Origin of the sequence: Roseburia sp. AM59-24XD, assembly GCF_003478445.1 — a bacterium.
Lineage (GTDB): Bacteria > Bacillota > Clostridia > Lachnospirales > Lachnospiraceae > Jutongia.
In genome coordinates this window covers 1-57671 of sequence record NZ_QUET01000018.1, presented here as the reverse complement: position 1 = coordinate 57671, position 57671 = coordinate 1, and the positions used below count along the sequence as shown (strand labels likewise).

Below are 57671 nucleotides of genomic sequence, written 5' to 3'. Positions count from 1 at the left end.
TGGAAATATCCTCTCTTGGGAATGACCAGTTTAAGATCGTAACCGGTCCTGTCAGCATTCCTTTCATGATCTTATCGGTCTGGGACTGTGCATAGACAGACCACTCCACAGTGATCGGCTTATCACGGTATACATCCCCCCAGATGATCGGCGGCTTCACGCATCTTGTACCGTAGGACTGTACCCACGCTTTTTCCGTAAACAAAAAGCCTCCCAGCGCCTCACCGAAATATTCCACCATGTCATTTCGCTCATATTCTCCGTGTACCAGTACGTCCAGTCCGATCTCTTCCTGCCATTTGACACAATCTGCAATCTTCTTTTTATTAAATGCAACATACTCCTCTTTGGAAATCTCTCCGCGGCGGAATGCAGAACGGTTCGCCTTGACATCCTTTGTCTGAGGGAAAGAACCGATCGTTGTCGTCGGAAATTCCGGAAGCTTAAGCTCCTTTTTCTGCAGTGCCTGACGCTCGCTTCTCTTCGGCAGACGAATGTAATCCTTCTCGATCACACCGGAAAGACGTTTTGTAACCTCCTCGTTATGGCAGTCACGTTCTCCGGCAAACAAAGCCTTATTCTTTTGATATACTTCGCTCTCCTGATAATTATCCTGATCGGCAAGCTGTCCTAATTCCTTAAGCTCTGCAAGCTTTTCCTCCGCAAAAGCAAAGTAAGAGGTAAATTCCTGCGAAAGCTTGGTTTCATGCTTGAGCGTATACGGAACATGAAGCAGGGAGCAGGAAGTGGACAATACAACGGAAATACCTTTTTTCTTCAAGTCAGCAACCGTTCCCAGCGTTTTTTCGTAATGATTTCTCCAGATATTTTTGCCGTTTACAAGTCCCGCAAACAATATCTTATCCTGTGGAAATCCAAACTTTTCGATCAGCTCGCAGGTCTGTCTGCCCTCAATAAAATCCAGTCCGATCGCTGCAAACGGCATCCGGATCAGATCTGCATAAATATCTCTCACATCGCCAAAATAAGTCTGTAAAAGCACCCGGCACTTACCTGCATCAGACAGAATATTATCATAGATCCGATGGAACAGCTCGATGTCCTCTGCACCCAAGTCCTTAACAAGTGACGGCTCATCAAACTGCAGCCACTCCACCTGCTCCTCATTGCACTTTGCAAGAAGTTCCTGATAAGCCCGGATAATTGCTTCTGCAAAATCACCTGCCGTTTTCTTACCGGTATAGCGAATGAGCTTTAACATCGTAAATGCGCCAATGACAACCGGCTTTGTCTCGATTCCAAGTCTCTTTGCCTCAAAATATTCATGAAACAGTTTATCTGCGTTCAATGTGATCTTCGTGTCATCCTCGATCTCAGGCACAATATAATGATAATTCGTATTAAACCATTTCTTCATGGCAAGCGCTTTCACATCACCGGATTCTCCCTGATAACCACGCGCCATTGCAAAATATGTATCAATCGCAGAAAGACCAAGCTCCTGATATCTTTTCGGAACAATTCCAAGCAACACTGCGTATCTAAAACCATATCGTAAAAGGAGAAATCATTGCCGGAAATAAAATTAATTCCTGATTTCTTCTGCAACTTCCAGTGCGTTTTTCTCAGCTCCTCCGCTGTCTGGGTCAGCTCATTTCCATCAATCTCTTTCCGGAAATATTTCTCCGATGCAAATTTAAGCTCACGCAAAGTTCCGATTCTTGGAAATCCAATTACTGATGTCTTCATGTTCATCCTCCATTTCTACCACAGCTCTGTCTTTTCATCCTTCTCCAAAGACATTCTGTCGTCAGGCGCGTTGTTTTATGTTGACATCATTATACGTTCCCCTCTGTCATTTGTATAATACAAAAAAATTGAGTTGTCCATAGTTTAAAACTATAAACAACTCATCTAAGCTTCTCTGTTTCCATCATGCAGACGCCTGCCTCCTGTGAGCTCTCCGGCTAACCGAGGTACTTTTCCAGTGCCTCCAGATATGTCATGCCAATCCTGCTAAGCACCGCTTTGTTATGCGTTATGTATCCGATGCGCATGTCGCTTTCATCTGCCAGTGGCACCGCAATGATATCCTTTCCATTGAGCTTCTTGTCGATGACACCGCTGCAGACCGTATACCCGTTCAGACCGATCAGCAGGTTAAATAATGTCGCTCTGTCACGGACACGAATGTTTTTCTTTCGCTCTGAGGCAGAAAATATCTCCTCCGAAAAATAAAAGGAATTATGTTCTCCCTGCTCAAACGAAAGATACGGATATGCCTCCAGCTCCTCATTGGTGATCACCTTGTGATCCGCCAGCGGATGTCTTCTACTGATAAATACATGCGGCTTTGCAACAAACAGTTTGTGGAATTTCAGGTCATTTGATTTCAGGATCTTGTGCAGGACAACCTCATTGAAATCATTCAGAAACAAAATTCCAATCTCGCTTCTCATATGCGCCACATCCTCAATGATCTCATAGGTCTGCGTCTCTCTGATGCTGAAATCATATTCGTCCTGTCCGTATTCCTTGATCAGATCCACAAATGCATTGACTGCAAAGGAATAGTGCTGTGTGGACACGCAAAACTGCTTCTTGCCGCCGCCCTTTCCCTTGTATTTATCCTCCAGGATCGATGCCTGCTCCAGTACCTGCCTTGCATAACCGAGAAACTCCTCGCCCTCCTTGGACAGAGAAATCCCGCGGTTCGTCCGATTAAATATCACAAGATTCATTTCCTTTTCCAGTTCATGAATCGCGTTGGTCAGACTCGGCTGGGAAATATAAAGCTTCCCCGCTGCCTCTGTGATCGTTCCGGTCTCCGCCACCATGATCACATATCGAAGTTGTTGAAGTGTCATATTAATCTCCATTCCGCAAACGCTCTGCATCGAAGAACTGCAAGCAATATTTCAAATTCTACTCTGTTCCTTATACCTCAAAATCCATGCAGACTCTTGTCTTCGTGTACGGGCGAACCTTGCTGTCGGCAACCTTCACATGCTCCGGATGCACTGCATAGCCCTTTAACGCAGTCTCATCTACAAGTGTAGTATCAAGCATTACATCTGCATTTGATGATGCAAGTCCCTGTGTCTGCACATGTACCTCCGTCAGTCCCGGAACCTTTCCGGCAAGACCTTCCAGTCCCTCCTTGATGCCGGCCTTGACGGTCTGTTTCTCTTCCTCTGATAATTCATCCTTTAACTGCCACAAAATAATATGCTTTACCATAATACTGCCTTCCTCTCTGTAAAAAGGGCAAAACCAGCGTTTTGCCCTCCAAGAATTGCTTCGCAATTCTCGTTGACATAACACTACGTTACGAGCATTTTCCTATATATTATAAAGGGCAAAACCAGCGTTTTGCCCTCCAAGAATTGCTTCGCAATTCTCGTTGACATAATACTCTCATGAATCGTTATTTCTCACGGCTGCTTTCGTATCCCCAGAATCTTTTCTGCCTTTTCGACCTCCTCCTGCGTCGGTGTTCGTACCCCCTCCAGAGGATAATCAATGCCAAGGTTCTGCCACTTGAACAGTCCCAGCGTATGATATGGCAGGATCTCCACCCGCTCCACATTACTCCACCGGTCAAGCTTCTCCCTCAGTGCCTGTAAGCCTGCCTCATCATCGGTAAGCTCCGGCACCAGAACATGGCGGATCCACATCGGCTTTCCATGCTCATTAAGCCAGTCTGCCAGCGCCAGAATATTCTCATTCGTCTGCCCCGTCAGCGCCTTATGCTTCTCCGGATCCATCTCCTTAATATCAAGCATAACGAGATCTGTCACTTCCATGAGTTTCTCAAACTTCTCCATAAACTCTGCCGAATCCGGATCAAACGGATTGGCACTGGTATCCAGTGTTGTGTGAATGCCCTTTTCCTTTGCTAAGGTAAACAGCTCTGTCAGAAAATCAATCTGTAACAGCGGCTCGCCTCCGCTGACCGTCAGACCGCCGTTGTTCTTCCAGTAACTGCGGTAACGGTACGCCTTGTCAAAGACCTCTTTCGCTGTCTTTAATTCACCCTCATCCGGCTTCCATGTCTCCGGATTATGGCAGTATTTACACCGCATGCGGCAGCCCTGCAGAAACACTACATAGCGCACACCCGGTCCGTCCACCAGACCAAATGTCTCCACGGAGTGGATCCGTCCCTTTACCTGTCCCATGTTTTCTCTCCTTTTCCTGCAGACGAAGTCAGCTTTACCGGTTGCTGCATTTCCCCTACCGGTGCCTCCCTGTCTGCTGTTCTTCTCTTTTATACAGCACAAACCTTGCATTCTGATCCTATTATACACCAAAATGCAAGGTTTGTATTCATATCTATACATCTGATTTACACAAAGGCAAAGACGCCAACAACACCTCCCAGCCCTCGCGTATTGCGTTCTGACTACATCTGTGCGTGGCAGGTTCTGGAAATTACATCCATCTGCTGCTCCTTGGTCAGATCGATAAACTTAACGGCGTAACCGGATACACGGATCGTGAAGTTTGCATACTCTTCCTTCTCCGGATGCTCCATAGCGTCAATAAGCTTCTCCTTGCCAAATACATTGACATTAAGGTGATGTGCTCCCTGATCGAAGTAACCATCCATAACCTGTACAAGGTTTGTCTTGCGCTCTTCTTCCTCATGGCCAAGTGCGTCCGGATTGATGGTCTGTGTATTGGAGATACCATCCAGAGCCCACTCATAAGGAATCTTTGCAACAGAGTTGAGGGAAGCCAGCAGACCATTCTGCTCTGCACCGTAGCTTGGGTTTGCTCCCGGTGAAAGTGGCTGTCCTGCTTTTCTGCCGTTTGGCATAGAACCGGTTGCCTTACCATAAACCACGTTTGATGTGATCGTAAGGATAGATGTAGTCGGCTCAGAACGACGATAGGTATGATGCTTCTTGATCTTCCCAAGGAAGGTACGGAGAAGCCATACACCAATCTCATCGGCACGGTCATCGTCATTACCATACTTAGGGAAATCTCCCTCTGTCTCATAGTCTACAGCAAGTCCGTTCTCATCACGGATTACTTTTACCTTTGCATACTTGATCGCACTCAGGGAATCAATTACATGTGAGAAACCTGCAATACCGGTAGCGAATGTACGGCGTACATCCGTATCGATCAGTGCCATCTGAGCTGCCTCATAATAATATTTATCATGCATGTACTGGATCAGGTTCAGTGTATTTACATAGATATCTGCAAGCCAGTCCATCATTGCATCATACTTCTCCATAACCTCATCATAATCAAGGTACTCAGAAGTAATTGGCTGATACTTTGGTCCAACCTGTACTTTATTCTTCTCATCAACACCACCGTTGATCGCATAAAGCAGACATTTTGCAAGGTTTGCTCTTGCTCCGAAGAACTGCATCTCCTTACCGGTCTGTGTTGCAGATACACAACAGCAGATTGCGTAATCATCACCCCATACAGGCTTCATAACATCATCGTTCTCGTACTGTACAGAGCTTGTCTTGATGGAGATGTTTGCTGCATATCTCTTGAAGTTCTCTGGAAGATCTGATGAATAAAGTACCGTGATGTTTGGCTCCGGAGCAGGTCCCATATTCTCCAGTGTATGAAGCACACGATAATCTGTCTTTGTCACCATATGACGGCCATCTACGCCGATACCGGCAAGATCGATGGTAGCCCATACCGGATCTCCGGAGAACAGCTCGTTGTAAGACTTAATACGTGCAAACTTGACCATACGGAACTTCATGGTCATGTGATCGATCAGCTCCTGTGCCTCTGTCTCAGTCAGTGTGCCGTTCTTTAAATCTCTCTCAATATAAATGTCAAGGAATGTGCAGACACGACCGATACTCATTGCAGCACCGTTCTGTGTCTTAATAGCAGCAAGATAACCGAAATAAGTCCACTGAACAGCTTCTCTTGCATTCTTAGCAGGCTCAGAGATATCGTAACCGTAAATGGCTGCCATCTCCTTCATTCCCTTCAGGGAATTGATCTGCTCCTGCAGCTCCTCACGAAGGCGGATCACTTCACCCTTCATGCTTCCGCTTCCGCAGACTGCCTTATCCGCTTCCTTCTCTGCGATCAGATGATCGATACCGTAAAGAGCAACTCGACGATAATCACCTACGATACGTCCACGTCCGTATGTATCCGGAAGACCTGTGATGATCTTGTTCTTGCGGACTGCTCTCATCTCCGGTGTGTATGCATCAAATACACCCTGATTATGTGTCTTATGATATTCGGTAAAAATCTTGTGAAGCTCCGGATTTGGCTCATAACCATACATCTTCAGAGACTCCTCTGCCATCTTGATACCACCGTAAGGCATGAATGCACGCTTTAACGGCTTATCTGTCTGGAGACCAACAATCTTCTCCAGATCCTTTAAATCCTCACTGATATATCCCGGTCCATGGGAGGTCAAAGACGATACAATATCCGTGTCCATATCAAGGACACCGCCCTTTGCACGTTCCTCCTTCTGCAGTTCCTGCAGCTTGCCCCAAAGCTTATCGGTTGCTTCGGTTGGTCCCTCCAGGAATGACTCATCTCCATCATATGGAGTGTAGTTATTCTGGATAAAATCACGGACATTGATTTCTTCTTTCCAGAGACGTCCTTCAAATCCGTCCCATTCTTTAAAATTTACCATTTCGTCTTTTCCTCCTTAACGTTGTCTCATTTCACCTGTTATGTTACACTGCCTATTTTCTCCAAAAAGCCCCCTTTTGTCAACAGGCAGTTTTTAACATAACCTACACTATCATTTTTCAATCTTCATGACAAGTCTTCTATTGACGGTTTTTAGTCAATAACATGTTCTTTTACGATGAATCTTTCTCTCTTATCAAAAGAAGCCCTGCGGACAAATGCCGCAGGGCTTTCTTAAATTATATCATAAATTCTTAAATCCACTCTTACAGAGTAATCTGTACGCTTGTGCTTCCTGCAGCTGCATCTACTGTCTTGCCCTCAGCTGTAATCTTGAAGCTTCTGTCAGTTGCATCATAGGTCACATCGATCACATTGCCGTTTCTGACTGCCTTGATCTGGGTCAGCTTGTTAGACTCACTGTCATAGATCACTGCAGACGCGCTCTTACCATCCTCAAGACCATAGATCACTGCCTCTGCATCCTGCAGATAATCATAAAGAACTGTCATCTTGTCCTCTGCATCGAAGTTACCGTAAGTAACAATGCTGTTTGGACGAGCCAGGATCGGAGTCTGGAAGTAATCACACTGTCTTGTGTAATATCTGCCACCCTCATACTTCTCACCGGACTGGATATCTGTCCAGGTACCGCAATCAGGTACATAGAACTCAGCCTTGCCTTCCTCATTCATAACAGGCACGATACACAGGTTATCACCCAGCATATACTGCTGATCCAGATACTTGCAGGCGGTATCGTCTGTAAACGCAATAACCATAGAACGCATCATTGGTACACCAACCTGATGTGTCTTATTGGCCTGAGCCCACAGATAAGGCATCAGACGTCCCTTTAATACGGTGTAATGACGAAGTACATCACATGCCTCTGTATCGCCGTCCTTGTCATAAACCCAAGGCACACGGTAAGAGGTAGAACCATGGAGACGGCTGTGTGTAGAAAGAAGACCGAATGCACACCATCTCTTGTATACGTCAGCCGGTGCAGTTGCCTCGAATCCACCCATGTCATGGGAGAAGAAGCCGAAACCGGATGAGCAGAGGGAAAGTCCGCCACGAAGTGTCTCTGCCATAGCAGAATACTCCGCATAGCAGTCACCGCCCCAATGTACAGGGAACTTCTGACCACCAACAGTAGCACTACGTGCAAACAGACAAGCCTTGTCCTTGCCAAAGTACTCCTCAAGAGCCTCGAATACAACCTTATTGTAAAGGTATGTGTAGTAGTTGTGCATCTTGATCGGATCCATGCCATTGTAATACTTACACTTGGTTGGGATTCTCTCACCGAAGTCTGTCTTGATGTTGTTTACGCCCATCTTGAAGAGCTCCTTGAGCATACCCTTGAACCAGTCGCAAGCCTCCGGATTGGTAAAGTCAACGATTGCCATACCCGGCTGCCACAGATCTGCCTGGAATACGCTGCCATCAAGATTCTTGATGAAGTATCCCTTCTCCTTACCGATATCGAACAGCTTAGACTGCTGTGAAATGTAGGAGTTGATCCATACACAAACCTCAAGTCCCTTATCCTCATGAAGTCTCTTCAGAAGACCTTCCGGATCCGGGAACATATCCTTATCCCACTCGAAGTTACACCACTCATACTCCTTCATCCAGAAGCAGTCGAAATGGAATACCTGAAGAGGAATCTTTCTGTCTCTCATTCCATCGATGAAGCTCATAACAGTATCCTCGTCATAGCTTGTTGTGAAGGAAGTAGACAGCCACAGACCAAATGTATATGCCGGTGGAAGTGATGGCTTACCGGTCAGTGTAGTGTAATTCTCCAGAACCTCCTCCAGATTGTTACCGCCGATCACGAAATACTCAAGCTCCTCACCCGGCTGTGTAAATGTTACCTTGGAAACAGTGTCTGAGTTTACCTCGAAGGACACCTTATCAGAGCTGTTTACAAATACACCGTATCCCTTAGAAGAAATGTAGAATGGGATATTCTTGTAGCTCTGGTCAGAACATGTACCACCATCGCAGTTCCATGTCTCAACAACCTGTCCGTTCTTTACGAATGGAGTGAACTTCTCACCGAAACCATAAATGCACTCACCAATATCAGTCTTGAGCTGCTCTCTGATGTATGTGCGGTGTGGATCCTGTGGATAATTGAAGAACTCATCGTCCTCCTGCATCTCCATGCGTGCATTTGCTGCGAACTGGTTCTCGTTAATGATAGAAGTTGAACGCCATGCTCCACCTGTCAGATGCTTGTCCTTATGATAGAACTGTACATCCCAGTCATCACCGATCTTGATCACTACCTTGGTATCTCCGGAGATCAGCTCAGCCTTATCCTCTGTGCGTGTGATCTGTGGAACATATCCGGTATCCTCGTTCAGCTCAAACTGAGGAATGTTGTCAAGTCCACCCTTGTAATGTACGATGTGAACCTTAATGATATTCTCTGATGTAGAAGAATATGTAATCTCAAGGTTTGGTCCGCCAAGTGTCATACCTCTGTTCATAACTGTGTATGGTGTTGCGATGACCTTGATAGAATTCTCTGTTGTTGTTACCTGATATGCCTGAGATGCATATCTTACATCGTATCCCTTTTTGTTCAACCAAAATCCGTCTGCTACTTTCATGTTCGTAAACTCCTTTCAAATTAAATAAAATTATTTGCACACAGCAGATCATGTCCCCATAACAAAACCGAACTCTGCTGTACCATCTGATAACATTATATCTGTATTATCCAATTCCGTCTATAATTATTAAGCCAAAAACTAATACTATTTTGATATTTAGAACGATTATTTCGTTTTTATACTTTTTTGTGCGCTGACCGCACTGTATATCTTCTTCCCTTTCCGGATCTGATACGTTCTCACCTTAAAATAAATCCTCTTGCCGGATACCGTATACCGGAATTTAATACACCCATGCAGTTTTTTGATCCGGTTTTCTTTTAATTTCATCCGCACATACTTCTGTCCTTTTAATTTCGCCCTGATCTCCACATAGGTTCCCTGATATTTTTCCAGAGTCACCTGGACATACTTCTGTTTTCTGCTGTTTTGACGATTTTTCAGAGTAAAGACAGGTGCCATCAACCCTTTCCTGCCGTTTGAAGGCGTGACCTTCCCGGTATTCTGATTCTTCGCCGTATTCTGATCAACCGTTTCCAACCCATTCTGTGACGGTGTTTCCCCCGCCGATGCAAAAGATACCGGTGTGTTTGTGATATCGGCCGTCGGACTGACTGATGGTACCGGCGTCAGCTCCGGAAGCATACTCTGCTTCGGTGTCACAGTCGGAGCTGCACTTTGAACGGGTTTCTTTGTTACTGACGGTATCGGACTTTTCGATGATGCCGGAGTTTTCGTCGGTGCCTGCGTTACCGGCGGGGTTCTTGTCGACTGCAGCGATGCCACCGGAGTCCTTGTCGGTGTCTGTGTCACCAATGGCGTCACTGTCGGCGGCAGCGTTTTCACCGGTGTTTTCGTCGGAGTCGGATTGATCACCGGCTTTCTCTGAAGCGTCAGCACACCATTCTCCACTACCCACGGCTGAAACTCATCCCCTCCCGGAGTGACAATTGTATGGTATTCTTTTGTAACATCAAAATCATGGATCCACTGATTCAAAAGAACGCACAGTTTCCCGGCTCCACCGCTTTCTTCCGTGAAACAGTTCCGGGCCACCCCTTTTCCTTCACAACCGATCACCTGATTACTTACCGCATTTCCTGAAGCAGTTCCGGCTGCATATATATTGCATACCTCCGAATCTTCTCCCGTCATCGTTCCCACGATTTCTCCTGCAGAGCCGTTATCATTGAATACATCCCCTCGATTCATGCAGTTTAAAACCGAATTCTCACTATTTTCCTTCATATAACCGGCAATGCCGCCGACTGTCGTATTCTCTCCGCTTACCGGCTGCTCTGCAGATTGTTTGTTGCAAAGCCTTCCCTCATTCACGCAGTTTACGATCTCTCCTCCTGCGATCCACCCTACGATTCCACCGAGTTTATTTCCCGTGCCCCAGCTTATCTCTGCTCCGCTCTGACTGCTCTCCATCGTAACAGAACCAAGATTGATGCAATCCTTTATCAGAATTTCATTTGTAAAAGGGATCTCCCCAATGATACCGCCATAGCATAATGCTTCCGTACCATCCGTATTAAAATACGAAGATTTGCTGCGATCTGTCCGGATACTTCCCTCAAACCGGCAGTCTGAGACCTCATATTCATGAAGTGTGACACTTCCGGCGATACCTCCGGCAACTTGAAAATTACCGCAAAGCTGTGCCCTGCTGACACAGTTTTTTACATCTCCGGCGGCAATATAACTGACGATTCCTCCCACATTAACAGCCATGCCGCCGATTTTCACATTGCTTTCGCAGTTACTGATCTCTGCGGCAGACCCAGCAATACCACCTACGCTCCCCCGCAAATCATTCCAGTTCTCAATGTGACCGGAGCTGCTGCAATTCAAGATCATACCTTTTTTAGACCATCCCCCTGCGATTATCCCCACCGACACATCTCCAAAACAACCGCTCTCTTCTTCAGTGTTGTTAACACAGATATCCGCCTGAACATCTGTGTCCGTAATATTCCCTGTTATATATGGCACAAAACCAACGGCTACGTCCTCTCCCCGATGCCGCAGCGTCAATTCTATATTTTCACCGCGGCAGCCCTCTATTGACAAAAGATTCCCCCCCAAAGCACCAAGATCTGTCACATTCTTTCCATATCCAAAGTAATTTTTCACGAAAACACCACTGATCTTTTTGGCATTGTAAAAGATGCCGGCGCTTTTCCATGCACTCCGCTTTAATCTGTTCTGATAAATTCCCTCAATCTTATATCCATTGCCCTCGTAACTCCAGGATGGGTCAGTGGAATCAGAATCCGTCCCGATCGGCGCAAACGACTCCGTTTTCCAGGTATAGGAAATCGCAGTCTTGGTCGTTGGATCAGCATAATACACATCCGCCTTCGCATCATAGTATGCCTCCGCTTTTCCTTCGTAATAAATAGCTGTGCGTCCACTTTCCTCCTGATACTGATAACTGTACGGAGATACCACAATATCCCGGGTCTGAACAAAAACATTTCCACGACCGGTCGGTTTCTTCTGCAGAAGCTTCGCAGGCTGTCAAGATCCTCTGCCGAAGACACCTCAACGGTCTTGCTCTGCTGCTGTGCTTCGATCAGACTGCTAAATTCCTCCATCGTGATCGCCTTTGTCTCCGTATGCAGCTGTCCCAGTGCCTCTGCCCCCGGCATACTTAACATACAGCTGAATATGAGCAATGCGATCAGACCAAAATGTTTTTGTTTTCTCTTCGGCATATCTTCTCCTCCCATATATTTTCTTATAGATTCTTTTCTATTTCTATCGAAGCGTGTCCGCCAAAGCCTTCCTGTTCTTTTCTATTGAAGTGCATCCTTCAAAACCTTCAGGTTCTTTTCCATCAGACTCGCATAAGTCTCTCCGGCATCAAACTGCTGTCTCGTAACGTTATGACAGGTGTAAAATGTCTCCACCTTTACTTTATGATCCCTTGTCGATGCCGCTTCTGCCACGGCATTTGCCACCTTATCACTGGTAAGCTCAATCTTTAATACAACCGGCAGCTTACGCTCCTTCACCTGTCTTGTCAGATATGTGATCGTATCTGCGCTCGGCTCTGTATCGCTGCTGCAGCCGGCGAAAGCCGCTGTATAATCAAGACCGTATTCCTCGACGAAATAACGGAGCGGAAAACGGTCCGCAAACGCGAGATATTTATCCTTTGCATGCTCCGTCACCGTTTTAAACTTCTGATCCAGTTTCTGAAGCTTTTTGATATATGCATCTGCATTTTTATCATATTCCTTCTGATGCTCCGGGTCAACCTTTCCCAGATCGTCTGCCACCTGTTTCACAAGCTTTTGCGCATTCACGGGAGAAGTCCAGATATGCTCATCGATCTCGCCGTCATTTTCATGTGTATCCTGCAAATCCGCCGCTTCATCATGCGTGTGCTCCTCATCCTCGTCATGATCATGAGCTTCTCCCTTTTCCTCCTGCATGCCCTCCACATGCTCCTCCGTCAGGAGCTTTACATGCTGCACCATCTCATCGGCTAACAGCTTCTGATCTGTTGCCGCCTCTATTACCTGTCCAACCCACTGCTCATTTTCTCCTCCATTATATAGAAGCAGATCGGCATTTCCCATCCGAATGAGATCCGATGCTGTCGGCTCGAAGGAATGTGTATCCATCCCTGCCGGCACGATCAGCGATACATCCACATAATCTCCTCCGACCTGTCTTGCAAAATCATAATACGGAAACAGCGTTGCCGCCACCTTTACTTTTCCATCCTTTCGATCCGGCGCAGCCTCCTGATTCGTCCCTGCCACCGAGCAGCCGGAAAGCACTGCCGTCACAAGCAGACACATACCCGCCAGGTGCGTCAGGTTCCGCCATTTTCTTTTATTCTTACTCATTCTTATTCCCCTTTTTTTGTTCTTTTGCCATACAATTATTACACATCCCATAGAACATGGTACGATGTGGATTGACCTGAAAGCTGTGCTCCTCCAGCACATGATCGTATAACTCCTCCATGTGGCTGCACGCCATCGGGATCATATTGCCACAGCCCTCACACTTCAGAAGGAAAGAACCCTCGTCCTCACACGCATACTGATAGTGTGCACCACTGTTGCCATCCAATACGATCTTGTGGACAAGTCCCTCCTGCTCGAACTTGTCCAGATGACGATAGATCGTCGTCAAACCAACAGACTGCCCCTGCTCCTTTAAATGAGCGGCGATCTGACTCACCGTCACATAACTTTGTCCGCCGCTCATCAGATATTCCAAAATAATCTTCTGTTGTTTTGTATGATAATGTTTCCCTGTATTCATCGTCTCAACTCCATCTCTGATAAAAGTCTCAAGCTCCCCCCGTGTGTATTCTTCCTGTGCCGGTAATCTTTTTTATAAGTATTGATCATTAAATGTGATTTTTGCCTGAAAATATAATTATCCGCAAGCTGTGTCTGAAAATTATCTTGTCACATTACGGTTTTCGAAAAGTCTAATTGCTTTGCCGCTTTGATCTTCGATAAACGTGTCCTGCCGTACTCACCCCAAGGTGGGATTCAAATGTTTCGAAAGGCGCTCTGCCCCCGCTGGTGCTTATGCCCTGTGCTTTAGGGCATTATGCACCATTGCGTGGGGCAACGCAGCGGAAGCGTGCCGACCGAAATATTTGAGCCCACCTATGGGGTTCAGGTCGTTCGGACACGTATTTATCAAAGCGATGCAAAGCAAAGACTTTTCAGAAAACCTAGTGATCTGCATTAATTTTCAGACACAGCCTGCGGATAACATAGTCTTTATGAGCAAAAATCATTGTAATTGCTGATTCTCATAAAAAAGATTACCGGCACATGCAACATTCTCATTTCAAGAGCTTGAGCTAATCTGAAAATCGTTTTCATATTACACGCATTCAACATAAATGTCAATCATCTGCAGGGTAACGTCCTCATTTCATTTGACCTTTGCATCATTTCCCGCTACAATAGGACAAATAATGAAAGGAAGTTGATCTATATGAAACCATATCAAGAGCTCGAGACTGCCGGGGAGAGTTCTGCTTCCGAAGGCAGCATACGCCGTTATCTTTACTCAGCCACAGCAGCACTGATCCTGGTCAATGTACTGATCTTTTTGAAAACGGATTTTTTCAGCATTCTTGGCGGGGAGGACGCCTGGATCGACAAGGGCTGTCTTTCCTGGCGGGCGGTTTTCAATGCGCATGAGTATTACCGTATTATCACCTGTATGTTCCTGCACGGTGGAATCGATCATATCTTTAATAATATGCTCTGCCTGTTTTTCCTCGGAACATTTCTGGAACAGCAGATCGGCACACCACGCTTTACAATCCTGTACTTTTCGTCCGGAATTATTGCAGGGTTCACCTCGATGGTTTATAATATATTATTAGGAACAGACACTGCTTCCATTGGTGCGTCCGGTGCTATTTTCGGCATTACCGGAGGACTTCTGGCACTTGTCTTATTCCACCGCGATAAGATCGATCTGGATTACCGCCAGCTGATCTTCGCCGTCTTCTTGAGTCTGTACAGTGGTTTCACCGATCAGGGTGTCGACAACGCAGCACATGTCGGCGGTCTTCTCGGAGGACTTCTTATTGGTCTGATCGCAGGTACCGGCAGACAACGTCGTGCATCGGACAGGCAGACAGAGACGGATCAGACGAACTTGCCGGGATAAAGCCATTGGCGAATACCTTGTCAGCCATTGACATATCTGTCAGGCTTTCATCTTATTTATCAGGAAATGAGGAAACTTATGCAACAGATCAATATTTACTATGGAGGAAGGGGACTCATTGAGGATCCTACCATTTATGTGATGAACAAGCTGACCGAGGTACTCGGCGAGCTTAATATGGAAGTCAAGAAATATAATCTTTACGAGGATAAGCAGGGCATCTCCGTCCTGCCAAAGACCCTGAAGGAGGCGGACGGCGTGATCCTTGCCGCTTCCGTGGAGTGGCTTGGGATCGGCGGATTTTTACAGCAGTTTCTGGATGCCTGCTGGCTTTATGGAGACAAGGATCATATCAAGGAGCTTTATATGCTTCCGGTTGTCACCGCCACTACTGCCGGCGAAAAGGACGCTTATCAGACGCTGACCCGTGCCTGGGAAATTCTCGGCGGCATTCCGTGCGAGGGAATCTGCACCTATGTTGCGGATCATACGGACTTTGAAACAAATCCGGATTACGCTTTACTCATCGAGAAGAAGGCAGAAAGCTTCTACCGTTCCTTCTCCAAGAAATTAAAAGTATTTCCTTCCAGCACAAACTCCATCTGCGAGAATACTCTGCGTCCGAAAACAATGCAGCTGACACCACAGGAAAGCGAGCAGCTTTCCATGTATGTATCAGATAACAATTATGTTCAGAAGCAGAAGGAAGACATTGAGGAACTCACCAGCATGTTTAAGGGATTGCTCGGAGACACCGACGAGGAAGAAACGGCTGCACCGATAGCAGGCGATCCACTTGCCGATGCCCTGCAGGAGCATTTTCGGCCGGTCTCACCGCTCACGGTATGTTATAACCTCCAATTCGAGGATGGAAGGGTACTCTCCGTTGACATTCACGACGAAGAGCTTATTTGCAGCAACAAAGCAAATCCTGCCGCGAATGTCCTGATCCGTCTGGATGACAAGACAGTCCGGCGTATCGTTCAGGGAGAGCTTACCATGCACAATGCCTTTTTGTCCGGCGCTGTGACTGCAAGGGCGATTTCAAACAGATCCGTACCTTTGACACGCTGTTTCCTATTGCAATATCTTAATGAAGCCGGAACATTTCACAAATCATAACGGAAGATCCGTTTTTGAATGAATTTCACATGAGAATGTGTCTTGAGCGTACCCGGCACATCCCCATTACATACAAGAACGTACGCAGAAATGAGGGTTATTATGAGTAAAAAATATGTCGATGACTGTATCTTTTGCAAGATCAATAAGGGAGAAATCCCTTCCACTACCATTTATGAGGATGACGATTTCAAGGTAATGCTTGATATCAATCCGGCATCCAGGGGACATGCCGTGATCCTTCCAAAGAATCATGCCGCGGATCTTTTCGAGCTTGCCGATGACGATGCCGAGAAGCTTTTCAAGATTGCCCGCAAATGTGCAAAATCCATGATGGAGGTGCTTCACTGCGACGGGATCAACGTTCTCCAGAACAACGGTGAGGCTGCCGGTCAGACAGTATTCCATCTCCATGTACATCTGATCCCACGTTATAAGGGTGATACCGTAAATATCAGCTGGAAGCCTGGTACTCCGGAGCAGGATGCCGCTGAGCTCGCTGCAAAGATCAAAGCGAATATCCAATAAAATCTTAAATAAACATTTTTAGAAAACAATAGTCTGTCCGTAAAATGGGATATCCCGTTTTACGGACAGACTATTTTAGAGTATAGAACAATTCTCATAATGCAATATGAATCAAGGTTTTGCCCTTTTGTATTGACATCTTATTCTGTAATCGTCTGACTATCTGTTATAGATCTTACAAAGCTTCTTCAGATAACGGCAGTGCTCCTTTGTGAATGCTCCCGGCAGCATACGCCAGCGCCAGTTCGTTCCTACCGAGGACGGCAGATTCATGCGCGCACGGTTATCAAGTCCCAGTACATCCTGCATCTGAAAGATCGCGGTATTGGCAATGCTGCTGTAGCCGAGACGGATCATTTCGGATGGGATCTGCTTTTTCTTTTTGATCTGCAGATAATCCATCACATATTTGAGATCCTTTTTCTTTTTGGCTCCATAAAATCCCATCAATGTCTCATTATCATGGGTTCCTCCATAGACAAGACAGTTTGGATCTTTGTAGTTATGCGGAAGATACTCATTCTCCTGGGAATCATCAAACGCAAATTCGAGAATCTTCATTCCGGGCCAGCCTGTTTTCCGGATCAGGCTGCGGACATTTGGTCCAACAACACCCAGATCCTCTGCGATAATATCCGTTTCCTTTGTCGCCTCGCGGATCACATCCGTCAGTTTCTTACCCGGTCCCTTTCTCCATTTGCCGTCCACAGCAGTCGGACAGGAGGACGGGATAGACCAGTAATTTACAATACCGATAAAATGATCGATACGAATCACATCATAAAGCTTTGCATTGGCCTGCATACGCTTATACCACCAGCGGAAATTATCCTTTTCCATTGCCTTCCAGTCATAGAGCGGATTGCCCCAGCGCTGTCCGTCCGCAGAGAAACAGTCCGGTGGCACTCCCGCAATGTTGATCGGCTTTTTGCGCTCATCCAGTTCAAACAGATCGGAATGCGCCCACACATCTGCACTGTCCATAGAAACGTACAGTGGGATATCTCCGATCAGACGGATCTTTTTCTTGTGTGCATACTTCTTCAGACGGTTCCACTGCTCATAAAACTTGTACTGACAGAACTCCCAAAAACCGATCTCATCAGCAAGCTTCTTCTCCCAGAGCTTCACAGCAGCCTTCTTGCGGAAACGGATGTCCTCCTCCCACAGTTGCCATTCCTTATTGTCATTTTCAAACTTGAGTGCCATATAAAGGCAGTAATCTGCGAGCCAGTATGCATTCTGTCTGCAGAAGGTACGATACGATGACTGCTCCTTATGACGGCTTCTCTTGTATGCCTTTTTTAGGACGCGAAAACGATTCTGAAAAAGGATCGCATAATCCACATCCTCCGGATCATCGCCCCAGCTTTCGCAGGTTACCTCGTCCTTTAATAGAAGTCCCTCCTCGATCAGTGTATCCAGATCGATAAAATACGGATTCCCTGCAAATGCCGAAAATGACTGATACGGGCTGTCCCCAAAGCTGGTTGGTCCTGCCGGAAGCACCTGCCAGTACTTCTGTCCGGCCTTCACCAGTCTGTCCACAAAATGGTACGCCTCCTCACCGAGTGTTCCAATTCCATAAGGTGATGCAAGACTGCTGATCGGCATCAGGATTCCCGCACCTCTGTCATCCAAAAAATTCTTTTTTTCCATAATCTACCTTTCTCGTTACCGCTACGCCTGAAATCCACGTCCAATCGTACCAGCATCGATTGCTACTTCATTGAGACTTCCCTTTCCGTAGGTCAGTCCCGCATATACCTGCTGTCCGCTTTCGATCACCGGACCGGAGGTATCCTGCTTTGAAACCTCCTCAAAGCTGTCCTTCAAACTACTTATCACTCTCTCGCAGGAATCCAGATTCACATCCTTCTTCCGCGTGATAGACTTTACAAGCTGTTCATTGATATAACGATACAGGGAGACAAGCCGGTAAGAAACCGGATACTCAAAATTCAGGCTTCCTCGTAATTCACACACAAGCCCCTGCGCCCGTTTTATTCCACATCGGCGGTATCAAAATCCTCTTTTCCAAATGCCTGTCTGGCATCCGCAAGGCTGTCAAGCAGCAGCTCATAAATGATCACCACAAGCTCGCTGCGGTTCGCCTGACTGATCCGCGTGGTATAAGCCTTTCTCTTCTCTGAATCCATATCCATTCCTCATTTTATTACTGAAGCAGAGATAATATCTGCTGTGGTCTGTTGTTTGCCTGCGCCAGCATTGAGGTCGACGCCTGTGAAAGCACCTCATACTGTGTGTACTTTGTCATCTCATCTGCCATGTCGGTATCACTGATCCGGGACATTGCCTCGGTAATATTCTGGCTGCTCAGATCAAGACTGGAATTGGTTGCCTCCAGACGATTCTGATAAGAACCAAGAGTTGAACGCGCATTGGATACTTTTTTGATCGCTCGATCCAGCGCATCCATGGTCAGAAGAGAACCATCCTGTGTTGCCACACTGATCGTATCTGTTCCATCCGAGGTACGCAGCCCCAGATTCAGGCAGGATACCTCCGGGAAGTTCATATTCAGGATCTGCGACTCGTTGGCACCGATCTGGATCGTCATATAACCGGCATCAAAGGTTCTTAATTTCACATCACCAACCTTATTTGCCTCGATCTCCATCTCAAAGCCCTCATTATCACGGATCGTGATCAGGTTGCCGTAGCTGGAGTAAGTTGCGGTATCTGCAAATCCCTCTCCCAGAGTCAGCTTGGCATCTGCACCCCTGACGGTGGTCTTCGTTCCGTTTTCATCAGCGAAATCAATTTTTTGCAGGCTTCCTGTGGTGCGAGTACGGATCGTTACCTGATCACCTTTGCGTTCCACATCCATATTCATTCTGTCACAGACTGACTGGATGCTCTCCATCGCTGCGTCCGCACTCATTGACTCATCAATCTCGATCGTTGTATTCTCAATACTGATGGAAGCCGGTGCCTGCGGCAGTGCAAATGTAATCTCTGCCGGCTGTGCAATCTTATCAATCTTCAGATTATAGTCTCCCTTTTCTACCTCCATGGAAGCATATACCGGCTTCACATTGATGTTGCTGCTCGCAAAGGTTCTTGCTGCGGAGCCATCCAACAGCGGAGTTCCGTTAAACTCTGTGGTTGTTGTGATTCGGTCGATCTCATCCAGAAGCTGATCAACCTCCTTCTGTGCAGCCTCACGATCCTCAAGTGCATAAGTACCGTTGGCGGTCTGAACAGAAAGCTGACGGATTCTCTGAAGAATATTTTCAATCTCTCCCATCGCTCCCTCTGCCGTCTCAATGATCGACTGACCATCCTCGGAATTGCGGGATGCCTGATCCAGTGCACGGATCTGCGCCTTCATCTTGTTAGAAATTGCCATACCGGCAGAATCATCGGCCGCCTTATTGATCTTGTAGCCGGAGCTTAATCTCTCAAGACTGGCAGAAAGTCTGCTGTCCGTTTTCTTTAAATTAACATTTGCCATCTGTGCCGAAATATTATGATTAATTCTCATATTAAATCCTCATTTCTATGTTATTATGCTGTCCGCCCTGCCACATATGCCCACTGCTGCAGCGGACGGTTTATTTTCTTTCTCCGTTACGGGCTATTCCTGTCCGGTACTTCTTATCACATGCTTAACAATCAGCTTTGCTGCTTTATATAATGCTGTGGCCGGTTCCTTTTCCCCTGCAGGAGTGTTCATGGTGTCAAGCCGTGATTTTGGATTCATGCTGTAGGAAATGTTCTTCACCGGGTAACCGTTTTCCTCCAGTGAAGCAATCAGATCCTGCGCTTTTCCGGACAGCTGCTCATACATTTCCCGATCTCCACAGAGGAACAGTCCCTTTACCTCGCCCTGTTGGATCCGCAGCTCCGCAGACAGCTCCTGCATATAGATCTGAACTCTTCCGGAGTCCTCTCCTCCCTGTATCAACGTGACATTCATGGTTGCCACACTGTCACCGTCTGCGATCGGCACATCATAGCTGTGCCTGCGCGCCATGCTTCTCTGAAGAAGCATACCGTTTTGAAGCTGTTTTAAGCCACGCAGCTCTTCACCGGTGATCGCCGGAGCTTCATAGGAACGCGCCAGTACGGTTTCCATAAGTGTCTCCAGTCTGTCATAGCTTTGCTGTATGTGTTCCGCATCCTCCAGACTGTCGTACATGGCATCCATCGCATCGGCAAGCTCCTGCTGTTTATCTACAGATAGTCTGTCCCGTTTTTCGTACACCTGATGATAGACATCATAATTCTGTTCTAACAAAAGCTCTGCCGCCTGAATATTAACAACAGTATCCGGGATGCCAAGCTGTCCAAGATACCGGACACTATCCTGACTCTGTTCGATTGTTTCCCGCAGTTCCTGTGCCATTTGGCTGTAAAGCTGCTTCTCAATCTCCGGATCCGGCTCTGTCTGATCTAACGCATCATGAAATACTTCCAGTGACTGATCCAGCAAATGCTCCAAATCACCATCACTGACGGTCTGCACTGCCGATGGTGTGATCTCACGCAGAAGCTGACGATTCAGACGCTCATAATATTCCTGCGTCTCGTCCCGGTTTTCCTGACCGGCATTTGAGCCCTTCTCATCGGAAAATGCCTGATCTATTTGCTGCGTGATGCTTTTAGAACTGTACTGAATATCGGACAGACCGCCAAACTGATCATCCACCTTTGCATCGACACCTTTTCGTTTCTCTGTCCGGACCGCTGTCAGCAGATTGCGAAGTGTCATATCCCAGCCTGCTTCCATAACACTTCCTATGGCAGCTCCATCGGAACTTTCCACCTGATGCAGCAGACGGTAGATTCCAATGTAGCCTTCCCTCTCCTGCTCGGAAATGTTCTGATCCTGCTCCATTCTCATCAGGTATCTGGTATAGCGTTCCTCGGAAGAAATATCCTGTGCATCTGAGATGCCGTTCAGCTTATCCTCCAACTCCTGCAGCGGGAGATCTAACGGATCCTCTCCGCTTTGCACAAGCTTTAATACAACTGCGGGCTTCATCTGATCAAGGATTGCTCCAACCTGTGCATCTAACTCCTTCACCTGTGTTACATTCTGCTCGGTGATCTCCATGCTGTTGTATCCCAAAATACGGACAGCTCTCTGGTTCGCCTGCGTATCCTCCATACCAAGTTCTGTAAGAAGCTCCGGCACATTCCGGAATGCCTTCTGAATCGAATCTCCCAGATCCGTCCGCACCTGCGTGCCCACTGCCTCATAATCCGCCTGATACTGTCTCGTCTGCGCGACCGCACTGACTGCCGCCCGATGCAGCACATTCATTGTCAAAAGGCTGTGCTGTCTGACTCCGATCGCGAGCATTGATGCCGGTGCTGCACTGATCTGTGATGCCTTGTCAAGAACCTCTTCCGTGCGGTCAAGCATTTCATCGGAAATCTCCGTCCCCGGCATAAGCTGCCGGTAATCCGTCCGTTCCTGCTGCCGCAAGGAATCAACCAGTTCCTTTAACGGTGCCACCTCAATATCAATGCCCTTTTGTTCCATCCGGACAGCCGCCGGAATTGTCAGCCTTAACCGCAGCTCTTCAAGCTGGCGTCTCGTCATGGTAACTGTCTCATTCACTGCCGCAACGCTCTGTCCTGCGGCTGCATCCGCAGCCAAAAGCTGTCCGGTCTGTACGGCTGTCCCATCACTCTGCTTTCTCTGCTGAACCGCCTGTTCCAAAAGCTGTAACGTCACTTCGCTCTGTCCCATATTACGGACAGTCTTGACCACATCCTCATCCGTGATTTCTGCCAAGCTGTTTAATGCCTGTCTGGCAATCACGATCTGCCGGTCATCCAGAGTCGCCTGCTCCGGCATCGCCCCCGTCTGCATCGCATAAATGATCTGATCTAACAGCTTCCGCGGTGTCAGCTCCTCCGACAGCTCATCTAACGTCTGCAGTGTCTGTACATTATCCGGAGTCACGGCAATGTCATTGGCAAACAGCCACTTTGCCTGCTCTAAGGTTGTCTCATCCGCCGGCAGACCTCCTGCCTGCAAAAGCTCTGCGATCTGACCCTGAAGCTGCCGCCATGCCTCCTCGTCCGCCATGGAAGAAGTCAGTGCCCCGGATGCCGAATACTGTCCGTGATAGAGATTCTCAATCGTCGGTGCCATCTGATTCTCAAGCAGATATGCTTTCGCATCCTGCGACAGCTCCGGCACGATCTGAGCCATCTGAACCGCCGATGCCACTCTTGCCACATTGCTCTTTGTAATCGGCAGATCAGCCTCGCGAAGAGCATTTTCAATCTCCTCCGGGCTCATCAGCTGTGTAACTCCCTGCTCCTGCAGTGTCTTGATATTCTCCTGAAATTGTCTGCTGTTTTCAATGTTGCGCTCTGCACTCTCCTGCTGCCACTCGCGTCTCTCCTTATGGCGTTCCACCGCCCGGTCCAGTGCAGATGCTTTATATTCCTCCAGAGCTCCCTGCTCCGATTCCATATTCTGATAATCTTCTCCTGTCAGCACGGCGATATTCTGTCCCGCCTGCTGCTTCGCCTCGGAAAGCTTCCCGGCATCACTCAGATGATCAGCAAAGGAATACGAAGATGTGCCGACGGTTGTTCCCGTCATTGCCCTGCTTCCGGAGGAGGCCTCTGTACCAACCTCTTTCAGTACAATCTTATCCTTCGATACTTCCATGATCTTAAAACTTCTCGTTTCGCCTTCCGTGGCATTCTGTACTGACGACAACGGAACTGCTGCCTCCGTGCCGTTAAAGCTGATGGAAACCTTATCCGCTACCTTGGAGACCACGCCCTGAACCACCTGACCGCGCTTCCCGATATTTAAGAAGGAGCCGGAAGAAAATATGCTTTTCCCCCTGCCTGTGTTGGTGGTGCTTTGTGCAATGATATCACTTACGTTCATGTTTCGCTCACCTTTCCAGTTCTTGTCCTGCCGCCCGCACAGTAATGTGCCGGCAACACTTTTGCTGCTGCCATTCCTTTGACAACAACTGCTCTGATATGTACATCGGCAGAATCTCTAAAAAACTTAAGCGGAAACACTTCCTATGAAAACCTCACCCTGACCTTATTAGAATATTTACTGTATACTTTTTTCCCTTTTACCATATTGTAAGACCGCACTTTGAAAAAATATGTCCCCCGGGCATTTTGCGCTTTAAAAAAAACGGATATTCCCACTAATCATGTGAAAATATCCGTTTTCATTTACTGCATTAAACGAACGTGTATACAGCAGACACGAAACGTCAAGTATTCGAAATTATTTCTTCTCATCCTCAGGAAGCTCCTTACGGATCTCCTTGGTACGGATTTCCTGACAGATATCGTTGATAAAGTCTGCCAGAGGCTTCTGACCCTCATCACCGGCAAAACGGCTGCGGACAGATACAAGACCCGCCTCTTCCTCCTTGCCGCCGACTACCAACATATAAGGAAGCTTGTCCATACGTGCTTCACGGATCTTGTAACCGATCTTCTCGGAACGGCCGTCAACCGTTGCATCGATGCCGTTTTTCTTCAGGTCTGCCAGTACACTCTCTGCATAATCCATATACTTGTCAGAAATCGGAAGAACACGAACCTGCTCCGGACACAGCCATGTCGGGAACTTGCCGGCATATTTCTCGATCAGCCATGCCAGTGTACGCTCATAGCATCCCAGAGAAGTTCTGTGGATAATGTAAGGACGCTTCTTTTCTCCGTTCTGATCAATATAATACATATCGAAACGCTCTGCAAGGAACATATCGAGCTGGATCGTGATCATCGTGTCCTCTTTTCCGTACACGTTCTTTGCCTGGATATCAAGCTTTGGTCCATAGAATGCAGCCTCTCCGGCTTCCTCCGTATAACTCAGACCAATATCATCAAGAATCTCACGCATAGCACCCTCGACGCGATCCCACTCAGCAGCATCGCCAAGATACTTGTCCGGATGCTCCGGATCCCACTTGGACATACGATATGTGACATCTTCTTCCAGACCGAGTGTCTCCAGACAATATTTAGCAAGGCGGACACAGTTCTTAAACTCGTCTGCAATCTGCTCCGGGGTACAAACAAGATGACCCTCTGAGATCGTGAACTGACGAACACGAGTCAAACCATGCATCTCGCCGGAATCCTCATTACGAAACAGCGTCGATGTCTCACCCATACGATATGGGAGATCTCGGTAAGATTTCTGACGTGCCTTATATACATAATACTGGAATGGACAAGTCATTGGACGAAGTGCAAAGATATCACGACCGGAAACACTGTTTCCATTCTCATCCTCATCGTCCTCGCCAAGAATGAACATTCCCTCCTTGTAATGACCCCAGTGGTCAGAGATCTTGTACAGATCAGACTTTGCCATCAGTGGTGTACGGGTACGGACATAGCCCCACTCATTATCCTCCAGATCCTCGATCCAACGCTGCAGCTTCTGGATCATCTTTGTGCCCTTTGGCATAAACAGCGGAAGTCCCTGTCCGATAACGTCAACGGTTGTAAACAGGTCCATGTCACGACCGAGCTTGTTGTGGTCACGGTTCTTAATATCTGCAAGATACTCAAGATACTCCTCGAGATCTGCTTTCTTTGTATATGCTGTTCCGTAAATTCTGGTCAGCATCTTATTGTGCTCATCGCCTCTCCAGTAAGCACCGGAAGAAGAGGTCAGCTTAAATGCTTTGATCGGCTTTGTACTCATCAGATGTGGTCCGGCACAGAACTCAATGAAATCTCCCTGCTGATAGAAACTGAGTTCGTCGGTATCCGGATGCTCTTTGATCATCTCAACCTTGTATGGCTCATCTCTCTCTGTCATCAGTTTGATCGCCTCATCCTTGGACAATGTGTAACGCTCCAGACGGTCGCCCTTCTTGATGATCTTCTTCATCTCTTTCTCGATGGCATCCAGTGCATCTCTGTCAAGACTTGGCAGATCAAAATCATAATAATATCCGTTGTCGATCGCCGGTCCGATGGTCAGCTTTGCATCCGGATACAGATTCTTTACTGCCTGTGCCAGTACATGCGCACATGTGTGGCGGTATGCTTTCTTTCCCTCGTCCGAATCGAAGGTCAGAATATTCAGGGTACAATCCTTATCTACAATGGTACGAAGATCCTTGACCTCACCATCAATCTCTCCCACACATGCTACTCTTGCCAGTCCCTCGCTGATATCCAAAGCGATATCGTAAATGGACATTGGCTGGTCATACTCCTTAAAGGAGCCATCTTTTAATGTTACTTTCATGATTCCCTCTTTTCTGCGCTGCTGTGTACTCCGGAGGCTCCTGAAGCAGCGCTGTCAGAAGATCCGTCTTTGAATCCTTTGTCAAAAGGGACTGATATTTCAACATAAAAGGCAAACCGGCGTTTGCTCTTTCCACCACGTTATGAGCACTTTCCATGCACAAAAAAGCCCCTCCTGACACATTACAATGCCAGAAGGGGCGTAAATATCATCACGCGGTTCCACCCTCGTTCGTGAAATCATCCGGAAGCTCTCAACCAAAGGCATATGCTACACCAAAAAGCAGTCTGTCGTGATCCGTATGCTGATCTCACCTTCATTGTGACGGTAACGGTGTCGACCGGGCTGTATTAAAGCCACTCAGAGCTGGTCTTCCATCGCTTTGTGAATAGGGCAGTTCCAGCAACCGTTCGGTCTGCCCCTCTCTGTAGTCACGCATGCCATGTACTCGTCTCTTCAACGTATTATCTTTTATTAGAATAGCACAATTTTCAAAAAATGCAACCATTTTATTTTTAAAAATTTTATGCTACACTTTGATCAGAGAACCCTTAAAGAACAATGCATATGCGTTTTAAACCCGGCATACTTTTCAGGAAAGGAGGCGTGCTGATGGACGACAAAACAGCACAGCTTGCAAAGATCTTACAGGAAAGCGACAACATCGTATTTTTCGGGGGAGCCGGTGTCTCTACTGCTTCCGGAATCCCGGATTTCAGAAGCTCTGACGGACTGTACAGTCAAAAGCTCGGCAGGAATTTCACGCCGGAGCAGCTTGTGTCCCATTCCTTTTTCATGCGCTATCCGGATGACTTTTTTGACTTCTATAAAAAGAACTTAGTCTACCCAGATGCCGAGCCAAACGACTGTCACATCGCTCTTGCAAAGCTGGAGGAAATGGGCAGGTTAAAGGCGGTCATCACGCAGAATATTGACGGACTGCATCAGGCTGCCGGAAGCAAAACCGTGTATGAGCTGCATGGCTCCGTTCTTCGCAACTACTGCACGAAATGCCACAGCTTTTATGACGCAGATTTCATTCTGGCGGCGAAGGGAATCCCTCTCTGCCCGAAATGTCACGGTGTGATCAAGCCGGATGTTGTCCTCTATGAGGAGGGACTTGACGAGGATGTGATCACCGGTGCCATTCAGGCAATCTCCGAAGCAGATACGCTGATTATCGGCGGAACCTCTCTTGTTGTCTATCCTGCAGCCGGTCTGATCGATTATTTTCACGGCAGACACCTTGTTCTGATCAACAAATCCTCCACCCCGGCGGACAGCAAAGCTGACCTTGTTATTAACGACTCTATTGACAAAGTCATGAGAGAAGCGTTATCATCACTACAGTCGTGAAGTCTGTATGATTTCATAAATTATTCTTTCAGATAAAGGAGATGTTACAATGAACTATATATATAAGACAAGCGGAACCTGCTCCTCAGAGATCCATTTTGACATTGACGGAGATGTGATCAGCAACGTATCCTTCACCGGCGGCTGCAACGGCAACCTCAAAGCCGTATCCCGTCTGGTTGACGGTCAGACCGTTGACTGGATCGAATCCAAGGTCAAGGGGATCAAGTGTGGTTTCAAGAATACCTCCTGTGGTGATCAACTTGCCAAAGCAGTCCGTGAGGCATATGAGGCAGAGCAGGCACAGTAATTCTTTTTTTGACATAACATTCTTATAATATAGTGCGAATCAGGGGCAAAACGTTGGTTTCGCCCCTGATTATTTTCCTGCACCATCTTTTTATGAATGCATATTTATTACTGTATTTCCTATCGAACGGTCTCCACCTTGATCATATTTGTCGTTCCGGAGATTCCAACCGGCACACCGGAGGTAATAACCGCCGTGTCACCACTCTTGATCACACCATGCACCTTGGCAACCTCGATCGCATGATCGAATAACTCAAATACATCATTCTTCTCCTCAACAAGGAACGGAGATACCCCCCACGACATATTCAGCTGACGGCAGACCTTCTCAGAGGTACTTCCTGCGATGATATCACATGCCGGACGATATCTTGAGATCATTCTGGCAGAACGACCGGACTTCGTGACCGTCACGATCGCACTCGCATTCAGATCGTATGCCGTTGTACAGGTTGCATGGCAGATCGCATCTGTCACGTCAGGATTCGCCTGTCTTGCCCGGCTGTAGAAACGCTTCTGGTAATCTACATCCTGCTCTGTTCTGCTTGCGATGCGCACCATCGTCTTGAGAGCCTCTACCGGGAACTTCCCAGCAGCTGTCTCACCGGAAAGCATGATCGCACTTGTGCCGTCATAAACCGCATTGGCAACATCCGCGGTCTCCGCTCTGGTCGCGCGCGGATTCTTCATCATGGAATCAAGCATCTGTGTTGCAATGATAACCTGCTTGCCTGCCTCGTATACCTTATTGATGATCATTTTCTGTACGACCGGTACTTCCTCCTCCGGAAGCTCCACGCCCATGTCGCCTCTGGCAATCATGATCGCATCGGATTCACGAATGATCTCATCGATATTGGCAACGCCCTCGGCATTCTCAATCTTGGCGATAATATTGATATCGGAGCCGCCATTGGCATCTAACAGATTACGGATCAGCTTGACATCAAATGCCGTACGGACAAAGGATGCCGCAATGAAATCGACATCATTCTTGATACCAAACAAAATATCCGAACGGTCCTTCTCACTTAAGTACGGCAGGTTCACATGACCACCCGGAAGATTAACACCCTTATGATCGGATACCACGCCCTCATTCTTGACAACACACTCGATCGTATTCCTTACGATCGCAGTAACCTCCAGCTCGACCAGTCCGTCATCGATCAGAACCGGCGCGCCAACACTGACATCCTCGCAGAGATGATCATATGTCACACCAACGTGAGAATTGTCACCATCGACCTTCTCGCCGCAGACCAGTGTAAACTTCTGACCGCGCTTTAACAAAGTCTTACCTTCCTTAAAGGTATCCAGACGCACCTCCGGTCCCTTGGTATCCAAAAGGATCGCCACCGGCTTGTCGCATTTCTTACGGATACGACGCAGTCTCTCCATACGCTTGCTGTGCTCCTCATGGGAGCCGTGGGAGAAATTAAAACGTGCCACATTCATTCCCTCATTGATCAGCTGTTCAATGACTTCATCCGAGTCTGTCGATGGTCCAAGTGTGCATATAATCTTTGTTTTTCTCATACATTCTCTCTCCATTTCATATAGATTTATCCGCCCTTATTATCTTACATTCCGAAGCATGGGTCAATAGATTTTACATACCTTTTTCATAAGAAAATGTTATCACGTCAAACTTCGTTTCACCTTGCTCATACCACAAATTCACCGGCTCCTCTTTTCATTCGGATTCCACTGCGTTATACTAACGAAAACGGCACCTTGGTGCGTCACAATTTGAAACCTATTTTACAGAAAGGCGTAACAATGATAAGTATGAATTATAACGACACCCCTTCCTTTGAACGACACTTAAAAACCGGCTATCTGAAAAGCAATTTTAAAATATTTCATCTGCAGGATAACACACAGAAGAATTTCACCTTTCATTATCATGATTTCAATAAGATCCTGATCTTTCTGCGGGGGGATGTCAGCTACACCATCGAGGGAAAGAGCTATGATCTGAAACCGTTCGATGTTGTGCTTGTGCGCGCCGGTGAGCTGCACCGCCCGGTCATACATTCAGATTCTACCTATGAACGGATCATTTTATACCTTTCTCCTGATTTTATTGCTCAATATGCCGGCAAAGACTATACTCTGGATCAGTGCTTTGAGCTTGCCGCCAGAGCAAACGCTCATGTTCTGCGTATTCCTTATTTTAAGGGAAGTTCTATTTATCATACACTAAAGGCGCTGGAGGCTTCCTATGCACACCCTGAGGAGTATGCACAGGAGCTTTCCCAGCGCCTGTTATTTTTACAGTTTATGATTTTTTTGAATCGTGCTGCTCTGTCCCATAATCTGGAATTTCTTGAGACAAGCACGTCAAACACCAAGATCCTTGACTGTCTGGAATATATCAACACGCATCTGCAGGAGCCGGTCACTGCAGACACCCTTGCCGATAAGTTCTATGTGAGTAAATACTATCTGATGCATTCCTTCAAGCAGGAAACCGGTCGCAGCATCGGTTCTTATATCACAACGAAGCGGCTGCTGCTCGCCAGAGAATATATCAACGGCGGTATGCCCGCCACTCAGGCGTGCTACGAATGCGGTTTCCACAATTATTCTACGTTCTTCCGTGCCTGGAAGAAATGCTTCGGCAGTTCCCCAAAGCATTCCTGACCCCGCCCACAACAGCTTTCCTTACTCAGTATGGATCGCCGCCAGCGGACTCAGCTTCATGGCACGGCGTGCCGGAAAATATCCGGCAACCATTCCCATCAGGGTAGAAAATGCCACTGCTGCCAGTGCAAGCCACCATGGAATAACGGATATATTACCCTTCATGCCTCCCATCGACACCGCAAAATGATTGATCAGCGCCGAGACGCCACAAGTCAGTCCAAGTCCGACAATACCTCCGATCAGTCCGATAAATCCTGCTTCTGCCAGAAACAGCTTCTGGATATCACGCATGTCACAGCCAAGTACCTTCATAACACCGATTTCTTTCGTTCTCTCGTATGTTGACATCATCATTGTATTGGCAATACCGATCGCTGCTACCAGAAATGCCACCATACCGATTCCGCCCAGTACCAGCTCTACGATCTGCAGATTCTTCTGTGCAGAATCGAGCAGATCCTTGTTACTGCTGGCACTAAAGCCCATATCCTGAATATCCTTCATAACACTGTCTACATTGGATGCATCATCCACATCAACGACCAGAGTGCTATAAACCCACTCGTTCATCGGTTTGCCATTCGGCTTTGGCTGTCCCGGAATATTGCCCTTTCCAAAGTTCTTCGTCAGATAACTTTTCAGATCGTCGATATTCACTAACAGACTGTTACTGTAGGTATTGTACTCGTCAACACCTCCTGCAAGAATCCCTGCCACCTTGATCCGGAAGTTCAGCATAGAGTTATCCTCAACCGGCTGTGCCACAGCATCGTCCCCTGTACTGTCTGTATTGCCTCCATCGGAGGAGTCATCCCCTGTACTGTCTCCGTTATCTGTCTGCATGTCAACGTCAGTTTCTGCCTGCTCGTTATATACCTGAAGTACTCTGATCTGTGTCATCAGATCAATATTCGGGAGCTCTCCGGTAGAGTAATAATCCACATACTCGTCTCCCTGAACATATCCAAACCCGGTCAGGATCTGATTGCCTGCGATCACCTGAAGCGTACCGGCGCTTCCCTTCTGTGGGATATCTCCCTTCTCTAACTCCTGGGAATCAAGAATACTCTGATCTACACCGATCAGATTTCCATAACCGGAATAACGTCCGCTCTGCATATTGCCATCAAAGGAAAGCTGCGGAAGGACATTTTTGACATGCTCCATATCCTGAAACATCTGCATGTTTGTCTCTGTCAGCATCGTGGAGGTATCTGTCTGACTCGACGAGGAATCCATATCCCCGCCTCCGCCGCCGCTGATCATAATCTGTGTCACCGACCCCATACTTGCATACTCATCCATGATCATCTGCTTCATACCAAATGCCAGAGAGAGCATCGCCACGATGGAAGTCGTTCCGATCAGTACGCCGAGCACGGTAAGAACGGTACGCAGCTTTCTGCGCCACAGATTCCCCATGCTCATGGTCATAAGATCATAGAAGCTCATCGTCCATCAACTCCTCTTCTTTTTTCTTGCGTCTTTTCTTCACGATCACCCGAACAATGACGATAATCACAATAACTGCCGCCACGCCAATGGCAATCTTTGCAGCAAGCGGAATCCCCTTCTTTGCCTGTACATCCTCTGTATCCCCTGCCGGAATATCTGCATCGTCCATCTCTTCAGTTACATATACATTTGTCTTTTCGGTATATTTCTTCGTCTCACCGGAAGCATTCTCATACTTTACGATGATCGTGCATGTGCCGTCACTGTCATCCGCGGTTGCCTGATCACCATTCAGCGTCACAGTAGCATAACCGGTTGCTCCGGCTGCAATGTTACCAACAAAGGATTTCTCACAGGAGATTTCCTTTCCTTTACAGATTACAGATACATTGTTCAGCGCACTTCCGCCAAGGTTATTGATAGAGAAGGACAGATCTCCTGTGCCGCCTACACTGAGCATATCCGGCGGAACCACATCTGTCAGACTGATACGATCCTTCTGTACGACAGGGATAGAAACATGATCCTCTGCATTATAGCCGTTTGCTCTGCCATCTTCATACTCTGTCTTTACGGTTACCTGATAAGATTTGGAGCTTAAGCCGGCTGCCGCCTTCATCCAGAAGGAAACCTTTGCCGCAGACTTGGCGGCGATGCTGTCCAGATATGCTGTACTTGCACCACTCAGTGGCAGAAACTCGCCGTTCTCCGTAGACATAGTCAGCTTGATATTATGTACTGCCTGGCTTGCATTGTTACGAAGCTCTAATGTCAGAAGAAACTTTCCGTTTGGACGCACCTGTTTCACATCCGTCGTAAAACCGGATACCATCACGCGAGGTGTGCTCTTCTTACCTTTGTCGGCTTTGTTCTTCTGTGTCTTTCCCTTCAGCTCTATATTGACGGTCTTATCCTCGGTCACTGCCTGACCGTTCTTCAGATAACCGATCCGGAATACCACACCCTGATATCCTGTGGATACGTTATTCTTCACCTTGAAATTGTAGCTGCAGGATAAATTCCTCGTGCCTGCAGAACGGATCACCTTATAAGCGTCGGTGGTACTTGCAAACGGGAAGTTGTTGTCGATCACCGGAACAACGCTCTTGATTGCATATTTCTTACTGCTTGCCACAAACGATACCGCACAGCTTCCTCCGTAAACACCATATGGAGTATTGCGCATTTTCAGGGAAATGTCTGCATCCTTCGCATCCTGTTTCACATCCGGCTTCTCGGTTGCTTTTGGTTTTCCTGTCAGCTTGACGCTGATATTTTTATTGAGGCTGTACTCACTGTCATACGCTGTCTGGCTTCCATCGACAGCCTTTCTGGTATACACTACCGTAAAGCCAGCCATATAGTATGCTGTGTCCAGATTATCCTTTGCCCGGAAGGTATAGCTGCAGCTGACTGAATTGCCGCTGCCGTTTGTCACACGGTACGCTTCGTTATCCATAACAAACGGAAAGCTGTCATTTAATACCGGATATATCTTCTCAATATTCTCTATATCATAGTGCTTTTTGCTGTTCCTGTTACCGGTCACGGTAAAGGATACATTCACCTTACCGCCTGCCTTACTGCCGGATACGCTTACATTGGAAAAGCTGATGTCTGCCGCATTGCCGTTTATAACCTCGCTCTGCATACCGTCATCACCCACCAGACTACCGGTGTTTCCCTGTTCATCCCCCTCACCTGCAGCCCACGCTGTTTTCAGATTCTGTCCAGGCACCACGCTCGTCACCATTGCCAGGCTAAGAAGCACTGCCAGTAATAATTTTTTCTTTTTCAAAATGTTATCCTCCATTTTCTGGATCATTCAGATTCCCCTTTTCATCAATCCTGTACATTCTCGACGATCTTGCCATCCTTGATCCGAATCTGTCTGTCGGCAAGTGCCGCCAGATCATTGTCATGTGTAACCATAACAAGAGTTTTGTTGTGTTCACTGAGCACATGGCGCATCAGTTCCATCATCTCTGCCGATGTCTTGGAATCCAGATTTCCTGTCGGCTCATCCGCAAATACAATGCTCGGATTAAGCACCAGTGCTCTTGCCATACCGACACGCTGCTGCTGTCCGCCGGACATCTGGTTCGGCTTATGCAGACGGTACTTCTTCAGTCCGACCAGATCGATCATCTTTCCGGCACGCTTCATGCGGACGCTTTTGGAAACGCCACGAAATACCAGCGGTAATGCCACATTCTCGACCGCGTTCATGGTCGGGATCAGATTGAAGGACTGAAAAATAAATCCAATCTTCTCCCTGCGAAACTGTACGAGTCTGTTCTCCTTGTACTTGTCGATCCGCTCACCTGCCACCATGATCTGACCTTTGGTAGGCTTCTCCAGTCCTGCAAGCATATTCAGCAATGTAGACTTACCGGAGCCCGATGCACCGACAATGGCACAAAACTCTCCCTCATACACCTGGAAACTTACACCATTCAGCGCACGCACCTCATTCTTGCCGATCGGATAGATTTTATACAGGTCTTTGACATCAATAACGCACTTGCGCGGTTCCCCTTTATTTTCTGTTTCCGGTTTCTCCAAGGTTCCCCCTCCTTTCCCAAAACTGTGCATGTATTACTCCATAAGCTTCCTGATAATACATACTCTACGCTTAGAGTACCATACAATCGTTTCAATATCTTTAAATAATTCTTAAATTTTGACACAATTCTGACAAATTTTCGCTTTTTTTCTTTTTAACGTATGTCAAATCATAAAAACCCGGTATTCCGAAAAGAACTTTTCCTTTCAAAATACCGGGTTTTGTTAGTGTGATCACTGTATATGAAACACCTGTGCCGTCACAATATTAGTTGTCTGCTTCCTCCGTAAACGGTGTACCGTCTGCATTGTATGCAGCGTCGCAGATCTCAACCTTGACGAAATCAACGCCAAGGTAATTATTCGTAGTAAGAAGAAGTACCGGATATGCCTCCAGCGCATTCTTATCAAGATTTAATACCTTACCGATCCATGCGGTATCTGCTAATACCATATTTCCATCGGCATCTCTCTTCACGATTGCACGCTCTTTGTCATCTGTCTTAACCTTGCCATTCTCATCGGTCTCATAGATAACCTGTGCAAAGTCCTTCTCATAACGCCATGCCGCACCGTTCTCATTGACAATGATCGACGGATCGGTGTAAACAAGCTGAAGGTCTGCAGACTGACTGATATCGTCATTGTGCATGGTGATACGCACGCATGGCTTCTCAATCTTGCTCCAGTCACTCAACTGGTAATGTGCATGCCACCATTCCTTTGAGCATGATGTTTCCAGGGTAAGTCCCTCAAATTTATCATTGATGGTCGTGGTTCCCGCATTCCAGTAGCCTCCGACCTCCTGACCGTTATACTGTCCGATAAACTGTTCTCCGAATACGCCGCGGATCTCATTAAGATCAACAGAAGCAGAGGTGGTTGTATTTCTCATAAAATCACCGTCCCAGGTTGCAACAACAAGTGGATCCTGATTGGCAGATACCGGATTCTCCGGGATACCTGTGTGTGTTGTAAGCTTCAGTGCATCGGCTGAGATGCTCGGAGTCGATCCTGTGATCTCTGCAAATACCTGTCCAATATCATCATAGACAAAATATGCCTTTTTCTTATTGCCGGTACCGGAGCGGTCTACATATGTTCCCTCATCCCACATAACCGGAACCATGCCATACTGCCGGCAGCTCTTGAAGAACTGGCGGAAATAATCTGCAATGCCGTCTTTGTTAACAGATACAACACCAAACTCACCAAAGATCACGCCGTAGCCCTTCTCGGTAAAAGCGGTATTGACTGCATCGAAATCCTCCTGCATTGCCGCATAATCTTCCTCAGAACCCCAGGTATCCTTGAAATTAGAGGTTCCCTTTGGTGTCTCATAGCTTGAGGAAGAGGACTTTGCAATTCCCCATCCGAGAGGATCATAGTAATGAATGGAAACAAACAGTTTGCTGATTCCGTTGTCACTAACATCCTCCGGCATTGTGAAGGTTAATTTGTCGTTATTTTTCTTAACCTTATCGGAATACTTGTCTCCACAGGTCTGATGCAGGTTTGTGTCATAACCCGGGATCAGAAGGAAACGATCGTAATTGTTGTTGGTCGTTCCGTCCATATTAATACCGCACTCGCGGATAATGTTGACGAAGGTCTGGTTGATCTTATTTGCAACCTCGTAGGTCTCCTCAAGTGTGAGTGTACCGGTCTGCTTGCTTCCGCCGGTCCAGTCATCATTGAGACGTTCGCCCAATTCCTCATTGCCGCCCTCGAAGATCACATGATCAGAATACTCCTGATAGCGGTTTGCGATCTGTGTCCACATGTCCTCGTATTTCTTCCATGCCTCTGCGCGGACTGCCGGATCCTTATCTCCGAACATGCCCCACCAGCCGTTGTCCCAATGGATATTGATGATGACATACATCTCATTGTTGAGACAGTAGTTCATAACCTCCTCAACACGGTTAAAGTATGCATCGTTGATCTTATAATAATTGCTTCCGTCCGGTTGCTTGACTACCTGCATCATATTAGTCCAGGCGATCGGAATACGGACGGTGTTGATGCCGTATGTTTTCAGTCCGTCGAAAAGCTTCTGTGTGGATACTACATTATCTGCATTGGTCTCGTAACCGGTTACCCACTGCTCGTCCGTCAGCTTTGCCTGCTCCTCTGCGGAAAGAGCGGTGCAGCTCTTTGCAAGCGTCTGCTCCAGAGAGTTTCCGACATTCCAGCCAAGCCCCATGACAGGTGTGATATCCTGCGCAGTAAGATTTCTTCTCATGAGACCATTATCCTTTGTGGTAATGCCGTTGGCAGATGTATGCTCGTCCGTCAGATTGGACTCATTCACTCCATAGGAAGGACCCGGTGTTCTCGACTGAAGCGGTGCCTTTGTCGGAACAGGAGTTACAACCGGTGCAGTGGAAGCGGACGGTGCCACAGTCGGTGCAGCCGGGGCAGGTGCAGATGCTGCCGGAGCCTGTGTTGCCGGAGCCTGTGTCGCCGGAACCTGTGTCGCAGCGTTTTTCGCTGCTTTCACGGTTACTTTTACCTGAAAATTCTTTGTAATCTTCTTTTTGCCCTTTTTGTAAACAACCCGGGCAGTGACTGTCGTCTTTCCTGCCTTCACGCCCTTGATCTTGCCGTTCTTAACAGTGGCAATCTTCGCGTTTTTCGTCTTCCAGGTGATCTTCGCCCCTGAAGGCTTGTTCTTAATTGTTACCGTGGCTGACTTTCCAGCCGTAACGGTAACTGATTTCTTGCTGATCTTCGGTGCCTTAGCTGCCTGTGCGCCTGAGTTCCCCATCAGGGATATAAGCATCGCCAGAACTAAAGCGAAGGAAAACCATTTCCCCATAAATCGCTTCTTCATAGTTACCTCCTTCATAATGATTCGATTTGCACTACATATGTAATTATACCAAACTAACCGAAATATTCCTAGATGCTTTGTCATTTTTCTGACAAAAAATTGAGCCGGATCTGCCATAATTTTGTCCGAAAAATGACTTATCTGCCTGTTAAGATATGCAACATCAAAAAGAAATTGGAGGGATTCAAATGAAGAAAAAAGTAATCGCAATGATGTTAAGTGCCGCACTGGTTATCTCCGGTGCAGGGATCAGCAGCCTGCCAAACCAGACAGCCGCGGAAAATGATGGTTCTACAGTTGTAGCAAGTATTACCTCCGGCAGTGGTATTGACACTCCTGATGTCACCGATGCACCGCAGGAAACATCCGAAGCCACCAAGACACCGGATGTCACAGACACACCCGAGGAGACAAAGACGCCGGAAAGTACCGCAACAACACAGCCGCCCAAGATCACACCGGCTGCAACAGCAACTCCGCCGGCAGTTGTAACAACCACAACGCCGGCAGGTATCACAACAAATGCAGCATTAAAGGTTGGTGATCGTTTCACAACAGGCAACTACATCTACAGTGTTACCGCTGTCGCAGACGGAACTGCCAAAGCAACGGTTAAAGTCCGTGGACTTAGTGCAGAAGGCAAGCTTAAAACCAGCCTTACAATTCCTGCAAGTGTTACATGGCAGGGTACCAGCTACCTCGTTACGGGAATCAACGAAAAATCCTTTAAAAACAACAAGGCTCTGACTTCCGTCAAAGTTGGCAAAAATGTCACCTACATCGGAAAATATGCCTTCCAGGGGATGACATCCTTAACCTCCGTCACAATCGGAAGCGGTGTAACAACAATCAAAAAATATGCCTTTGCCGGATGTTCTGCCCTGCGCAAGGTTACGATTCCTGCCAAAACAACATTTATCGGCGAAAAGGCATTCCAAAACTGCAAGAAATTAAAAGCCGTTATCATCAACTCCAAAAAGATCACAAAGATCAACAGTAACGCATTCCGCTATGTCAAGAGTGGCTGCTACGTTGTTGTTCCATCCGGTAAGAAATCCGCTTACCGCTCCCTTCTTGTCAAAGCAAAAGCTTCCAAGCTTAAGATTTATGTATACTAGTCTGATACATACCAATCAAACCGGTTGTCTTCATGGATAATTAAATGATACAAGCCCCGCAGACCGGTGACACATTCTGTCACGTCTGCGGGGGCCTTTTATATACATTAAAGTTCTGCTTTCTCTGTCCGCGAAACAGACATGATAGCGACTTATGACGTCCGTGTCGTCCGCCTTCTTGCCTTGACCATATAAAGAAGCTTATCTGCCTCTGTCACCATCTCCTCAAGAGAATTGATCTCACTGGCACGGCGTACATAATATCCACAACTGCACGCAACCTGATACGGCCACTGATTCCGGCTGTTATACTCATCAAGACAATCCTCCACTCTGCGGATAAATGATCTTGCATCACTTTCCTTTTCGGCAATTCCAAATACCAGAAATTCATCGCCACCGCTTCGTATACAGACCTCTCTGCGCTCTGATGCCTGACGCATCGCATTGGCAATCTGCACAATGGCATTGTCTCCCGCATCATGACCATAGGTATCATTGATCCGCTTCAAACCATCCAGATCCATCTCAATACACATAATGTGCTTTCCATCGCGTTTTGCTACCTGCAGGATCTTCTCCACATAACGTCTCATGCCAAAACGATTATAAAGCTTGGTCAACTCGTCACGCACATACATGCTGTCCAGCTTTTCTACCAGAGAATCCTTCTCCTTCAACAGACACAGATCAATAACCGAGCTGTTCATAACCGTCAACATTGCATATACCATAGGTGTTTCCTGCATACAATAATCCGTCGATATCCACAGATAACCAACTGTACGCTGATTCAGATACAATGGTACAAAAATATCATGTGCCGGTTCTTCCCCCTGCAACGGAATATCCGGAAGTATATCAGGATAAAACACAGGTTCCATCAAAAGCGGTTCTCCCCGTCTGCAGGTTACCAGAGTCATATTCTGTGAATACCCATGGATCCGTTTGCTTCTGCCACCACCCTGATCAATAATATCATCGCAAAGACAGAAACGAAATTCCTTCCATCCAAAGAAATCCAGATAATCACAAATGACCTCAAGCACTTCCTCCACAGACTCCTTCGGCGAAACATCCCGCCAGAATTCGGTCAGATGATGGATAAACAAATCCCTGCGCACAATGTCCTTTAATTTCTCCTGATTAATCCTGTTCAGATCCAGCTTCGTATGTTCTACACAGCCACAACTCTGATTCAGTACCAGATGTGCCGGAACCAGACTTCTCTGTGGAACCTGTTCTCCGCACCAAAGTGCTTCCAGAAGCCTTACCGCCTCCACGCCGGACTTACGCAGGGAACGTTCCACAGAAGAAATGGAAGGCTGATACTCCGAGGCTTCCTTCGTGTGATCAAAGCCTGTGACGATCACATCCTCCGGCACCTGATATTCATTGTCATTGAGATACTTAATGACAAACATCGCCATGGTATCGTTGGCACACACAATCGCATCCGGCATCGGATGCGATTCCAGATACTCTTGTATCACATCCGCCGCCTGCATATAGAACTGTCCATAGCCGACATGATCCCGCTGAAACTCAATTCCTTCCTCCTCCAGAGCACTGCGGTATGCCGCCTCTCTCTCCTCGGATTCTTTGTTGCCCTTAAATCCGGACATAAAATAGATATCGCGGCAGTCATGCTCACGGATCAGATGCAGTACCATTTCCTTCATACCGATCGTATCATTATATCCGATCTGGTAACAGCCATCGTACACATCATTGACATCGATCACCGGCACATCTGCTTCTGCTGCACGGCGAATGATCTCTCTTGTCACATCCGGACGCAATACCTCTCCCAGAATGACCACACCGTCAAAAATATGATAATCCGGAAGCTGATAGATCGCACCCTCGCCCTTGGCGACATCATCCGATACACATCCCTGCTCATACGACGGCTTTTTCATCAGACTGTGATACATCAATATATTGTAGTCCTTCACCTGCGCTTCCCCAATTAAAGCATTGGCGATCAAGCCCTCCTGGAGAACGTCATCTCCCTCCAAAAATATCCCTATTGTTTTACGTTTTTCCATTCATAATCTCCATTTCCCGCTACAGCACCATCACAGTCCCCTCACGATCAAAAATACAATTACTGCAATAATCAATATTATAACGCATATTCCACAGACTGCAAGACGTCTTTGGCGCTGCTTTTTGCGGACATATATCTGCTCCAGCTTCCGGCTCATATTGTCCGGCTGTAAGCTCTCCGGCACATCGATATTTTCACCGGCAGCCAGGATCATTTCCTCGACCTCTTTTAATGACTGCTCCTCAACAAGCGACTCACTTCCCGAGCGGTATTCCATATGATATTTCTTTGGGAGCACGCCCTGAATCCGATGGGATGCCAGTCTTTCCAGTCCATTTTGCTCTTCCATGATCACGACGCCTCCTTTCACTCATCCAGCTTTTTCTTCATTTTAGCCAATGCCCGCCGGTACTTTGACCGCAGTGTACCGGAGCCTATCCCCAGACTCTGTGCGATCTCATCTCCCCGGTATCCGCCAAAAAGAAATGAATTAACGATATAGCGTTCTTCCTCCGACAACGTCTCAAAGGCCTGCCGGATCCACTCACGGTCCGTTGCCTCCTTCTCCATATCCCGACCGTCACTGACCCCGGAAAACACATCCTTCTGTTCCTCTCCCGGAAAGTCCAGGTTATGACGGCGGTTGCGCTCCGCGTAGGACTTTCTCCGCTTCTTGCATTGGTTGGACAATATCTTAAACAACCATTGGCGAAAGCGATATACATCCCGAAGCTTTCCGATCGATTCGAATGCCGCTACGATCGTGTCGGAAACCACATCCTCCGCATCCTGTGGATGGCGAAGCATATAGGATGCATACGCATATAATTCATGATAAAAGAGCTTATATAATTCCATAAAAGCTTCCCGACTGCCTCTTTTGGCCTGTCGCACCAGATCTGCCAGTTTTTCCTCTGCTGCATCCCCTGCAGGTTTCACGTTACCGCCTCCTCCCCGTATGGTATTTATATCGGACAATGGCAGGACGTTATTTAATAAGTCCTGCCATTTTAATAATGTTCGGTTCCAAAGGTATTCCCCTGCGGCTAAAACTGTGCGGTGCCGCTGCCCTCTGTATTATTTTAATTTCATTGTTTTTTTCACAAAGCCGGCTTTTGCCGTAAAAAGCTTTTTATAAGCCTTTTTCTTTGCTTTTGGACATGTAATCTGTGCTCCCTTTGCAATTCCTTTGATCGCATTTTTGCCGACCTTCTTTAGCTGTGTTGATTTGATCACGATCTTTTTCAGGTTCTTGCAGCCGGAGAATGCATCATCTCCGATCGTGGTTACATTCTTTCCGATCATTACCTTTTTCAGCTTGCCAAGTCCCTTAAAAGTTCCCTTTTCTACCGCTGTGATCTTCAGTGTTTTGCCGTTGATCTTCTCGGTATCCTTGATCGTCACAGATGTCTTATTCTTGAGAAAAGCGTTGTTCTTCGCCAGATAACACAGACTGTTATCTTTGCTTAACCGGTAAATACCGGCTTTCGTCTGATACTTTGTCTCTGTCACCTTACCCTTTGCATCCGTAGTCCGAATCACAACCGTGCCATCCTTTAATGTCTCTTTACTCTCACCAGCCTGCGCATTACTACTGATATCGGACGGATTCTGCGTTGATACCGGAGACGCTGTCTGCTGTGCCGGGACCTGGCTTGGTGCTGCCGACGGAGCCGGTGTTGGTACGGTGGACGGGTCATTCGTCGGCTTTGGTGATGTACTGACATCAGCGGGATCTCCGTAATAATTACGGACATATTTTACAATCTTCGGGATCTGATTGCTTCTTCCATTCAAAAACTCACGGATTGCCTGAAGTGATCCGTATGTGTTCCAACTTTCTCCATTGATCGCCTTGTCTGCCGTCATGCCATTAAAGGTATTGAAACGTTCGAAGACTGATCCAGAATTGGCTGATACATTCCCTTAAACTGATCGAGCCTTGTTGTCGCACGGTTCTTTTCAAACATGCCATTGGTAAAACTCTCAAGACGTGCGATGAACTTGTCCCGGAAATTCTTATTCGTCATCATCAGTGCAAAGCTTCTGACATGAGGTTTATCATGGTTAACCGATTTCTCGTCTGCCGTTCCTGTTTTTAACAGCTTGGAATTCCTGATCGTGTTTTCCGATGCATCACCGGAACCGCTTATGCCGCCAAACTCAACATCATATACCATAAAACGCCATTTGCCGTCCGCATATGGATTGGTATCATCCTTAGCCGTTGTCTTCCACATCGACCAGTTCTTTCCCGGCCAGTCCCATTTATTATTGATCCATACTTCTGTCGCAAAATAATCAATCATGGAATCCTCATCAACCATCGCCGCAAATTCATCATAATCGGACTGATTCTCCAGACTGGAATGTGTGCTCATAAAACTCTCAAGATCCTTAAAATAATAATCCTCATCCTTCACTCCCTCCGGGAGCTCACCCTCATCCAGCTTATAGCCAAGTGGCTGGATTGCTTCTGCATCACCTTTATAGATCACAACGTTATCTTTATTGACACCATGCTTGTTTTCCATATAGGCACCACAGAAATCATCCTGTAGTACATAAACACCCCAGTACTCGCCATTCAGATAAACCACACACGGACGGGCACTCTGATTATCACAATTTAAGTCCTCCAGCAATGACTGCCAGTAAGAATCGGAACATTTTGTCGTAAATGCACAGTTACCGCCGTTACGAAGAACGATCTTTTTGTACTTGTCGATCACATTTCCTTCATCATCCTTCGCATTGTCCCAGAAAGCATACTTGAAGTTCTTTGGACCATAATCCTGTCTTGCATAGAGACGAAAACTCTTCTGGTAATCAGAACGGGAATAGTTACCCTGAATACGGATACCACAATCCTGCTGAAGCTGGCACTTTGTATCAGTTCCGTTGCTCTCAAAATAATCGATATGGGTGCTGCGCTCCCAGCCCTTACCCTTCTGCTTATAATTAGCATCCAGCTCCGGCAAAGATCGGATGCGTCCCAGTCAACCTTACCGCCTCCGTCAAGATACTCCTTAAGTGCCTTGTCAAAAGTATCTCCCTTTACATAGATGCCCTTGGCAGAATCAAACAGATCATCTGCGTCCATGCTGATCGACATCACCGCCAGATCCTTGCCGGCTGCCTTGCAGCTCTCACTGATACCATCAATATGCTCTGCCATATCACCCACAAAATAGGTGTTGGTCACAACATCAGAATAGGTACCATCCTCATGCTGTGCTGCCGCCTTGATCACAGTACATTTGTCAACCTTGGACTTGTCCGGCGCAGATATTGTGCTGACAAAGCTCTTCTGATCAGAGCTTCCCTTTACATTCACTGCATCAAACAAAATCGGATCGATCGCTGACAGTACATTCTCATCGTTCTTGCGGTCGGTAATCGAAATACCGCTGTCCGCATAAGCAATCCTTGCCGTATTGTCCGGATCAGACGGATCACTGCCATCGGTTGTGTAATAGATCGCGGTATCCGTGTCTGCTCCCTGAAGCTTCAACGAAAAAGCATCCTTATAAGTTCCGCTTGCCTCGGAAAATGTCACCGGCGCTTTCGATGCCTTTTTGAGGCTGTCCGCCGCCTGTACGCTCTGCACCTTACCACCGGTCTGTGCTGTTGTTACTTCCTGTACGCTCTGTGCCTTGTCCGTCTGTGCAGCTGTCACTGCGTTGACCGAAAGCAGGCTTACCGTCATACTGACTGCCGCAAGCACTGCAAGCAGTCGAGTTCCTGTTTTTCTCATAGTTGCCCTCCAATCTTTTTCAGATTTCTCATTTTTTCTGAGAAACGTTGCATTATCCGCTCCCACGTTTGTAGATTTATTTTACCACCTGCCCCTCCCGGATGGATACCTGCATTTTCCTACAGATTTACCTTATTTATTGGATGGAACATCAAAAAAGGATGCCACCATTCGATGACATCCTTTCTATTTAAAACAGATTTATTCTATTATTACAGTCTTTTCATCAACTGCTCGCGCTGCTCTTCAAAGCCAGGCTTTCCAAGAAGTGCAAACATGTTCTTCTTGTAGCTTTCCACACCAGGCTGGTTGAATGGATTAACACCAAGGATATAACCACTCAGACCACAAGCGAACTCATAGAAGTAGAACAGCTGTCCGAGATAGAACTCGTTCTGCTCCGGTACCTTTACTACAAGGTTTGGCACATTGCCATCGGTATGTGCAAGCTGTGTACCCTTCATTGCACTCTTATTGATGAAATCAAGTGTCTTCCCTGCCAGATAGTTCAGACCATCCAGATCAACATCTTCCTTCTGGATCTTCAGGTCAAATGCAGGCTTTTCTAATTCCATCACTGTCTCAAACATAACACGGCTTCCGTCCTGAATGAACTGACCCATGGAATGAAGATCTGTTGTAAGATCAACAGATGCCGGGAACAGACCCTTCTGATCCTTTCCTTCACTCTCACCGAAGAGCTGTTTCCACCACTCAGCGACATAGTGGAAGATCGGCTCATAGTTACAAAGGATCTCAACAGACTTACCCTTGCGGAGAAGAATATTTCGAACTGCAGCATACTTCATGGAATCATTCTCTGCGAAGTCCTTATTCAGACATACCTCACGCATGGAAGCAGCACCTTCCATAAGCTTTGTGATATCAGCACCGCTGACAGCGATCGGAAGAAGACCTACTGCTGTCAGTACAGAGAAACGTCCTCCTACATCATCCGGAACAACGAAGGTCTCATAGCCTTCCTCTGTTGCAAGACTCTTAAGTGCTCCCTTTGCTTTATCGGTTGTTGCATAAATTCTCTTGGCAGCCTCTTCCTTGCCATACTTCTTCTCAAGCATTTCCTTGAAGATACGGAATGCTACAGCCGGCTCTGTTGTTGTACCGGACTTACTGATAATATTTACAGAGAAATCGCGGTCACCAATGACATCGATCAACTGAGACAGGTATGTACCGCTCAGGTTGTTACCACAGTAATAGATCTCCGGGGTCTTGCGGATCTCTTTGGATACGTTATTGTAAAAGCTGTGGCGTAAGAACTCGATTGCAGCTCTTGCTCCAAGATAAGAACCACCGATACCGATCACAAGAAGTACCTCGGAATCAGACTGGATCTTCTGTGCTGCCTTCTGGATTCTCGCAAACTCTTCCTTGTCATAATCAACCGGAAGGTCGATCCATCCAAGGAAATCATTACCTGCGCCACTCTTCCCTACTAATACATCTTTTGCGTCTTTCGTGATCTTCTCCATTGCCTTCATCTCATCCTCTGAGATTACACCGGCAGTCAGAGAATAATCAAACTTTACCTGTTCAGCCATTTCTCTCTTTCCTCCATTCGTTACTAAGGTTTACACCGTGTTTCATTCTACTCGTTTCGCTTCCGCAAATCAAGTCTCTTTGGCAAATTTAGAGTTTTTTAATAGCTTAAATCCTAGGAATTGCCGGATTCTCTCTCCAAATTGCCAAACTTTGTATATTGAGCAAGCCATGCCAGCTCTACTGTGCCGGTAGGACCACTTCTCTGTTTTGCAATAATAAGCTCCGCCTGCCCCTTTTTCTCGGAATCAGGTTTGTAATATTCCTCGCGGTACAAGAACATAACCATATCCGCATCCTGCTCGATTGCTCCGGACTCACGCAGGTCGGAAAGCATCGGCTTCTTATCCGGACGCTGTTCTACCGCACGGGAAAGCTGTGACAATGCGATCACCGGCACATTCAAGTCTCTCGCCATGACCTTTAGGGCACGGGAAATGTCTGATATCTCCTGCTGTCGGCTGTCACCGCGGCGCTTTCCACCACCACTCATCAGCTGTAAGTAATCGATAATGACAAGATCCAGTCCCTTCTCCATCTTGAGACGACGGCATTTGGAGTGGATCTCTGATGCCGTAATACCGGAACTGTCGTCAATGACCAGATTGGAATTACCGAGCCGGCGTACACTGTCGACCAGTTTACCCCAGTCCTCATCCTCCAGATTACCGGTTCGGATTCTCTGGGAATCTACCTTGGAGTTCATGGAAAGCATACGCTTGACCAGCTGCTCCTTACTCATCTCGAGACTGAACATTGCGATCGTGCTCTGACTATGAAGTGCGATATACTCCGCCAGATTCAGCACAAACGCCGTCTTACCCATGGCAGGTCTTGCCGCGATCAGGATCAGATCCGACGGCTGCAGACCTGCAGTCTTATAATCAAGATCTCGAAATCCTGTCTGAAGACCTGTAATATGTCCCTGCTGCTTTGCCGCAGTCTCAATGCTGTCAAGTGTCCGCAATACTACATCGCGGATATTTTCAAATTCACCGGAATTACGTCTCTGCACAACGTCATAGACCTTCTTCTCGGCATCCTCAAGGATATCCTCCAGCGGATTCTTGTCCAGATAACAGTTGCCGGTGATCGACTCCGTCACCTTGATCAGACTCCGCAGCACAGACTTCTCCTGCACGATCTTCACATAATAACGGATATTCGCCGATGTCGGCACGCTGTTGATCAGATCTCCAATATATTCTACACTTGTAAGCTCCGGTGGAATCTCCATTTCACGCAGCTTATTCTGTATGGTGACAAGATCGGTTCCAACTCCCTGCTGATGCATTTCCACCAGTGCCGAAAAGATCACGCCATACTGTCCATTATAAAAGTCTTCCCCCTGTAACTGCTCTGAGGCAATCTGCACTGCATCCTGATCCATCATCATGGAGCCGATAACCGCACGCTCTGCCTCATCGTTGTGGGGCGGAATCCTTTTGAATACCGCTTCATCCATTGTCTGTCCCCCGTTCGCTTACAGCCGCAGACTTACCGTCCGCCGCTACTTCGTCTCCTGTACGATCACCTTCAGACTTCCCATAACCTTTGGATGAAGCTTGATCGGGAGATCAAAGATCCCCGGACTTTTGATCGGCTCCGGAAGAACCATTTTCTTTTTATCCAGTTCATATCCAAGCTGTTCTTTGGCAGCCGCAGCAAGCTCCTTGGTAGATACCGAACCAAAGCTTCGTCCGCCGCTTCCCGTCTTAATGGAAACGGTGATGGATTTCTCTTTGAGTTCCTCCGCAAATGCCTTTGCGTCATCTAACTTCTCCTGTGCCACCTTTTCCTCATGCTTCTTCTGAAGCTTAAGATCATTTTTATTCTGTGCGGTAGCTTCGATTCCAAGCTTTTTCTTGAAGAGGAAATTCTTGGCATAGCCATCGCTGACATTGACAAGCTCTCCCTTCTTTCCTAATGTCTTTACATCTGCTAATAAGATTACTTCCATCGCTGTTACCTCCTATTGTGTAATATCTCCATCCTCGATCATCTTGTCAATCATGGTACGAAGCTTCTCCTCTGCCTCGGAAACCGTACAGTCCTTAAGCTGCGCTCCTGCCATATTGATGTGACCACCGCCACCAAGCTTTTCCATCATGACCTGTACATTTACCTCATCGATCGATCTGGCACTGATATATATCTTATCATTATAATTTGTTAATACAAACGATGCCTTTACACCGCTGATATCCAGAAGCTCATTGGCAATCTTGGCAGCAAGCACGGTCGGACTATCCGTCCCCTCGGCTTTGCTCTCTGTGATCGCATAACTGTCCAGATAAAGATTGGTTGCCTCGATCGCAGCCGCCTTGATCCGGTACTCATCCATATTCTCGCGGAATGCCTTACGAAGTCTGATCACATCCACACCGTTGCGGCGCAGATATGCCATTGCCTCAAAGGTACGCACACCTGTCTTATCCGTGAAATTGTTCGTATCGATCATAATACCGGCATACAGTGCCTCTGCCTCCGCCGGCTTCAGCTTCAATCCATTGCCGATATACTGTGAAATCTCCGATACCATCTCACTCGCAGAGGATGCATACGGTTCAATATAGAATAACACAGCCTGCGAAATCGCATCGCCCGCCTGACGGTGATGATCGATGACCACAACCGACTGTGCCTGTTCTACAAGCTCCGGACACTCTGTGTAATCTGCCTTATTGACATCCACAATGACGAGAAGCGCATTCTCATCCACAAGCTTTCCTGCTTCCTCCCGGTTGACGATCATTCCATCCTCATAGTCACCGCTGTAGAAACGGTCACAAAGCGGACGTACCGACGGACTACACTGGTCTAACACTACATAAGCCTTGCGCTCCAGCGTCTTGGCAATCCGGTAAACTCCTACGGACGCACCAAACGAATCGGCATCACCGATGGAATGTCCCATCACGACAACACGTTCCTTGCTCTCGATAAGCTCCTTTAACGCATGTGCCTTCACACGCGCCTTTACACGCGTATTACGTTCTGCGGAAACCCGCTTGCCTCCGTAGAACTCCTCGCTCTCGCTTCCCTTGATGACCGCCTGGTCACCGCCGCGTCCCAATGCCAGGTCGATTGCCGCCCGGGCATTGTTGTAAAGCTCCGTATATGTCTCAGACTCTGTACCGATACCGATACTGATCGTACAGGTCTGATCATTGCCAATGTTGATCGCACGAACCTCCTCGAGAATGGAGAATCTTGTCTCCTTCAGATCCTTCATATGCTCCTGTTTAAAGACAAACAGAAACTTATCCTTCTCTAACTTCTTGGAGATTGCATCAATCCCCTGCATATACTTGTTGATCTTACGATCGATCAACGCCATCAGAAGTGACTGGCGCACCTCATCAATGCTTGCCACGGTCTCCTCATAGTTATCAATATACAAAAGACCTACCGTCAGCTTCTCTGCTGCGATCGTCTCCTCTAACTGCACCATCTCTGTCTCATCGTATAAAAACATCACAATGATACTCTGATCATCAATAAACTGATCTAACTCCAGACCATCCGAAAAGTCATCTACCAGCGCAGCATCAATCTGACGCAGCACGGCACGGAACGTCTTATCCTCTCTGGTCACTCTCAGTACCACATCACCCTGTGCCGCCTCCGGCAGCCGATCCAGTGTGATCTCCGGGAAGATATTGGCAATATTACGTCTGGCTGCCTTCTTATTAACAGCAACGTCCAAAAACTCGTCATTGCCCCACAGAAGGTGTCCCTCTACATTCAGAACAGCAAAAGGAACCGCCATTTCCTTCATCATCTTCATCTGAAGCCGTCCATAACTCTGTGCAAACCGGATCAGATCCTGCTGCAGCTTCTTTCTTCCGGACAGACGCAGCATCATGGCAACGACAAAATAAGCCAGCGTGTAGCCTGCCACACAATATCCGGCTTTTCGATCAACCACATATATATGAATGGTTGCCACCGCCCATAGCAGTGACAGCATCACCGGCCATCTCAGATATGTCTTCAGATTGCCGGTCAGTTTGATTTGATGGTTCATGCTTTAAGACCTCTTCTTCACAATTCCATTAACCGTATAATTATAGCATTTTCCTTATAGGCAGTCAATCTCCGGCCATACTCCGATACGCCCATGACCTGTGCTTCTGCCCGTTATAATAGCCTGCAAGCTCAGAAGCATTATTTACATCGTCCATCGTCCGGATGCCCCACAAGGAAGAATAAGACCGTTGGAGCTTACCGGCAATCCGATCTCCTGTGCCTCAACATGACCGCCAAGCTTTGATACCAAAGCAGTCTCCAGCATATAAGTCAATACCGCCGGCTGAAGTCCGGTAGTATAGGAATTCACCAGGAAGAACAATGGCTCATCGGAAAGAATCTGTGTGCACAGTTCAATGAACGGAAAAATCTTCTCCTCGATCTTCCAGATTTCACCCTTTGGTCCTCTTCCGTAAGATGGCGGATCCATGATAATGCCATCGTAATGATTGCCTCTGCGGATCTCTCTCTCAACAAACTTCACGCAGTCATCCACCAGCCAGCGGATCGGTCTGTCCGATAATCCGGACACCTGTGCATTCTCCTTCGCCCATGTAACCATGCCCTTGGACGCATCCACATGTGTCACACCGGCACCTGCATCGGCTGCTGCCAGTGTCGCTCCACCCGTATATGCAAACAGATTCAGCACCTTAACCGGGCGGTTTGCCTGACGGATCTTGTCCCCGAACCAGTCCCAGTTGACTGCCTGCTCCGGGAAAAGTCCCGTATGCTTGAATTGGAATGGCTGCAGTCGGAACGTCAGATTCTTATAAGAAATCTGCCATGTCTTTGGCAAGTCAAAAAATTCCCACTCACCGCCGCCACGGCTGCTTCTATGATAATGTGCATTCAGCTTATGCCATTTCTTATCTCTGCGCGGGGTATCCCATATCACCTGCGGATCCGGGCGCAGCAAATATAATCGCCCCAGCGTTCCAGCTTCTCGCCCGCTGAAGTATCGATCACTTCATAATCCTTCCAACCATCTGCTATCCACATATTTATTGTCTCCTTATTTGTATATTTTCCGAATGTTGCATTTTAAATTTCAATGATTAATTCTCTGTATTATGCGAAATCATAATGCGAAGCTGCAGTATTGCATATCCGCATCATTGTACTGATTTATACGCTCTTTCCGCACTGTGCGGCAGACGGACATGCCCCGCAGCCGCCGCTGCAGCCTGCCGGTGCCTGTGGAATCTCCTGTGCCGTTCCATCAATGGAGGATACCAGCCCCGCATTATCATAAATCGGCTCCAAACAGCATACAGCCTGTGAAGAAATACCGGCTCCCTCTCCGGTAAATCCAAGACCTTCTTCTGTCGTTGCTTTGACATTGACCTGATTTATCTCAAGTCCGAGCGTCTTTGCAATATTCTCCCGCATCGTATCGATATAATCTCTCATTTTCGGGCGCTGTGCAATGATCGTCGCATCAATATTGCTGATCAGATAACCCTCCTCCTCGATCAGTCCGCCTACATGCTCAAGCAGCTTCACGCTGGAAGCTCCCTCATATGTCGGATCCGTATCCGGAAAATGCTTTCCGATGTCCCCCAGCGCTGCTGCCCCGAGAAGCGCATCCATGATCGCATGCAAAAGCACATCTGCATCCGAATGACCATCCAGTCCCTTTTCATATGGTATCTTTACGCCGCCCATGATCAGGTCACGCCCCTCCACAAGACGGTGAACATCATAACCCATTCCTACTCTCATATAAATATTCATTCCTTTCCCGGCTGTCAGCCCACAAGCTCCAGGCTGCCGACCAAGCATTCCTCATTTCTCTGCTCTGCCACTTTCGAATACGTCACAATCATACCATTCCCACCGGATAAATTCAACAAGGCAGGGATAAAATCAACGCTCCCTGCCTGAAATGCATTCTTTTATTACTGTTATTACTGAAATATTTCATTTCGTTTCCGGAAAAAGCTGCATGAATAAGAACCTATATCAATTCCATGACAATCTCTAACAGCTCTGACATATAGGAAACCTCTCCTGTTTCAAAACACGAAAGCAGTATATGATCCAGACGGTAATGTTTGTCCAGCGGAGCCATATCGCAGCGTTTCAATACCTCCGCCGCCATATTCACAAAGAGCTGTCTGGCATCCACCGAAGAATATTCCTCCTCTGTTTTCTGCATCTCCATATAATGCCGTGCCGCCACATACTGTACCATAGGAAGAATATCCGAGCGCTGTACAAGACGGCAGCGCTGCTTCTGGCTCTTCTTCATGGTCAACAGCTTTGCATCTCCGCTCTTTGCCTGCTGCACAGATATCCGGAACAGCTTTTCCTTCTGCTGCGCTACCGTCAAAAGCTTGGATACATAATCGTCCGTCATAAAATGGAGCTCCCTGCCCAGAGACTCTGCCTTCCTCGTAAAAGAGATCCTGCGTCCCTTATCTCTCTGATCATCCGTCATCAACACCGCCGCATATAACTCGCGCAGCATCACCGCATTCTTTTCCATCTTGGAATACGCTTGCAGATGAAGCTGTTGTATCATATCCAGTTCATCCTCGGATAGTCCGGGATTCTTCCGGCGACGCTTGTTCTTAATATACTGGACAACCCCTGCATCATAATCCGGCTCGGAATATCCGTGTTCGGCAGACCATTCCGCAAAATCCGTCTCCTCCAGACATTCCTTGAGCTGCTGCCGCATATCCTTCTGTACATAATGAATGATCTTCTCCCGGTACTCTCTGAAAACCTTCAGACTCATCATACTGTAGCCTTTAAACATGACTGAATTTTCCACCATCCACGACAGAAAACGTGCCGGTGTCTTTATTTTATTGATCTGGTACATCTTCCATAAGAGATCGGTATGACTCTTCTGCTCCAGTGCCGCACCCTGATTGACCGCCTGCTCAAACAACCGGATCATATCCTGACATTTGCCAAGACTGAACCCATTGGCCGCACAATACAAATAGATCACTTCCTGATAATCATTGATCTGGACTCCCGGCTCATAGATCCCCTTCCTCAGGCAATCCTGCATCTCTTCTTCCGTATAGCCAAGAAGCAGCGAAAAATCCAAAATCTGTATTCTCTTTGGAAAAACAAGTTCTCCATCGAGACCAAACCATCGGCGCAGAGTCGGTCGCGAAATAAACTTGGTTTTGCCGAGTTTACCGCTTAACTGATGATACGCCTTCTCTCGATATTTATTTCTCTGCTTAGTTTCCATTGCCCGCCAGTCATCCACCGGAATCTGAAAAAGCTTCCTGGTCATATATCCATCAAAGCCATCGAAATGATCTGTCCTATTCTCCTCTGCAAACTGTTTGGCAATACTTCTGGTACTATTTGGATCCGAAGTCATCAAATCCCCCTCCCTCTCTGGTATACTGCTTCCCTTCGTTCTGTGAAACCCGTATCATCCGTTGATCATATACATAGCAAACAGGAACAACACTCCCGCCGCTGCGATTCCAAAAATAACCGGATACCATTTGCGTTTCCGACGTCTGGCATCCATTCTGTCAAGTTTCCTCTCCATCTGACTCGTCAGCGTACAACTTCTTCCCTGCCTGCCGCCCCATCGAAAAGAACTCACTTTCGTCTCCTGCTGCATCATAACCGGAAAAGCAATCAATGAATCATGATACAGTGCCTGATACAGTTCATCCACACTTTGCAGGCGATCTGCAGACTCGATGACAAGTCCCTGCATTATCAGCTTCTCCACTTCGTCATCAAGCGTCACGCCCATCCGACTCAGTCTCGGGAGTGTATCCTCATAGATCCGTTCCGTCGCATCTAATGGTTTCTCCCCTGTCAGCATGTAATAGATAGTCGCACACAGTCCGTAAACGTCTGTCCACGGGCCTCTCTGTCCATGCTTTTCAAGCTGTTCATACGCAGAGTAGCTGCGTTTGTAGATTGCCAACTCTTCGTTATCACTAAGCTCACCGGCACTCCACACGGTTCCAAAGTCAATGAGTGTTCCCTTTCCCGAGGTATTGATCATGATATTGTCCGGGCTGATATCCTGATGTACCATATCATTCTCATGAAGTCTGCATAGCGCTTTCATTGGATTCTTAAGGATCTGCCAACAGATTGCCGGGGTCATCCTCCCATTCACGGCAACATAATCTCTGACACTGACTCCCTCCAGATAATCTAACACCAGATATGCTGTTCCATTCTCTTCAAAAAAGCTTCTGGTACGTGTAATTCCATCCAGATTGCCAAACCTCGACAACACCCGCGCTTCCTGCAGGAAATCTCTCTTTCCCTGCCTGAACATCTCCTCCGACTTCGCTGAAACAGGTCTGACAAGATGGGACTGCTCCGACTGACTATACTTCCGACGAACCAATCCCTTCGGGAAAAACTCCTTGATCGTAACCGGTATCATCAGTGTCTTATACAGTCCGATATATGTAATGCCAAAGCCGCCCTCTCCAAGCACCTTTCCGATCAGATACTCTCCATGATCCAAGACACTCCCCAAGGGCAGATGGTACCCTCTGCTCTGATATTTTTTTCTGTCAAAACCACATGCCGGACATCTCCCCTCCTGATCCAGCGGTTTCATACAGCCAAAGCAATATCCATTTTCTCTCACTTTTCCTCACTCATCCCTGATGTATTATGGTAACATTGCATTTTGCGTATGTCAAAATATGGCAAATATGCGTACAATTAAATATATCAGACGGATGGCTGAAAGTGTCTTAATTTTTTATTATGATGCAGTGTTTTGTAAATAACCGGAACACCTCCCGGAATCCTTACGCCGTTTTCTCCTCACGTTCAAGCTCCTCACGTATCTTTACAATGTCATAATTCGGTGCCATGCCGGCAGCAATATCACAGATCCGCTGAACTGACTCTTCTTCCTCCTCCAGAATATCGGCAATCTGCGAAACAGACATCCCCTTTGAAATTTTCTTAATGACAAGCTGTATTTTGCTTTCCAGAGCGCCCTCCCGGCGTCCCTCCATAACTCCCTCCATTTTTTGATCTTCCCATGCTTTCCACATACTGATCTCTCCCTTCTTTTTTTCTACATTAAGCTTAAGATTTGAAAAATGATTAATAACCTGCACTGCATCCGCTTCCAGATTTCCTTTCGACTGATGCATCTGAACCAGTTCTTCCATATTCTTATTATCTTTAGAATACTTTAATAATTCCAGTACAGTTCCAACCGAAGTACGAAACTTATGAAAATCCGTGATCTCTGACGGAATGACCAGATTCATCCTGTAATCAGAGACAAATCGAAGTTCATCGTTTCCAATTTATCCATCTGTCTCATCCCACAGCATTTCATGCAGGCTTCTCGGTCCATCCCATGGATCTGCTCCCCAGTATACTCTATATCTCTCTGGCATCCTGTTCCAGCAGTTCCTCCGGTCGAATCACATCCTCTCCATTGTACAGATAAGAATTACACACATCGGCAAATCTCTTGTTGTCCGCCAAAAAAGCATTGGCTGTAATGTCCTTTACTCCCATCCATTTCCTCCTGTCTGATTGAAAGTGGCAGGAAGATTCTGAAACTTTGGAAATTCTCCCTGCTGTTAAACGTTTTCCTGTTGTATTTGGCCCGTATTAAAAGCATTGAAAAAAGAAGCTTCCATAGTTTTAGTGCTTTTCATAATACCTACAACAAAAGAGCAGACAATTTTCTCTGTCTGCCCCTCTGCCTATTCATTATAATGTTAAATCTTCTACATTAACCCCCATCGAAGATAATTTTACTGTTGTTGCCCTAATTTGATATTCTAATTCTTCATTCGGCGTATTCTTATTTTCCTTTTTAATACGCTGTAAATCTACATATTTATCAATAAGCCCGATAATCAATTCTTGTTCTGTCATATTCTCCATCCTTCCACCGCCTTTCATCAAGTCATTTTATACTTTGCATGGAGTATAGCATACCTCCTTTGTCATGTCGACAGAATCCAGCTCATTTTCCACTTTTCTCCGTTCTGCTGTTTTTGCCGTGCTTTTTTCGATACTTTGACAAAATATGCCTCTTTCAAAATGACTGTTGTCGAACATAAAACGATGCTGTTGGTAATTTCTACCAAGTTTAGTAAAAGTATCTTATGTAATTATAATAAAGTATATCTTCTATCGTTCCTTCGTTAATTCTTGTGTTATCTCTTGCTCGCGTTTCTTGAGTTTTGCGAATTGATCACGAAATTCCTTTCCATCCCGTTTCAATACATTTATTTCAACATCAATACGCTCCTGATGTTCTTTTTTTTCTGCAGCTGCCTGAATTTTTAATTCCTTTAATTTCGGTTCTTCCTGTTGATCTATTTGCGTCACAATCTCTTGTTTCATTTTACCTTGAAACAAACCACATTTCTGACGTTTTTTTTCAAGAGCACGTATAACATCTTCCTGTTTCTGTACCGCTTCTTCACACGGCAATAATCTATTTTTTTCTGAATAAAGTTCTTCTAATTTATCCGCATTGGCATTATCAATTGCAGTAATTTTTTCCTTTAACTCTTCTAATTTTTTTCTAATATCTTCCTGCTCATCATCCAATGCCCTTTTTTCCTCCTGGTGTTCCTGCCAATATTTTTCTATTTTTTCTTGTCTTTTTTTCTCTTTTTGAGCCGCCTGAATTTTTCTAAGTCGTTCTGGAATTCTATGTTTCTTTTCCAAATAGCTATTTATTGTGTTTCGTCTATTTTCTTTTGCCTTATCTGTTAAATGCCATTCTCTGTCCCACATATATGATCCCACATAATTCATCCACACAACATTCCAACTGCATGCCGGAATAACACACTCTTGAAAAGAGACAATATTGGAAAAAATTGCTTCCACAACTTCCGGATTTGTATTATCATTAATTTGTTTTTCCGCAAACTTTAACAGATCTATCACATTATCTGCTTCCTTTATAAATGTGTCCCATATTGCTTTAGTTGGTCTATATTCATCAGCATGATATCGTATCTTCGGCAATGAACTAAACGGATCCACCCCTTTGCCCATATAGTTTCGATAATAATTATAAGCCACTGTACTTTTCCATGTAGACAAACAAAATTTATTGCATTTCCCAATAAAATAATTGTCAAAGGCAAATAAAAGCCCTTGCTTCGGTTCTTCCAAAAAGCCAAGTTCTTCTAACGCAGCTTTCATCTTATTGTACGAATCAACATATGCATTTTTTGCTCTTTTCAATGCATAATCCGTTGGTCTATTTGCCTCAAATTGCTGTAACCAAAAATAAACTTCTCCCTTAAGACACATATTAAGTAACATAAAAATATCATATTTTTCCTGTTCCTTCTTTTCCTCATCAAGAACTCTATATGCGGTCATAATACAATTATAAACCTCTTCGATTCTCTGGTTATTGGAATTGATTTGATAATTAATCGCTTCACCCTTCAATTTCCACGCATCAAAATTTTTATCATCCATAGCAAGTACCTGATTACAAAAATCTTCTGCCTTCTCGTAATTCTTTGACTCAAACGAACTATGTGCCAATTTGAGAAGATTGTCCAACTGTGCTGCATTTTGGACAGTCACAGCTCCCTCTACTTCAACCATCATCTTCTTAGCTTCTTCTACGGAATATTTGCAGCCACAACTTTGACACACAAATACACCTTCCTCTTTCAGAAGATCTGTACTTCCACACATTTCACACACTAACTGTTTCATAAACTATTTCCTCCTTAATGTTCATTGCATTTTATTCTTCTTGGACATTTTGCATTTTTCGGTATATGCCAAGGTGATCCTTTTTTATCTTGTGTTGCATTCTCTATTTTTCCGTCCGCACACCACCTTCTTATCGTTTCCTGCGTATATCCCCACTTTTCTGCTGCCTCTCTTGTTCCCATATCTGCCATATGTCATACCTCACTTCATCAAGCATCGTTTATTTCGTTCATCAATTTTTCTGCTAATTTCATCCAACTTTGTTGGCATCGTTTTTTCATCCATATCTGATATTTCTTTCACAAGATCCAATATTTCTTTTTCTAGTGTTGACAATTTTTCAGAACTCATTGGATCACTGAACCTAACTTTTCTACATAAAGATGCAATCACATTCTTATTATTTTTCCCAGACACTTTATCCTGTAATAATTCCAATTCTATTCTTATCTCATTAATGTAATTTACTTTTTCTGATAT

At 46.6% G+C, this 57671-nt stretch carries 45 protein-coding genes and 3 pseudogenes (1 of these 48 running past the window's edge); 7 read left to right on the top strand and 41 right to left on the bottom strand.

The genetic code is table 11. From position 1 onward, the window contains the following. The 9 genes and pseudogenes from metE to DXA20_RS09910 all read right to left on the bottom strand — a co-directional run. Positions 1-1710, bottom strand: a pseudogene (gene metE / locus DXA20_RS09950) (5-methyltetrahydropteroyltriglutamate--homocysteine S-methyltransferase) (it extends 556 nt beyond the left edge of the window). A gap of 218 nt (positions 1711-1928) precedes the next feature. Beyond that, a complete protein-coding gene (locus tag DXA20_RS09945) occupies positions 1929-2828 on the bottom strand; it encodes a LysR family transcriptional regulator (protein WP_022306448.1) in 900 nt (299 codons plus the stop codon). 70 nt (positions 2829-2898) lie between these two features. Then, positions 2899-3201 carry a Dabb family protein gene (locus DXA20_RS09940; protein ID WP_022306447.1) on the bottom strand — a complete coding sequence of 101 codons (303 nt, stop codon included), beginning with the start codon at positions 3199-3201 and terminating at the stop codon, positions 2899-2901. Positions 3202-3395: 194 nt separating this feature from the next. Then, positions 3396-4142, bottom strand: a complete 747-nt coding sequence (gene pflA / locus DXA20_RS09935; protein WP_118560483.1) for a pyruvate formate-lyase-activating protein — start codon at positions 4140-4142, stop codon at positions 3396-3398. Positions 4143-4366: 224 nt separating this feature from the next. Then, positions 4367-6619, bottom strand: a complete 2253-nt coding sequence (gene pflB / locus DXA20_RS09930; RefSeq protein ID WP_118560481.1) for a formate C-acetyltransferase — start codon at positions 6617-6619, stop codon at positions 4367-4369. A 265-nt stretch (positions 6620-6884) separates the two neighbouring features. Further along, positions 6885-9248 (bottom strand): alpha-xylosidase, encoded by a 2364-nt coding sequence (gene yicI, locus DXA20_RS09925; protein WP_022306443.1) that lies wholly within the window; start codon positions 9246-9248, stop codon positions 6885-6887. Positions 9249-9416: 168 nt separating this feature from the next. Further along, on the bottom strand, positions 9417-11609 hold the full coding sequence (locus DXA20_RS09920; protein WP_147403735.1) for a hypothetical protein: 2193 nt from the start codon (positions 11607-11609) through the stop codon (positions 9417-9419). 446 nt (positions 11610-12055) lie between these two features. Further along, complete coding sequence (locus DXA20_RS09915) at positions 12056-13117, bottom strand: metal ABC transporter substrate-binding protein (protein ID WP_158577201.1); 1062 nt, start codon at positions 13115-13117, stop codon at positions 12056-12058. Continuing rightward, the gene (locus DXA20_RS09910; RefSeq protein ID WP_022305076.1) at positions 13110-13541 is read right to left on the bottom strand and encodes a Fur family transcriptional regulator; all 432 of its coding nucleotides are present in this window, start codon (positions 13539-13541) and stop codon (positions 13110-13112) included. Before DXA20_RS09910 ends, DXA20_RS09915 begins: the two co-directional genes overlap by 8 nt. Positions 13542-14234: 693 nt before the next feature. On the opposite strand from DXA20_RS09910, the gene DXA20_RS09905 reads away from it, so the two are divergent. The 3 genes from DXA20_RS09905 (at position 14235) to DXA20_RS09895 (ending at position 16571) form a co-directional block, all read left to right on the top strand. Beyond that, entirely contained in the window at positions 14235-14921 is a 687-nt protein-coding gene (locus DXA20_RS09905) for a rhomboid family intramembrane serine protease (RefSeq protein ID WP_118560475.1), read from the top strand. A 78-nt stretch (positions 14922-14999) separates the two neighbouring features. Continuing rightward, positions 15000-16043 (top strand): SCP-2 sterol transfer family protein, encoded by a 1044-nt coding sequence (locus tag DXA20_RS16195; RefSeq protein ID WP_330420750.1) that lies wholly within the window; start codon positions 15000-15002, stop codon positions 16041-16043. A gap of 102 nt (positions 16044-16145) precedes the next feature. Then, a complete protein-coding gene (locus DXA20_RS09895) occupies positions 16146-16571 on the top strand; it encodes an HIT family protein (protein ID WP_022305041.1) in 426 nt (141 codons plus the stop codon). A gap of 159 nt (positions 16572-16730) precedes the next feature. Here DXA20_RS09895 and malQ read toward each other — a convergent pair whose 3' ends face one another. The 7 genes from malQ to DXA20_RS09865 form a co-directional block, all read right to left on the bottom strand. Next, complete coding sequence (gene malQ, locus DXA20_RS09890; RefSeq protein WP_118560473.1) at positions 16731-18230, bottom strand: 4-alpha-glucanotransferase; 1500 nt, start codon at positions 18228-18230, stop codon at positions 16731-16733. A gap of 21 nt (positions 18231-18251) precedes the next feature. Next, the gene (locus DXA20_RS09885; protein ID WP_158577200.1) at positions 18252-18557 is read right to left on the bottom strand and encodes a flagellar protein FliS; all 306 of its coding nucleotides are present in this window, start codon (positions 18555-18557) and stop codon (positions 18252-18254) included. Between the two features lie 17 nt (positions 18558-18574). Beyond that, on the bottom strand, positions 18575-18730 hold the full coding sequence (locus DXA20_RS16020) for a flagellar protein FliS (RefSeq protein WP_147403734.1): 156 nt from the start codon (positions 18728-18730) through the stop codon (positions 18575-18577). 17 nt (positions 18731-18747) lie between these two features. Further along, entirely contained in the window at positions 18748-20079 is a 1332-nt protein-coding gene (locus DXA20_RS09880; protein WP_118560469.1) for a flagellin N-terminal helical domain-containing protein, read from the bottom strand. Between the two features lie 93 nt (positions 20080-20172). Continuing rightward, positions 20173-23460, bottom strand: a complete 3288-nt coding sequence (locus DXA20_RS09875) for a DUF6240 domain-containing protein (RefSeq protein WP_118560467.1) — start codon at positions 23458-23460, stop codon at positions 20173-20175. A gap of 360 nt (positions 23461-23820) precedes the next feature. Continuing rightward, positions 23821-25809 carry a threonine--tRNA ligase gene (gene thrS / locus DXA20_RS09870; RefSeq protein WP_022306485.1) on the bottom strand — a complete coding sequence of 663 codons (1989 nt, stop codon included), beginning with the start codon at positions 25807-25809 and terminating at the stop codon, positions 23821-23823. Beyond that, on the bottom strand, positions 25778-25966 hold the full coding sequence (locus tag DXA20_RS09865; RefSeq protein ID WP_022306486.1) for a hypothetical protein: 189 nt from the start codon (positions 25964-25966) through the stop codon (positions 25778-25780). Before DXA20_RS09865 ends, thrS begins: the two co-directional genes overlap by 32 nt. Before the next feature lie 455 nt (positions 25967-26421). On the opposite strand from DXA20_RS09865, the gene DXA20_RS09860 reads away from it, so the two are divergent. Together DXA20_RS09860 and DXA20_RS09855 are read left to right on the top strand one after the other, a co-directional pair. After that, positions 26422-27165: an NAD-dependent protein deacylase gene (locus tag DXA20_RS09860; protein WP_022306487.1), complete on the top strand. Its 744-nt coding sequence runs from the start codon at positions 26422-26424 to the stop codon at positions 27163-27165. A gap of 49 nt (positions 27166-27214) precedes the next feature. Further along, positions 27215-27475: a TIGR03905 family TSCPD domain-containing protein gene (locus tag DXA20_RS09855; protein ID WP_022306488.1), complete on the top strand. Its 261-nt coding sequence runs from the start codon at positions 27215-27217 to the stop codon at positions 27473-27475. A gap of 119 nt (positions 27476-27594) precedes the next feature. Here DXA20_RS09855 and pyk read toward each other — a convergent pair whose 3' ends face one another. Continuing rightward, a complete protein-coding gene (pyk, locus tag DXA20_RS09850; RefSeq protein ID WP_022306489.1) occupies positions 27595-29016 on the bottom strand; it encodes a pyruvate kinase in 1422 nt (473 codons plus the stop codon). A gap of 243 nt (positions 29017-29259) precedes the next feature. Here pyk and DXA20_RS09845 point away from each other — a divergent pair, with 243 nt between their 5' ends. Next, positions 29260-30126 carry an AraC family transcriptional regulator gene (locus DXA20_RS09845; protein WP_243100612.1) on the top strand — a complete coding sequence of 289 codons (867 nt, stop codon included), beginning with the start codon at positions 29260-29262 and terminating at the stop codon, positions 30124-30126. Between the two features lie 21 nt (positions 30127-30147). On the opposite strand, the gene DXA20_RS09840 is transcribed toward DXA20_RS09845, so the two are convergent. From DXA20_RS09840 to DXA20_RS09825, 4 genes are all read right to left on the bottom strand, one after another. Next, complete coding sequence (locus DXA20_RS09840; RefSeq protein ID WP_118560465.1) at positions 30148-31581, bottom strand: ABC transporter permease; 1434 nt, start codon at positions 31579-31581, stop codon at positions 30148-30150. Then, on the bottom strand, positions 31568-33409 hold the full coding sequence (locus tag DXA20_RS09835) for a COG1361 S-layer family protein (protein ID WP_118560463.1): 1842 nt from the start codon (positions 33407-33409) through the stop codon (positions 31568-31570). The genes DXA20_RS09840 and DXA20_RS09835 overlap by 14 nt, the downstream gene beginning before the upstream one ends. 17 nt (positions 33410-33426) lie before the next feature. Then, on the bottom strand, positions 33427-34149 hold the full coding sequence (locus DXA20_RS09830) for an ABC transporter ATP-binding protein (protein ID WP_243100611.1): 723 nt from the start codon (positions 34147-34149) through the stop codon (positions 33427-33429). Positions 34150-34417: 268 nt separating this feature from the next. Next, entirely contained in the window at positions 34418-36985 is a 2568-nt protein-coding gene (locus DXA20_RS09825; RefSeq protein ID WP_158577199.1) for a cellulase family glycosylhydrolase, read from the bottom strand. Positions 36986-37173: 188 nt separating this feature from the next. Here DXA20_RS09825 and DXA20_RS09820 point away from each other — a divergent pair, with 188 nt between their 5' ends. Then, complete coding sequence (locus DXA20_RS09820) at positions 37174-38103, top strand: leucine-rich repeat domain-containing protein (RefSeq protein ID WP_158577198.1); 930 nt, start codon at positions 37174-37176, stop codon at positions 38101-38103. A gap of 152 nt (positions 38104-38255) precedes the next feature. On the opposite strand, the gene DXA20_RS09815 is transcribed toward DXA20_RS09820, so the two are convergent. The 20 genes and pseudogenes from DXA20_RS09815 to DXA20_RS16185 all read right to left on the bottom strand — a co-directional run. After that, complete coding sequence (locus tag DXA20_RS09815) at positions 38256-40154, bottom strand: diguanylate cyclase (RefSeq protein WP_118560457.1); 1899 nt, start codon at positions 40152-40154, stop codon at positions 38256-38258. A 30-nt stretch (positions 40155-40184) separates the two neighbouring features. Beyond that, positions 40185-40505 (bottom strand): hypothetical protein, encoded by a 321-nt coding sequence (locus DXA20_RS09810; RefSeq protein WP_118560455.1) that lies wholly within the window; start codon positions 40503-40505, stop codon positions 40185-40187. Between the two features lie 17 nt (positions 40506-40522). Next, a complete protein-coding gene (locus DXA20_RS09805; RefSeq protein ID WP_158577197.1) occupies positions 40523-41095 on the bottom strand; it encodes an RNA polymerase sigma factor in 573 nt (190 codons plus the stop codon). 138 nt (positions 41096-41233) lie between these two features. Next, positions 41234-42025 carry a leucine-rich repeat protein gene (locus DXA20_RS09800; protein ID WP_118560451.1) on the bottom strand — a complete coding sequence of 264 codons (792 nt, stop codon included), beginning with the start codon at positions 42023-42025 and terminating at the stop codon, positions 41234-41236. Beyond that, positions 42022-43137, bottom strand: coding sequence for a CotH kinase family protein (locus DXA20_RS09795; protein WP_158577196.1), 1116 nt, complete (start codon positions 43135-43137; stop codon positions 42022-42024). Before DXA20_RS09795 ends, DXA20_RS09800 begins: the two co-directional genes overlap by 4 nt. 221 nt (positions 43138-43358) lie before the next feature. Then, positions 43359-43865, bottom strand: a pseudogene (locus DXA20_RS16795) (chitobiase/beta-hexosaminidase C-terminal domain-containing protein); the annotation flags it as partial. Positions 43866-44125: 260 nt separating this feature from the next. Continuing rightward, on the bottom strand, positions 44126-45475 hold the full coding sequence (locus DXA20_RS09785) for a glucose-6-phosphate isomerase (RefSeq protein ID WP_022306583.1): 1350 nt from the start codon (positions 45473-45475) through the stop codon (positions 44126-44128). Positions 45476-45588: 113 nt separating this feature from the next. Next, positions 45589-46938 carry a replicative DNA helicase gene (gene dnaB, locus DXA20_RS09780; protein ID WP_022306584.1) on the bottom strand — a complete coding sequence of 450 codons (1350 nt, stop codon included), beginning with the start codon at positions 46936-46938 and terminating at the stop codon, positions 45589-45591. Between the two features lie 45 nt (positions 46939-46983). Next, entirely contained in the window at positions 46984-47433 is a 450-nt protein-coding gene (gene rplI / locus DXA20_RS09775) for a 50S ribosomal protein L9 (protein WP_022306585.1), read from the bottom strand. 12 nt (positions 47434-47445) lie between these two features. After that, a complete protein-coding gene (locus tag DXA20_RS09770; protein WP_118560447.1) occupies positions 47446-49503 on the bottom strand; it encodes a DHH family phosphoesterase in 2058 nt (685 codons plus the stop codon). 144 nt (positions 49504-49647) lie between these two features. Further along, positions 49648-50507, bottom strand: a pseudogene (locus DXA20_RS09765) (class I SAM-dependent methyltransferase). 126 nt (positions 50508-50633) lie between these two features. Further along, positions 50634-51230, bottom strand: coding sequence for a 2-C-methyl-D-erythritol 2,4-cyclodiphosphate synthase (ispF, locus tag DXA20_RS09760; protein WP_118560526.1), 597 nt, complete (start codon positions 51228-51230; stop codon positions 50634-50636). 235 nt (positions 51231-51465) lie between these two features. After that, the gene (locus DXA20_RS09755; RefSeq protein WP_118560445.1) at positions 51466-52857 is read right to left on the bottom strand and encodes a hypothetical protein; all 1392 of its coding nucleotides are present in this window, start codon (positions 52855-52857) and stop codon (positions 51466-51468) included. A gap of 54 nt (positions 52858-52911) precedes the next feature. Continuing rightward, complete coding sequence (locus DXA20_RS09750; RefSeq protein ID WP_147403732.1) at positions 52912-54108, bottom strand: serine/threonine protein kinase; 1197 nt, start codon at positions 54106-54108, stop codon at positions 52912-52914. 166 nt (positions 54109-54274) lie between these two features. Continuing rightward, positions 54275-54748, bottom strand: coding sequence for a hypothetical protein (locus tag DXA20_RS09745; RefSeq protein WP_118560441.1), 474 nt, complete (start codon positions 54746-54748; stop codon positions 54275-54277). A gap of 115 nt (positions 54749-54863) precedes the next feature. Further along, positions 54864-55004 carry a hypothetical protein gene (locus tag DXA20_RS16190; protein WP_158577195.1) on the bottom strand — a complete coding sequence of 47 codons (141 nt, stop codon included), beginning with the start codon at positions 55002-55004 and terminating at the stop codon, positions 54864-54866. 198 nt (positions 55005-55202) lie between these two features. Further along, on the bottom strand, positions 55203-55370 hold the full coding sequence (locus tag DXA20_RS16415; RefSeq protein WP_199877069.1) for a hypothetical protein: 168 nt from the start codon (positions 55368-55370) through the stop codon (positions 55203-55205). 258 nt (positions 55371-55628) lie between these two features. Beyond that, a complete protein-coding gene (locus DXA20_RS09740; RefSeq protein ID WP_118560439.1) occupies positions 55629-57191 on the bottom strand; it encodes a hypothetical protein in 1563 nt (520 codons plus the stop codon). A gap of 14 nt (positions 57192-57205) precedes the next feature. Next, a complete protein-coding gene (locus DXA20_RS09735; RefSeq protein ID WP_022306595.1) occupies positions 57206-57382 on the bottom strand; it encodes a helix-turn-helix domain-containing protein in 177 nt (58 codons plus the stop codon). A gap of 10 nt (positions 57383-57392) precedes the next feature. Next, positions 57393-57671: hypothetical protein (locus tag DXA20_RS16185; protein ID WP_158577194.1), on the bottom strand; the 279-nt coding region annotated here is incomplete at its 5' end.

Excerpts from the sequence above, each read along its gene's own strand:
- DXA20_RS09820 (WP_158577198.1), top strand. The coding sequence starts at position 37,174 with ATGAAGAAAAAAGTAATCGCAATGATGTTAAGTGCCGCACTGGTTATC.
- DXA20_RS09785 (WP_022306583.1), bottom strand. The coding sequence starts at position 45,475 with ATGGCTGAACAGGTAAAGTTTGATTATTCTCTGACTGCCGGTGTAATC.
- DXA20_RS09875 (WP_118560467.1), bottom strand. The coding sequence starts at position 23,460 with ATGAACGTAAGTGATATCATTGCACAAAGCACCACCAACACAGGCAGG.
- DXA20_RS09865 (WP_022306486.1), bottom strand. The coding sequence starts at position 25,966 with ATGGAAAGTGCTCATAACGTGGTGGAAAGAGCAAACGCCGGTTTGCCT.
- pyk (WP_022306489.1), bottom strand. The coding sequence starts at position 29,016 with ATGAGAAAAACAAAGATTATATGCACACTTGGACCATCGACAGACTCG.
- DXA20_RS16020 (WP_147403734.1), bottom strand. The coding sequence starts at position 18,730 with ATGGATTCAGAGAAGAGAAAGGCTTATACCACGCGGATCAGTCAGGCG.
- dnaB (WP_022306584.1), bottom strand. The coding sequence starts at position 46,938 with ATGGATGAAGCGGTATTCAAAAGGATTCCGCCCCACAACGATGAGGCA.
- pflA (WP_118560483.1), bottom strand. The coding sequence starts at position 4,142 with ATGGGACAGGTAAAGGGACGGATCCACTCCGTGGAGACATTTGGTCTG.
- rplI (WP_022306585.1), bottom strand. The coding sequence starts at position 47,433 with ATGGAAGTAATCTTATTAGCAGATGTAAAGACATTAGGAAAGAAGGGA.
- DXA20_RS09740 (WP_118560439.1), bottom strand. The coding sequence starts at position 57,191 with ATGAAACAGTTAGTGTGTGAAATGTGTGGAAGTACAGATCTTCTGAAA.
- DXA20_RS09855 (WP_022306488.1), top strand. The coding sequence starts at position 27,215 with ATGAACTATATATATAAGACAAGCGGAACCTGCTCCTCAGAGATCCAT.
- thrS (WP_022306485.1), bottom strand. The coding sequence starts at position 25,809 with ATGAAAGTAACATTAAAAGATGGCTCCTTTAAGGAGTATGACCAGCCA.
- DXA20_RS09770 (WP_118560447.1), bottom strand. The coding sequence starts at position 49,503 with ATGAACCATCAAATCAAACTGACCGGCAATCTGAAGACATATCTGAGA.
- ispF (WP_118560526.1), bottom strand. The coding sequence starts at position 51,230 with ATGAGAGTAGGAATGGGTTATGATGTTCACCGTCTTGTGGAGGGGCGT.
- DXA20_RS09840 (WP_118560465.1), bottom strand. The coding sequence starts at position 31,581 with ATGAGCTTCTATGATCTTATGACCATGAGCATGGGGAATCTGTGGCGC.
- DXA20_RS09845 (WP_243100612.1), top strand. The coding sequence starts at position 29,260 with ATGATAAGTATGAATTATAACGACACCCCTTCCTTTGAACGACACTTA.
- DXA20_RS09945 (WP_022306448.1), bottom strand. The coding sequence starts at position 2,828 with ATGACACTTCAACAACTTCGATATGTGATCATGGTGGCGGAGACCGGA.
- DXA20_RS09860 (WP_022306487.1), top strand. The coding sequence starts at position 26,422 with ATGGACGACAAAACAGCACAGCTTGCAAAGATCTTACAGGAAAGCGAC.
- DXA20_RS16190 (WP_158577195.1), bottom strand. The coding sequence starts at position 55,004 with ATGGGAGTAAAGGACATTACAGCCAATGCTTTTTTGGCGGACAACAAG.
- DXA20_RS09825 (WP_158577199.1), bottom strand. The coding sequence starts at position 36,985 with ATGAAGAAGCGATTTATGGGGAAATGGTTTTCCTTCGCTTTAGTTCTG.
- DXA20_RS09800 (WP_118560451.1), bottom strand. The coding sequence starts at position 42,025 with ATGACGGCAGACAAGGCGATCAATGGAGAAAGTTGGAACACATACGGA.
- DXA20_RS09905 (WP_118560475.1), top strand. The coding sequence starts at position 14,235 with ATGAAACCATATCAAGAGCTCGAGACTGCCGGGGAGAGTTCTGCTTCC.
- pflB (WP_118560481.1), bottom strand. The coding sequence starts at position 6,619 with ATGGTAAATTTTAAAGAATGGGACGGATTTGAAGGACGTCTCTGGAAA.
- malQ (WP_118560473.1), bottom strand. The coding sequence starts at position 18,230 with ATGGAAAAAAAGAATTTTTTGGATGACAGAGGTGCGGGAATCCTGATG.
- DXA20_RS09755 (WP_118560445.1), bottom strand. The coding sequence starts at position 52,857 with ATGACTTCGGATCCAAATAGTACCAGAAGTATTGCCAAACAGTTTGCA.
- DXA20_RS09880 (WP_118560469.1), bottom strand. The coding sequence starts at position 20,079 with ATGAGAATTAATCATAATATTTCGGCACAGATGGCAAATGTTAATTTA.
- DXA20_RS09735 (WP_022306595.1), bottom strand. The coding sequence starts at position 57,382 with ATGGCAGATATGGGAACAAGAGAGGCAGCAGAAAAGTGGGGATATACG.
- DXA20_RS16415 (WP_199877069.1), bottom strand. The coding sequence starts at position 55,370 with ATGACAGAACAAGAATTGATTATCGGGCTTATTGATAAATATGTAGAT.
- DXA20_RS09910 (WP_022305076.1), bottom strand. The coding sequence starts at position 13,541 with ATGAATACAGGGAAACATTATCATACAAAACAACAGAAGATTATTTTG.
- yicI (WP_022306443.1), bottom strand. The coding sequence starts at position 9,248 with ATGAAAGTAGCAGACGGATTTTGGTTGAACAAAAAGGGATACGATGTA.
- DXA20_RS09815 (WP_118560457.1), bottom strand. The coding sequence starts at position 40,154 with ATGGAAAAACGTAAAACAATAGGGATATTTTTGGAGGGAGATGACGTT.
- DXA20_RS09810 (WP_118560455.1), bottom strand. The coding sequence starts at position 40,505 with ATGGAAGAGCAAAATGGACTGGAAAGACTGGCATCCCATCGGATTCAG.
- DXA20_RS09895 (WP_022305041.1), top strand. The coding sequence starts at position 16,146 with ATGAGTAAAAAATATGTCGATGACTGTATCTTTTGCAAGATCAATAAG.
- DXA20_RS09835 (WP_118560463.1), bottom strand. The coding sequence starts at position 33,409 with ATGATCCAGAAAATGGAGGATAACATTTTGAAAAAGAAAAAATTATTA.
- DXA20_RS09940 (WP_022306447.1), bottom strand. The coding sequence starts at position 3,201 with ATGGTAAAGCATATTATTTTGTGGCAGTTAAAGGATGAATTATCAGAG.
- DXA20_RS09915 (WP_158577201.1), bottom strand. The coding sequence starts at position 13,117 with ATGAGTAAGAATAAAAGAAAATGGCGGAACCTGACGCACCTGGCGGGT.
- DXA20_RS16195 (WP_330420750.1), top strand. The coding sequence starts at position 15,000 with ATGCAACAGATCAATATTTACTATGGAGGAAGGGGACTCATTGAGGAT.
- DXA20_RS09745 (WP_118560441.1), bottom strand. The coding sequence starts at position 54,748 with ATGAATCTGGTCATTCCGTCAGAGATCACGGATTTTCATAAGTTTCGT.